At 56.4% G+C, this 55,838-nt stretch carries 56 protein-coding genes, 1 other RNA gene and 1 pseudogene (1 of these 58 cut by a window edge); 39 read left to right on the top strand and 19 right to left on the bottom strand.

The genetic code is table 11. The annotated features are described in order from the left end of the window. Window positions 1-76 precede the first annotated feature (76 nt). From ssrA to KHQ26_RS17660, 4 genes are all read left to right on the top strand, one after another. Window positions 77-439, top strand: a transfer-messenger RNA (tmRNA) gene (gene ssrA, locus KHQ26_RS17675). 184 nt (window positions 440-623) lie between these two features. Continuing rightward, entirely contained in the window at window positions 624-1,856 is a 1,233-nt protein-coding gene (locus KHQ26_RS17670) for an integrase domain-containing protein (RefSeq protein ID WP_032417507.1), read from the top strand. Next, on the top strand, window positions 1,843-2,865 hold the full coding sequence (locus KHQ26_RS17665) for a hypothetical protein (RefSeq protein WP_032417508.1): 1,023 nt from the start codon (window positions 1,843-1,845) through the stop codon (window positions 2,863-2,865). Before KHQ26_RS17670 ends, KHQ26_RS17665 begins: the two co-directional genes overlap by 14 nt. A gap of 7 nt (window positions 2,866-2,872) precedes the next feature. Beyond that, window positions 2,873-3,445, top strand: a complete 573-nt coding sequence (locus KHQ26_RS17660; protein ID WP_072032620.1) for a hypothetical protein — start codon at window positions 2,873-2,875, stop codon at window positions 3,443-3,445. A 633-nt stretch (window positions 3,446-4,078) separates the two neighbouring features. On the opposite strand, the gene KHQ26_RS17655 is transcribed toward KHQ26_RS17660, so the two are convergent. The 3 genes from KHQ26_RS17655 to KHQ26_RS17645 are packed head-to-tail and all read right to left on the bottom strand — an operon-like array spanning window position 4,079 to window position 5,642. Then, window positions 4,079-4,645: a phage polarity suppression protein gene (locus tag KHQ26_RS17655; RefSeq protein WP_032417510.1), complete on the bottom strand. Its 567-nt coding sequence runs from the start codon at window positions 4,643-4,645 to the stop codon at window positions 4,079-4,081. Window positions 4,646-4,662: 17 nt separating this feature from the next. Then, window positions 4,663-4,908, bottom strand: a complete 246-nt coding sequence (locus KHQ26_RS17650; protein WP_004136116.1) for an ogr/Delta-like zinc finger family protein — start codon at window positions 4,906-4,908, stop codon at window positions 4,663-4,665. Beyond that, complete coding sequence (locus KHQ26_RS17645; protein ID WP_065242373.1) at window positions 4,905-5,642, bottom strand: glycoprotein 3; 738 nt, start codon at window positions 5,640-5,642, stop codon at window positions 4,905-4,907. The genes KHQ26_RS17650 and KHQ26_RS17645 overlap by 4 nt, the downstream gene beginning before the upstream one ends. A gap of 541 nt (window positions 5,643-6,183) precedes the next feature. Between KHQ26_RS17645 and KHQ26_RS17640 the strand changes: the two genes are divergently transcribed. From KHQ26_RS17640 to KHQ26_RS26090, 7 genes and pseudogenes are all read left to right on the top strand, one after another. Beyond that, window positions 6,184-6,450: a helix-turn-helix transcriptional regulator gene (locus tag KHQ26_RS17640; protein ID WP_211777929.1), complete on the top strand. Its 267-nt coding sequence runs from the start codon at window positions 6,184-6,186 to the stop codon at window positions 6,448-6,450. Beyond that, a pseudogene (locus tag KHQ26_RS26185) lies at window positions 6,447-6,785 on the top strand (ash family protein); the annotation flags it as partial. The gene KHQ26_RS17640 and the pseudogene KHQ26_RS26185, both read left to right, overlap by 4 nt. Window positions 6,786-6,809: 24 nt before the next feature. Further along, window positions 6,810-7,004, top strand: a complete 195-nt coding sequence (locus KHQ26_RS26180; protein ID WP_032417704.1) for a host cell division inhibitor Icd-like protein — start codon at window positions 6,810-6,812, stop codon at window positions 7,002-7,004. Next, window positions 7,001-7,228: a hypothetical protein gene (locus tag KHQ26_RS17630; protein WP_032417514.1), complete on the top strand. Its 228-nt coding sequence runs from the start codon at window positions 7,001-7,003 to the stop codon at window positions 7,226-7,228. Before KHQ26_RS26180 ends, KHQ26_RS17630 begins: the two co-directional genes overlap by 4 nt. After that, entirely contained in the window at window positions 7,225-7,545 is a 321-nt protein-coding gene (locus tag KHQ26_RS17625; protein WP_004185276.1) for a DUF5375 domain-containing protein, read from the top strand. Before KHQ26_RS17630 ends, KHQ26_RS17625 begins: the two co-directional genes overlap by 4 nt. A gap of 11 nt (window positions 7,546-7,556) precedes the next feature. Beyond that, a complete protein-coding gene (locus tag KHQ26_RS17620) occupies window positions 7,557-9,890 on the top strand; it encodes a primase-helicase zinc-binding domain-containing protein (protein WP_032417515.1) in 2,334 nt (777 codons plus the stop codon). Between the two features lie 397 nt (window positions 9,891-10,287). Beyond that, window positions 10,288-10,875: a hypothetical protein gene (locus tag KHQ26_RS26090; protein ID WP_225520107.1), complete on the top strand. Its 588-nt coding sequence runs from the start codon at window positions 10,288-10,290 to the stop codon at window positions 10,873-10,875. Window positions 10,876-11,837: 962 nt separating this feature from the next. Here KHQ26_RS26090 and KHQ26_RS17610 read toward each other — a convergent pair. Together KHQ26_RS17610 and KHQ26_RS17605 are read right to left on the bottom strand one after the other, a co-directional pair. Next, window positions 11,838-12,638: a hypothetical protein gene (locus KHQ26_RS17610; protein WP_004180956.1), complete on the bottom strand. Its 801-nt coding sequence runs from the start codon at window positions 12,636-12,638 to the stop codon at window positions 11,838-11,840. A gap of 124 nt (window positions 12,639-12,762) precedes the next feature. Then, window positions 12,763-13,647 (bottom strand): LysR family transcriptional regulator, encoded by an 885-nt coding sequence (locus KHQ26_RS17605; protein ID WP_020803747.1) that lies wholly within the window; start codon window positions 13,645-13,647, stop codon window positions 12,763-12,765. Window positions 13,648-13,858: 211 nt separating this feature from the next. On the opposite strand from KHQ26_RS17605, the gene KHQ26_RS17600 reads away from it, so the two are divergent. After that, entirely contained in the window at window positions 13,859-14,431 is a 573-nt protein-coding gene (locus KHQ26_RS17600; RefSeq protein WP_004212922.1) for a flavin reductase family protein, read from the top strand. Window positions 14,432-14,441: 10 nt separating this feature from the next. Here the strand turns inward: KHQ26_RS17600 and KHQ26_RS17595 are convergent, their stop codons facing one another. Continuing rightward, entirely contained in the window at window positions 14,442-14,804 is a 363-nt protein-coding gene (locus KHQ26_RS17595) for a helix-turn-helix domain-containing protein (protein WP_085783913.1), read from the bottom strand. Between the two features lie 333 nt (window positions 14,805-15,137). On the opposite strand from KHQ26_RS17595, the gene oqxA reads away from it, so the two are divergent. Together oqxA and KHQ26_RS17585 are read left to right on the top strand one after the other, a co-directional pair. Continuing rightward, window positions 15,138-16,313, top strand: coding sequence for a multidrug efflux RND transporter periplasmic adaptor subunit OqxA (gene oqxA / locus KHQ26_RS17590; protein ID WP_020803752.1), 1,176 nt, complete (start codon window positions 15,138-15,140; stop codon window positions 16,311-16,313). 23 nt (window positions 16,314-16,336) lie between these two features. Next, window positions 16,337-19,489, top strand: a complete 3,153-nt coding sequence (locus KHQ26_RS17585; RefSeq protein WP_004174783.1) for a multidrug efflux RND transporter permease subunit OqxB5 — start codon at window positions 16,337-16,339, stop codon at window positions 19,487-19,489. Between the two features lie 69 nt (window positions 19,490-19,558). Here the strand turns inward: KHQ26_RS17585 and KHQ26_RS17580 are convergent, their stop codons facing one another. Together KHQ26_RS17580 and KHQ26_RS17575 are read right to left on the bottom strand one after the other, a co-directional pair. Further along, window positions 19,559-20,038: an RrF2 family transcriptional regulator gene (locus tag KHQ26_RS17580; RefSeq protein WP_000888203.1), complete on the bottom strand. Its 480-nt coding sequence runs from the start codon at window positions 20,036-20,038 to the stop codon at window positions 19,559-19,561. A gap of 398 nt (window positions 20,039-20,436) precedes the next feature. Continuing rightward, window positions 20,437-21,348 (bottom strand): LysR family transcriptional regulator, encoded by a 912-nt coding sequence (locus KHQ26_RS17575; protein ID WP_002914199.1) that lies wholly within the window; start codon window positions 21,346-21,348, stop codon window positions 20,437-20,439. A gap of 115 nt (window positions 21,349-21,463) precedes the next feature. On the opposite strand from KHQ26_RS17575, the gene speB reads away from it, so the two are divergent. From speB to KHQ26_RS17530, 9 genes are all read left to right on the top strand, one after another. Continuing rightward, entirely contained in the window at window positions 21,464-22,414 is a 951-nt protein-coding gene (gene speB, locus KHQ26_RS17570) for an agmatinase (protein ID WP_004145693.1), read from the top strand. Window positions 22,415-22,424: 10 nt separating this feature from the next. Then, window positions 22,425-23,288 (top strand): sugar phosphate isomerase/epimerase family protein, encoded by an 864-nt coding sequence (locus KHQ26_RS17565; RefSeq protein ID WP_020803767.1) that lies wholly within the window; start codon window positions 22,425-22,427, stop codon window positions 23,286-23,288. Next, window positions 23,285-24,352 carry an isopenicillin N synthase family dioxygenase gene (locus KHQ26_RS17560; protein WP_020803746.1) on the top strand — a complete coding sequence of 356 codons (1,068 nt, stop codon included), beginning with the start codon at window positions 23,285-23,287 and terminating at the stop codon, window positions 24,350-24,352. The genes KHQ26_RS17565 and KHQ26_RS17560 overlap by 4 nt, the downstream gene beginning before the upstream one ends. Before the next feature lie 19 nt (window positions 24,353-24,371). Continuing rightward, on the top strand, window positions 24,372-25,175 hold the full coding sequence (locus KHQ26_RS17555) for an ABC transporter substrate-binding protein (protein ID WP_020803761.1): 804 nt from the start codon (window positions 24,372-24,374) through the stop codon (window positions 25,173-25,175). Between the two features lie 30 nt (window positions 25,176-25,205). After that, the gene (locus KHQ26_RS17550; protein WP_012967389.1) at window positions 25,206-26,726 is read left to right on the top strand and encodes an amino acid ABC transporter permease/ATP-binding protein; all 1,521 of its coding nucleotides are present in this window, start codon (window positions 25,206-25,208) and stop codon (window positions 26,724-26,726) included. Continuing rightward, window positions 26,727-27,455 carry a class II aldolase/adducin family protein gene (locus KHQ26_RS17545; RefSeq protein ID WP_004899997.1) on the top strand — a complete coding sequence of 243 codons (729 nt, stop codon included), beginning with the start codon at window positions 26,727-26,729 and terminating at the stop codon, window positions 27,453-27,455. 5 nt (window positions 27,456-27,460) lie between these two features. Then, entirely contained in the window at window positions 27,461-28,393 is a 933-nt protein-coding gene (locus KHQ26_RS17540; protein WP_020803765.1) for a 2-hydroxyacid dehydrogenase, read from the top strand. Between the two features lie 60 nt (window positions 28,394-28,453). Continuing rightward, complete coding sequence (locus KHQ26_RS17535; RefSeq protein WP_004145699.1) at window positions 28,454-29,248, top strand: SDR family NAD(P)-dependent oxidoreductase; 795 nt, start codon at window positions 28,454-28,456, stop codon at window positions 29,246-29,248. Between the two features lie 155 nt (window positions 29,249-29,403). Beyond that, a complete protein-coding gene (locus tag KHQ26_RS17530; protein WP_020803766.1) occupies window positions 29,404-30,024 on the top strand; it encodes a hypothetical protein in 621 nt (206 codons plus the stop codon). 55 nt (window positions 30,025-30,079) lie between these two features. Here KHQ26_RS17530 and KHQ26_RS17525 read toward each other — a convergent pair whose 3' ends face one another. Beyond that, window positions 30,080-30,928 (bottom strand): transporter substrate-binding domain-containing protein, encoded by an 849-nt coding sequence (locus tag KHQ26_RS17525; RefSeq protein ID WP_020803748.1) that lies wholly within the window; start codon window positions 30,926-30,928, stop codon window positions 30,080-30,082. Between the two features lie 353 nt (window positions 30,929-31,281). On the opposite strand from KHQ26_RS17525, the gene KHQ26_RS17520 reads away from it, so the two are divergent. The 5 genes from KHQ26_RS17520 (at window position 31,282) to KHQ26_RS17500 (ending at window position 36,859) form a co-directional block, all read left to right on the top strand. Then, window positions 31,282-31,899 carry a LuxR C-terminal-related transcriptional regulator gene (locus tag KHQ26_RS17520; RefSeq protein WP_004218900.1) on the top strand — a complete coding sequence of 206 codons (618 nt, stop codon included), beginning with the start codon at window positions 31,282-31,284 and terminating at the stop codon, window positions 31,897-31,899. A 103-nt stretch (window positions 31,900-32,002) separates the two neighbouring features. Continuing rightward, complete coding sequence (locus KHQ26_RS17515; protein ID WP_002914260.1) at window positions 32,003-32,551, top strand: fimbrial protein; 549 nt, start codon at window positions 32,003-32,005, stop codon at window positions 32,549-32,551. A gap of 41 nt (window positions 32,552-32,592) precedes the next feature. Continuing rightward, window positions 32,593-33,261, top strand: coding sequence for a molecular chaperone (locus KHQ26_RS17510; protein WP_211777928.1), 669 nt, complete (start codon window positions 32,593-32,595; stop codon window positions 33,259-33,261). A 29-nt stretch (window positions 33,262-33,290) separates the two neighbouring features. Further along, a complete protein-coding gene (locus KHQ26_RS17505; protein ID WP_029497032.1) occupies window positions 33,291-35,828 on the top strand; it encodes a fimbria/pilus outer membrane usher protein in 2,538 nt (845 codons plus the stop codon). Between the two features lie 2 nt (window positions 35,829-35,830). Further along, on the top strand, window positions 35,831-36,859 hold the full coding sequence (locus KHQ26_RS17500; RefSeq protein WP_020803759.1) for a fimbrial protein: 1,029 nt from the start codon (window positions 35,831-35,833) through the stop codon (window positions 36,857-36,859). A 12-nt stretch (window positions 36,860-36,871) separates the two neighbouring features. On the opposite strand, the gene KHQ26_RS17495 is transcribed toward KHQ26_RS17500, so the two are convergent. The 5 genes from KHQ26_RS17495 to KHQ26_RS17475 form a co-directional block, all read right to left on the bottom strand. Then, window positions 36,872-37,966 carry a fimbrial protein gene (locus KHQ26_RS17495; RefSeq protein WP_004180974.1) on the bottom strand — a complete coding sequence of 365 codons (1,095 nt, stop codon included), beginning with the start codon at window positions 37,964-37,966 and terminating at the stop codon, window positions 36,872-36,874. Window positions 37,967-37,973: 7 nt separating this feature from the next. Next, window positions 37,974-40,529, bottom strand: a complete 2,556-nt coding sequence (locus tag KHQ26_RS17490) for a fimbria/pilus outer membrane usher protein (RefSeq protein ID WP_048993813.1) — start codon at window positions 40,527-40,529, stop codon at window positions 37,974-37,976. Between the two features lie 36 nt (window positions 40,530-40,565). Then, window positions 40,566-41,228 carry a molecular chaperone gene (locus KHQ26_RS17485; RefSeq protein ID WP_004185341.1) on the bottom strand — a complete coding sequence of 221 codons (663 nt, stop codon included), beginning with the start codon at window positions 41,226-41,228 and terminating at the stop codon, window positions 40,566-40,568. 194 nt (window positions 41,229-41,422) lie between these two features. Beyond that, window positions 41,423-42,004 (bottom strand): fimbrial protein, encoded by a 582-nt coding sequence (locus KHQ26_RS17480; protein WP_004145710.1) that lies wholly within the window; start codon window positions 42,002-42,004, stop codon window positions 41,423-41,425. Window positions 42,005-42,705: 701 nt separating this feature from the next. Then, on the bottom strand, window positions 42,706-44,226 hold the full coding sequence (locus tag KHQ26_RS17475) for an aldehyde dehydrogenase family protein (RefSeq protein ID WP_004174747.1): 1,521 nt from the start codon (window positions 44,224-44,226) through the stop codon (window positions 42,706-42,708). A gap of 263 nt (window positions 44,227-44,489) precedes the next feature. On the opposite strand from KHQ26_RS17475, the gene KHQ26_RS17470 reads away from it, so the two are divergent. Further along, window positions 44,490-46,277, top strand: coding sequence for a sigma-54-dependent Fis family transcriptional regulator (locus KHQ26_RS17470; RefSeq protein ID WP_020803758.1), 1,788 nt, complete (start codon window positions 44,490-44,492; stop codon window positions 46,275-46,277). A gap of 82 nt (window positions 46,278-46,359) precedes the next feature. On the opposite strand, the gene KHQ26_RS17465 is transcribed toward KHQ26_RS17470, so the two are convergent. Next, window positions 46,360-47,268, bottom strand: a complete 909-nt coding sequence (locus tag KHQ26_RS17465; protein WP_029497031.1) for a LysR family transcriptional regulator — start codon at window positions 47,266-47,268, stop codon at window positions 46,360-46,362. A 103-nt stretch (window positions 47,269-47,371) separates the two neighbouring features. Between KHQ26_RS17465 and KHQ26_RS17460 the strand changes: the two genes are divergently transcribed. From KHQ26_RS17460 to KHQ26_RS17450, 3 genes are all read left to right on the top strand, one after another. Continuing rightward, window positions 47,372-47,977 carry an FMN-dependent NADH-azoreductase gene (locus KHQ26_RS17460; RefSeq protein ID WP_004212889.1) on the top strand — a complete coding sequence of 202 codons (606 nt, stop codon included), beginning with the start codon at window positions 47,372-47,374 and terminating at the stop codon, window positions 47,975-47,977. A gap of 75 nt (window positions 47,978-48,052) precedes the next feature. Continuing rightward, complete coding sequence (locus KHQ26_RS17455; RefSeq protein ID WP_002914277.1) at window positions 48,053-48,352, top strand: ArsR/SmtB family transcription factor; 300 nt, start codon at window positions 48,053-48,055, stop codon at window positions 48,350-48,352. 7 nt (window positions 48,353-48,359) lie between these two features. After that, window positions 48,360-48,905 carry a rhodanese family protein gene (locus KHQ26_RS17450; RefSeq protein ID WP_020803755.1) on the top strand — a complete coding sequence of 182 codons (546 nt, stop codon included), beginning with the start codon at window positions 48,360-48,362 and terminating at the stop codon, window positions 48,903-48,905. Here the strand turns inward: KHQ26_RS17450 and lpxO are convergent. Continuing rightward, window positions 48,886-49,788, bottom strand: coding sequence for a lipid A hydroxylase LpxO (gene lpxO / locus KHQ26_RS17445; protein ID WP_002914281.1), 903 nt, complete (start codon window positions 49,786-49,788; stop codon window positions 48,886-48,888). The two genes, KHQ26_RS17450 and lpxO, sit on opposite strands and share 20 nt — an antisense overlap. Window positions 49,789-49,993: 205 nt before the next feature. On the opposite strand from lpxO, the gene KHQ26_RS17440 reads away from it, so the two are divergent. Further along, the gene (locus KHQ26_RS17440; protein ID WP_002914284.1) at window positions 49,994-50,173 is read left to right on the top strand and encodes a hypothetical protein; all 180 of its coding nucleotides are present in this window, start codon (window positions 49,994-49,996) and stop codon (window positions 50,171-50,173) included. A 72-nt stretch (window positions 50,174-50,245) separates the two neighbouring features. Here KHQ26_RS17440 and stpA read toward each other — a convergent pair whose 3' ends face one another. After that, entirely contained in the window at window positions 50,246-50,647 is a 402-nt protein-coding gene (gene stpA, locus KHQ26_RS17435; RefSeq protein WP_002914287.1) for a DNA-binding protein StpA, read from the bottom strand. Window positions 50,648-51,375: 728 nt separating this feature from the next. Between stpA and alaE the strand changes: the two genes are divergently transcribed. Then, window positions 51,376-51,825, top strand: a complete 450-nt coding sequence (alaE, locus tag KHQ26_RS17430; RefSeq protein WP_002914289.1) for an L-alanine exporter AlaE — start codon at window positions 51,376-51,378, stop codon at window positions 51,823-51,825. 85 nt (window positions 51,826-51,910) lie between these two features. On the opposite strand, the gene KHQ26_RS17425 is transcribed toward alaE, so the two are convergent. After that, window positions 51,911-52,273, bottom strand: a complete 363-nt coding sequence (locus KHQ26_RS17425) for a DUF2002 family protein (RefSeq protein ID WP_002914291.1) — start codon at window positions 52,271-52,273, stop codon at window positions 51,911-51,913. Between the two features lie 149 nt (window positions 52,274-52,422). Between KHQ26_RS17425 and KHQ26_RS17420 the strand changes: the two genes are divergently transcribed. Then, window positions 52,423-52,770 carry a DUF883 domain-containing protein gene (locus tag KHQ26_RS17420; protein WP_002914293.1) on the top strand — a complete coding sequence of 116 codons (348 nt, stop codon included), beginning with the start codon at window positions 52,423-52,425 and terminating at the stop codon, window positions 52,768-52,770. A gap of 143 nt (window positions 52,771-52,913) precedes the next feature. On the opposite strand, the gene KHQ26_RS17415 is transcribed toward KHQ26_RS17420, so the two are convergent. Beyond that, window positions 52,914-54,266 carry a PLP-dependent aminotransferase family protein gene (locus KHQ26_RS17415; protein ID WP_004149442.1) on the bottom strand — a complete coding sequence of 451 codons (1,353 nt, stop codon included), beginning with the start codon at window positions 54,264-54,266 and terminating at the stop codon, window positions 52,914-52,916. Window positions 54,267-54,354: 88 nt separating this feature from the next. Between KHQ26_RS17415 and KHQ26_RS17410 the strand changes: the two genes are divergently transcribed. From KHQ26_RS17410 to nrdE, 4 genes are all read left to right on the top strand, one after another. Beyond that, window positions 54,355-54,786, top strand: a complete 432-nt coding sequence (locus KHQ26_RS17410) for a carboxymuconolactone decarboxylase family protein (protein ID WP_004151037.1) — start codon at window positions 54,355-54,357, stop codon at window positions 54,784-54,786. 183 nt (window positions 54,787-54,969) lie between these two features. Further along, the gene (gene nrdH, locus KHQ26_RS17405) at window positions 54,970-55,215 is read left to right on the top strand and encodes a glutaredoxin-like protein NrdH (RefSeq protein WP_002914320.1); all 246 of its coding nucleotides are present in this window, start codon (window positions 54,970-54,972) and stop codon (window positions 55,213-55,215) included. Continuing rightward, entirely contained in the window at window positions 55,212-55,622 is a 411-nt protein-coding gene (gene nrdI, locus KHQ26_RS17400) for a class Ib ribonucleoside-diphosphate reductase assembly flavoprotein NrdI (protein WP_002914321.1), read from the top strand. The genes nrdH and nrdI overlap by 4 nt, the downstream gene beginning before the upstream one ends. Continuing rightward, window positions 55,595-55,838: the 5' portion of a class 1b ribonucleoside-diphosphate reductase subunit alpha gene (nrdE, locus tag KHQ26_RS17395; protein WP_020803760.1), read on the top strand. The gene runs 1,898 nt beyond the window's last position; 244 of the gene's 2,142 nt are visible here — the first part of the coding sequence; its start codon is at window positions 55,595-55,597; its stop codon lies off the right edge, out of view. The genes nrdI and nrdE overlap by 28 nt, the downstream gene beginning before the upstream one ends.

Raw genomic sequence — 55,838 nt, 5'->3', positions numbered from 1 at the left:
CCACCCTGCTGAAACAATCCTGCGTAATGGGGCTGGTAACGACATTCACAAATCTGTTATACTTGACCTACACATTGGGGCTGATTCTGGATTCGACGGGATTTGCGAAACCCAAGGTGCATGCCGAGGGGCGGTTGGCCTCGTAAAAAGCCGCAAAAAATAGTCGCAAACGACGAAAACTACGCTTTAGCAGCTTAATAACCTGCTCTGAGCCCTCTCTCCCTAGCTTCCGCTCTTAAGACGGGGATCAAAGAGAGGTCAAACCCAAAAGAGATCGCGTGGATGCCCTGCCTGGGGTTGAAGCGTTAAATCTAATCAGGCTAGTTTGTTAGTGGCGTGTCTGTCCGCAGCTGGCAAGCGAATGTAAAGACTGACTAAGCATGTAGTGCCGAGGATGTAGGAATTTCGGACGCGGGTTCAACTCCCGCCAGCTCCACCAAATAATGATCCGGATACGTCCGGTGAAGTACAGAAAGCCCGCATGGCACAAGCCCTGCGGGCTTTTTTGTATCTGTTGTTGTCCGAGAACATCCGGCTAAATCCAGTGATTATTGGTATACGTTTAGGTATACGGTAGGATGTATACCTAAAAGCGTATACCAATTCATGAAGGAGCGGCCACAGTGGCACGGACAACACGCCCCCTGACCAACACCGAAGTTCTGCGCGCTAAGGCGCTAGAGAAGGATCTAACGCTGCATGATGGCGACGGGCTTTTCCTGATAGTGAAAACCAGTGGCAAAAAACTCTGGCGTTTCCGTTATCAACGTCCGGCAACTAAACAGCGAACAATGATGGGGCTCGGTGCCTTCCCCGCCCTTTCGCTTGCTGATGCCCGAGGGTTGAGAGCGAATTACCTTGCCTTGTTAGCTAATGGTATCGACCCCCAAGTTCAGGCCGAAGTTGTTGAAGAACAGCAACAGATAGCTCTAGACAGTATTTTTTCGACTGTTGCGACAAACTGGTTCAAGCTCAAAAGCAAAAGCGTTACCCCTGATTACGCAAAAGACATTTGGCGTTCACTGGAGAAAGATGTATTCCCTGCCATTGGTGAGATCCCCGTTCAGCAAATCAAAGCCCGAACATTAGTTGAAGCGCTGGAACCAATCAAAGCTCGTGGGGCGCTTGAGACTGTACGTCGACTGGTGCAGCGCATTAACGAGATAATGATTTATGCCGTAAACACTGGTTTGATTGATGCCAATCCAGCATCAGGTGTTGGGATGGCCTTTGAGAAGCCCAAAAAACAAAACATGCCGACACTGCGGCCAGAAGAATTACCGAAGCTGATGCGTTCTTTAGTTATGTCAAATCTGTCTGTTTCGACTCGCTGCCTCATTGAATGGCAACTCCTGACACTTGTGCGCCCTTCTGAGGCCTCAGGTGCTCGATGGGCAGAGATCGATCTCGATGCAAAGCTCTGGACTATTCCAGCCCAGCGGATGAAGGCGAAGCGGGAGCATATAGTCCCTCTATCTCCTCAAGCATTAGAGGTTTTGGAGGTAATGAAGCCTATAAGCCTTCATCGGGAACATGTTTTTCCTAGCAGAAATGATCCAAAGCAGCCTATGAATAGTCAGACGGCTAACGCAGCTCTTAAAAGGATTGGGTTTGGCGGTAAACTTGTTGCTCATGGTTTGCGTTCAATAGCAAGTACTACTATGAATGAAGCAGGATTAAACTCTGACGTCATAGAAGCAGCGTTAGCTCACAGTGATAAAAATGAAGTTAGAAAGGCATATAATCGTTCGGTATACTTACCCCAACGTGTTGTATTGATGGATTGGTGGGGACTATACTGCCAGAACGAAAAGATAAACAATAAATTATTAAGGAAAATAGATGTCATCTCTTGATGCGTATTTTCGTGATGTTACTCATCACGAATTTGTTTTAGATACAGCACTTAGAACTCAAAAGCTAGATGATGTTGATAAAGACACTTGTAATTGTCCAATACCTGAACTTCTTGAGCTTGCACCTTTAATCATTGCTCAAAAAGATTTCTCATACGCATATTTATCCAATACCCTTGTTCTTACCCTACAAGATGCTGAGTATTATCCTCAGGGGAGTAGTAACCCAACACATCTGTGCCTCTTATTCAATGCAACAGATAGGAATGGCTCAACTACGGTGCTGAGGAATCCAAAACGACAAACAAGAAGAAAAATAGAACCAGATCATAAGGATGGAGAAGGCTATGAGTTCTCCTCTCACATATTGATTTCTCTTTCCGGCCAAAAAAGAACCTACAAGGCAGTAATAAGCCGCGCACCAAAAATATCAACAAATTTAATAGAATTGTTTTTTAACAAGATATTATTCCAGATTTCACGAGCTAACACAGAAAAATTCTCGATTAATGCCAAAACCAATGCCACTGACACATCTACAGGTAAAACTAAAAAAGTCTTATACAAACCTGTAGCCGAATTACGTGGGACATTAGACATAGAGTTATTCAATAAGATGAACAGTGGCGGCTTGTCGGAGGTAACACTGATAAGGTATGACACTGGAACAATCAATGTTCCTGATATGAATGGAGTTGTAATTCCAATTGAAAGTACCATGAAAATCAAGCCAGTAGAGCAATCTAAAAATGTAATAGCCTGGCTAAAAGATATTGGTGGACATTTCAATAAAAAGACAAATGGTAATTACAAAGATATCAGAGTTAAATATTATGATGACAATAGTAAAACGCGAACTGTAACAATGCACACCAATAATATAAAACTAGAGTCACTTGAAAAAACCTTTATCAAAAGAAGTGTAATTGATGGCTTCAGTTCGCGCCTAAGCAACTCATATGATAAGATAGACTCAGAAATTACAATTAAACTCCATAGTATTTTATGAGGTTACAATGTACATAATACACCAATTATTTAGACCTTTTGGATATCTAAGCATAAAAGGCGTCAATGGAAAGTTTATCTATGACTGGTTAATTCCATTGTTTTTATCTTTATTATCAATGGGTTACTTTTACGGCCTAACCACGCCATCCCTTTCTTTAAGTAATGATGGTTTTTTTAAAAATACCATATCATTCATTTCTATACTTCCGGGGTTTTACATCGCAGCATTAGCCGCCATCGCAACATTTAACAGGAAGCAAATAGATGACCCTTTAATTAGCGATAATGGCACTCCATACATTTATGTAAAAGGGGTAAAAGAGAATGGAAAACCATACCGAACAAAAGAAGACATGACACGCAGATTATTTCTTTGCATGTTATTTTCTTTTCTCACAGCAGAAAGCATAGTTCTTATTATGTTGCATACCTTTGCATCCCCTCTTATATCAGCAACAACAAACACTTATTGCTTAGCTATTTATTCATTTATTTTCCTATTAATTCTTTGGCAGTTGTTAGTGACCACTTTTTTTGGCCTTTACTACCTCGGAGATAGAATTCACCTCAACAACTGATTTTAAATTCTTTGAAGAATGGTGTGGGCGTTCCATCATTTGCGCCCACATAATTTCATGAATTATTACTTATCCCTACCTTCCCCAATTCGATATACAACCTCGTGGCACGAAGAATAAATTAACTTAATACTTGGCGCGCAATGATCTCCCCGTTCCGCCTGTCTGCTTCAAGCTATTACAGGACAGAATACATCAGTTGAATTCATGACAGGAACTGAGAGGCTTCTAAAATTACGCCCTTAACACCAAAAGTGCCTCATTTCCCTCATCCTTCTGGTGGTCTTTTCTTGCACTTCACCTGACCGCCTCAGAGGCTCACCACGCTCTCGAACAGCACCGCACCATCCACTGACACTACCGTGAACCCGCGCAGCGCAGGGACGCGCTCAGGCCGCGAAATTAAATATCATTAAATAAATACTTTACCGCTGGCGCGCAGTGCTTTCCCCGCCTCGCCTGCCCGCTTCGTGGGTCGGTTTTCATGCAGGTGCATGGGCAGGCTCAGGCCGTGCCGGGGCAGGGCTGCGAAGGGAGTGACGGGACGGGAAAGTGCATGCAAAACCATGCACCCTGTGGATGCATGGCTTAATTCGGGAAAAATAGCGGTATTTTCGGGGATTTTTTGCGGGGCTACCTGCCGGCCAGTTCCGCGCGCCGGCGTGCATAAATCAGGCTCTGTGCGGGGGTGTATTTTTCCTGATTATCCACCCGCGAAGCCGCGTCAGGCCTGAATCCGATGGCCGTTAAAATATCGCTGTCTTCTGCCGCATAATTAATTTCTTCACCGGTACTCAGCCACACGGACAGGGCTTCCCTCAGGTAATGCGCCGAACGGTCGAGCGCATGGCCGGTCAGGAGTGCGGGTTGCTGGCTGAGTCCCATCAGCTCCGGGGCAAGCGTGGCGGCCAGCTCTGTCCCGTGTGCCTGCATAAAGTCATTCAGCCGGTTGCGGATACTGATGCGCTGTACCGCTTCATGGGAGCGGATATAGCGCCCGGCGGCCTGATTTATCTCCCATTTTTTGACATCGATAATGTCGCGTAATTTCTGCATTCTGCCCGGTATACGGTCATCCCCGGCCAGCACCTGTTCCCGGTATTCCTGCTCTGCGGCCGCCAGTTCGGCTTTACAGTTCAGCCAGGCGGTTTCGTTCTTCTGACAGGCCTCAAAAGCCTGCTGTAGAGTAAGGGTGGTCATGGTCAGTTCTCCCCTGATTAATGACGGTATGGCGAGCTGTAGCAGCCCTGAACTTTACGGGGTGCCGGGGGTGTGACCGGCTCCGCGACAGGCGGCGTTTTCTCCGCCGGGGGCCGGATAACCTCGTCGATGGCTTCAGTGGTGCGGAACGTCGCCGAGCACTCAATATTGGTGCACTGGTGATAGCGCTGTTTGACGTTCTCCGACAGATAGCGGGAGGTGCGGGCATGCGCCGACTTTTTGCAGAACGGACAGTGCATCATGGCAGCAGCCCCCGCGCTTTCAGGTCAGCCTCGCGTTGACGGATTTTCTCCTGCCAGACTTTTAGCTGGCCAGGTGTGCTGGCGGCGTCGTGGTCCATGTGCGGAAGCGCGACGGCCGGGAAGCCGGTCAGGGAGAGCACCGGCTCATCCGCTGGCGTGACGGAGAAGTCGCTCACTTTCCTGGTCAGGAAGGTCACCACCTGATGCATGACCTCTTTCTCCGGCTCGGTGTAGCCCTGATGGCCGATGGTGTTGGCGAGCGGGTTTGCCATCACATCCGCTTTCAGCACCATCGCCCGGACCAGTGGCCCGAGGGTGTCGTTCAGCGCCCGGTCGAGCTCTTCCTTCGCATATTCAGACAGTACGGCATGATGCGCCTGGCGGAATGCCCGCGCGGTGCTGTTGCAGGCGACTTTCAACTGGTCGCGTTCAAAGGCCAGCACTTCGGTCAGGTTGTCACATTCCTGCGCCAGCTCCCGGCGGGCCACGCGTTCGATATGGCCGCTTTTCAGCTCATCGGTCAGCATGGCACCCCCGGCACGGAAAGCAGCGCGCCAGGTGCGGGTATCGCTGCCGTTGTCCTGCTCCAGCGCCGCTTTCTGCTCCTCTGCGCGGGTGATGGCCGTCAGGGTGTCCTCCATCCGGCGGGCCTGTTCAAGATGGGCCGCTCTGGCGGCGGCCAGTCGCTCCAGCGCCGGTTTCAGGTAATCAGGGATAAAGGGGGTGTCGGTCATGGCAGGTTTCCTCGTGGTTTCAACATGAGGTGATTCTGCCGGGGCACACACAACAACACGACCTGTTGCGGTTGTGGCAGTACTGGCACAAACAGGACGTTAAAACCCGGCTTGCCAGAGAAAGGTCTCAGGAAAAGCATACTCACCGTTTGTTTTTTTACATATAACTGTTCACTACTGTTCACTTTAAATAAAAAGATAAGTAATACAGTAAGTTAAGTGGTGAACAGTTGAGGGTATAAGTGTTCACCGACTGTTCACTACTGTTCACCTTTCTGTTTTGACGAAGCCCTGCTCATTTAGTCTTTTTTGCGATTAAAAACCAATAATATATAAGTAAAAGTAATCAGGAATGGGCCACCAGTTTGCCAACGTTTACCAAAAGATGGCCAACGTTTGCCACTGTCTAAAAATCGTTCTGTTGTGTGGTGGGCCACTACAAAATGACTTGTTGCCCTCAGAGAAAATATTCACAAAATAGAGAGCTACCCGAGGCCGGACGGACACGACCGGCACTGTATGGACTTTATGAGGTAGCCCGATGCACACCGCTTTTTCTTCCCCGTCTTCTGCCCCTGCCGCGCCGCTGATGCCGGTCTCTGACGCCGTTCAGGAGCGTTTTATCCGCCTGCCCGAAGTGATGCACCTGTGCGGGCTGTCCCGCTCCACGATTTACGACCTCATCAGCCGCGAGGCTTTCCCGAAACAAATCTCCCTCAGCGGGAAAAACGTGGCGTGGGCGCAGTCGGAAATCACCGGGTGGATGGCCGACCGTATCGCCGAACGCAACCGGGGCTATGACGCATGATGATGCCCGTTCCGCAAAAAGCCCCTTTTTCTGGCTTGCTTCCCTTCGTCGTTTCCAGGTATAGTTTTCTCGCTGTCGCAAAATCGGCAGCCGGGCGTAGGAACCCGTGTAATTCACAGGCGACAACAGACGCGCCATGCGTCTTTTTTTACGTCGTAGCTCAGGCACACCCATTTTTCGGGCTGTGGTGTTTATGCGCACACCGCAGCTCCGGCAAGATAATGGTGGTCCGGGCGGGGCAGCTTTCGGGCTGGCCGGTATTCTGTGGAGCCGGTATTCCTACCCCCGTCCGGGTCACCACCCATGAGCGTAGGAACTCCGGTGGTGGCAATAACCGCTATTCACAGGAGGTTGCCGCTATGGCTACGACCCTCACCCCGTCACACCCGCAGTTTGTCTTTGTATTTGCCGCCGTTCGTCGCGCAGACCGTCAGCTCCGCATCTGTATGCTCCGCGCCGTCGCCGGGGATGAACACGCCGCACGCCTTTCCCTCGTTCGCGATTACGTCCTCTCGTTTGCCGGGCGTCTGCCGGTGGCGGAGGTGCACGCATGAAACATACCACCCTCAGCATTAAAGAACTCGAATGCCTTGAGCACCTGCGCAACGTCGGCCACTTTGTCAGCGCGATGATGCAGGAGCAGGACTGCACTACCATTCGCCGCGACCCGGCGCAACAGTCGCAGCTTACCTCCGTGATTTACCTGATGACCGCCCAGCTCGACGGCGTGGTCGAGCGCTGCAACCAGCGCTGGCTGACCGGGGAGGGTAACGTATGAAAACGCCTCTGCCGCCCGTATTGCGTGCCGCCCTGTATCGCCGCGCTGTCGCCTGTGCCTGGCTGACCCTGTGCGAACGTCAGCACCGCTATCCCCACCTCACCCTCGACGCGCTGGAAAGTGCCATCGCCGCCGAGCTGGAGGGCTTCTACCTGCGCCAGCACGGCGAGGAAAAAGGCCGTCTGATTGCCTGTGCGCTGCTGGAAGATTTGATGCAGGCCGGGCCGCTGAAAGCCGCCCCGTCGCTGTCCTTCCTCGGGCTCGCCGTGATGGATGAGCTCTGCGCCCGCCATATCACATCGCCTGTACTGCACTGAGGGAGAAAACCATGAAAATGAACGTAACGGACACCGTAAAACAGGCGTGCGGCCACTGGCCGCGCATTCTCCCGGCGCTGGGAATGAAAGTGATAAAAAACCGCCATCAGGCCTGCCCGGTGTGCGGCGGGGCTGACCGGTTCCGCTTTGACGATAAAGAGGGGCGCGGCACATGGTTCTGTAACCAGTGCGGCGCCGGTGACGGCCTGAAACTGGTTGAGAAGGTGTTCGGCATATCGGCATCCGAGGCTGCCGGGAAGGTGAACGCCGTCACCGGCAATCTGCCGCCGGTGGCCCCGGAGGTGATGGCGGTCGCAGACGCCGGAACGGAGGCCGACCGCAAAGCGGCGGCCGCGCTGGCCGTAAAACTCATGGAGAAAACCCGCCCGGCCACCGGCAACGCCTACCTGACCCGCAAGGGCTTTGCCGGTCGTGAGTGTCTGACGCTGACCACGTCGCACAAAACCGGCGGCGTGGCCTACCGCGCCGGTGATGTGGTGGTGCCGCTGTATGACGAGTCCGGCACGCTGGTTAACCTCCAGCTTATTAATGCTGAGGGGCACAAGCGCACCCTGAAAGGCGGCGCGGTAAAAGGAGCGAGCCACACTATCGAAGGGAAAAAACAGGCCGGGAAACGCCTGTGGATAGCGGAGGGCTATGCGACGGCCCTTACCGTGCATCACCTGACCGGCGAAACCGTTATGGTGGCGCTGTCGTCCGTGAACCTTCTTTCTCTGGCGAGCCTGGCCCATCAGAAACACCCGGCCTGTCAGATTATCCTCGCCGCCGACCGTGACCTGAACGGCACCGGCCAGACTAAAGCCGCTGCAGCCGCAGCAGCCTGTGAGGGCGTTGTCGCCCTGCCGCCGGTGTTCGGTGACTGGAATGATGCGATGATGCTGAAGGGGGAGGACGCCACACGGAAAGCCATTTATGCCACCATCCGGCCAGCGGCACAAAGCCCCTTCGACACCATGAGCGAGGCGGAATTTACCGCCATGAGCGCCAGCGATAAGGCAATGCGGGTGCATGAGCATTACGGCGAAGCGCTGGCCGTCGATGCGAACGGCCAGCTCCTGTCCCGCTATGAAAACGGCATCTGGAAGGTGATAACGCCGTCTGATTTTGCCCGCGATGTGGCCGGACTGTTTCAGCGCCTGCGCGCCCCGTTCTCGTCGGGGAGAATTGCCTCGGTGGTGGATACCCTGAAACTGATTATTCCGCAGCAGGAGGCACCGGCACGCCGTCTGATTGGTTTTCGCAACGGGGTACTCGATACCCAAAGCGGCCTGTTCAGCCCGCACAGCAAATCGCACTGGCTGCGCACCCTGTGCGACGTGGATTTTACCCCGCCGGTGGAGGGCGAAACGCTGGAGACCCATGCGCCGAACTTCTGGCGCTGGCTCGACCGGGCGGCCAGTGGCAACCCGACAAAACGTAACGTGATTCTGGCCGCGCTGTTTATGGTGCTGGCGAACCGCTACGACTGGCAGCTCTTTCTCGAAGTCACCGGCCCCGGCGGCAGCGGGAAAAGTATTCTCGCCGAAATCGCCACGATGCTGGCCGGAGAGGATAACGCCACGTCAGCCGATATCGACACGCTGGAAGACCCGCGCAAGCGCGCCTCCCTGATAGGCTTCTCACTTATTCGTCTGCCAGACCAGGAGAAATGGAGCGGTGACGGTGCCGGACTTAAGGCCATTACCGGCGGCGATGCGGTCTCCGTTGACCCGAAATACCAGAATCCCTACTCGACGCACATTCCGGCGGTCATTCTGGCCGTGAATAATAACCCGATGCGCTTCACCGACCGCAGCGGCGGCGTGTCACGTCGCCGGGTAATCATCCACTTCCCGGAGCAGATAGCCCCGGAGGAGCGCGACCCGCAGCTCAGGGATAAAATCGCCCGCGAGCTGGCCGTGATTGTCCGCCAGTTAATGCAGCAGTTCAGCGACCCGATGAGCGCCCGCGCCCTGCTACAGTCGCAGCAGAACTCCGACGAGGCGCTGAGCATCAAACGAGACGCTGACCCGACGTTTGATTTTTGCGGCTATCTGGAGGCGCTGCCGGAGCCGGACGGGATGTATATGGGGAACGCGAACATTATCCCGCGCCAGCCGCGCCTGTATCTGTATCACGCCTATCTGGTCTACATGGAGGCCCACGGCTACAGGAACGCGCTCAGTCTGACCATGTTCGGCAAGGGACTCTCAACCATGCTGAAAGAGTACGGACTGAATTACGAGAAGCGCCGCACAAATCAGGGGATGCAGACCAATCTCGCCCTCAGGGAGGAAAGCAACGCCGACTGGCTGCCGAAGTGCGATGAACCCACCGCAACATAACCTACCCGGACCGGCATTGCCGGTCTTTTTTTGCCTGCTCACCGGCCAGAGTGAACAGTAAAGTGTTCACTGTTCACTGAGTGTTCACCAGATAACATAATGAAATTAAACAATAAAAACACCAAGTGAACAGTGTGAACAGTTTTCCCAGAAAAAACTTTTCACCCTCAAATGTTATCAGACTGCTCAGCTCCAAAGCGGTAATTCGATCATTTTTCTTCTGTACTCACCGAAGAATGAAATCAAAAATTTGAGACGTGTCTAAACATAGCAATAACTAATTTGCCTTCCTAGCTACAAGCTCATACACTATTAGTGCGAACTAGACATAACTATTGTATGTCTTCTATAGTTAAGTAAAAAACTCCGAAACTAAAATATAATTCGAGTCTTATTTATGGAACAAATTAAGCCAGACCAGCATTTGGATTATGCCTATTGGACATTCATGACTGGAACAAGACCTTTTCAAGGTATTGAGATGATTATCTCGAACATGATCAAGAACTTTAAAGAAGTCACAAACCATCCATGTGGATCTTTCAGTGCTACTAATGACATGATTGCAAGAATTGCAATTAGTGATACAGCAATCGTCATGTCATACTCATTGCTTGAGGGTTTTTTTCATGAAGAATTCGAGCACTACGTGAAAAATGAGAAGTCTAAAAAGCCAGGAGAATTAAGTGCTTTGATTAACACAGTATTTAATAAGCAAAATATAACTATCAAAGACTGGCGAAATAGAAGAAAGGTAGTTGATTTAGTGAAGGATCTGCGCAATGCGGTGGTGCACAGCAATGGACTAATAGATAATGATGTTTATAAAGAGAAGTGTATAGAACTTTTGGAAGAAGATTTTTTTGAATGTACTGCTCATTACCCAATACTGACTTTTGACGGGTCACTCTGGCTACTAAAAGAATTTAAAAGCATTGCTGATGAATATTCAAAAGCAGTTTTTATTGGGCCTGACAAATCATAGCAACAGACAAGCAACTGAATGCGGCATTAGTCATTAAGGAGAGCTCAATGGAAATTGAGTATGGTAGGAAGGCGGGTCGTCAGCGGCCATTTTAAATCTCCGTATTTGGTGAGCAAATACCTAAGAAAAAAGAACCTGCGGATATTACTTGCGAATATTGTCTGCATACCATCACAAGACGCAGTAATGGCGCATTACGAACATATGCACTTTAGTCAGAGCGAGAGACTGAGTACAACTTGGAGAACCCGCTTTATGCATACGGCAAAAAATCTAACCCAGCGTTCAAGCCGACTCGCATTCGAAGGTCGGCTTCACGTTTCGTTAGCGAATATCTGCTCAGGGTCAAAACAGTACATCAGCTTTTTGCTCACAGCAGACTATAACGCTTGTACCTATAGCCCGTAGAGGTGAACAGTAAAGTGTTCACTATTCACTGACTATTCACCACCTATCCTATTGAAATTTATATTAAATTACATATAGTGAACAGTGTGAACAGTTTTCTGTAAAAAGATTTTTTCTTAATGTGAGCCATGCTAAAACAGGTCTACTTAACTTCATGAAGCGCTCATAAAAACTTTCATTGGTATACGCTTAGGTATACCAATGAAAGTTGAATCAATAAAATTTAAATAAAAACAAACAATTAACATATTAAATCAGACTCCGCCAGCCCACCAAAATTCTCCATCGGTGATTACCAGAGTCATCCGATGAAGTCCTGAAAGCCCGCACGGCGCAAGCCCTGCGGGCTTTTTTGTGCCCTCAATTTGTCCCGCGCAGTCCAAAGAAAACTCATTAAATCCGCACCTTTTAGGCCTATTGATAGGCACAACGAAAAGCTCTGGTATTTTCACGTTACCGATACCCCGCTAGCCCCCCCTCTCAGAATTAGACCTCCCACGACACTCGCACAACCCTTTCACCCTCCGGCCGCGTCCGCGGCCGGAGGGATAGATTTACCCCTTGTGAGAATACGCGTCCAGCATGGCAAGGACCGCCCGACGCGCCGCATCGTCTGCGATATTGTCAGGCAGCGCATCAGCCCGCAGGTTGACATAAGCGTCAGCAGCCCTTCGAATGGCAATCCCGACGGAGTGACGATCGTGTGTTGCCAGAGTGGAAGTCAGCAGGCCATCGGGATCAATGCCGAGGGCTTCTATTCGACGAACGCCGCGTTGCGGTAGATTGGCGCGACGAAACAGCATCGGTCCCAGCACTTGTTCCCGGAAGAAAGACAGCATCCCCAGCGCTTCGAAGAGTTCCCCCCTGCCCAGTTTAACCACGGCATAATGCAGCCAGATCCAGGCCCGGGACTCAAACCACTCCGGCGTCATGTTCGGCCAGTGCGCGCTAAATTTTGCCAGCTGTCGCTTGAGAGCATCGTTATCACGGGTAAATAGCACGGCAGGCTCCTCAACGCGCTGAGTGAGCATGTCCAGGGTGATAAATTTCAGATCGACATGCAGAAGTTCCGGGCCAAACAGGCAGATCAGCAGGCGAGGCTCACCGACGTGTTCCCCGGTGAAAGCATGTAGCAGATGGCCGAGCGTTCCGGCGAACGCCATACGCTGAGCCATGATTTCGTCATAATAGAGAGGGTCGATCACCACCACGAAATCCAGATCGGAGTATTGATCAAACCCGCCATGGATAAACGAGCCGCCAGCGAGAAGGGAGTGGATCCGCGAATCAGACTGTAATTTAAGCTTCAGTTGCTCTGCAAAACTTCTGTGTAAATCGGGTAGCGTATTAAGCATACTTTTTCCTGTTCACAAAAAAGACAAAGCATTACAGAATATCGAGCGATTCATCAGCAGACCAGATATTTCTGCTGGAACCCTACCCTCCATCGCGAAGCGCTAAATGCAAGCAATACTCCCCTCAGACCACCTCGCTCATCCACTCAGCAAACGCCCGCACGGCGGGAGAGAGAAAGCGCTGGTGCGGATAGAGCAATGTGACGGGTACCGGGGGCGGCTGCCAGTCCGTCAGCACTTCCACCAGTCTCCCCTCCTGCAGGTGGTCAGCAACGATATTCTCCGCCAGCTGCGCCAGCCCAAATCCTGCCAGGCACATTTTTATATAGAGCCCCGTTTCATTCACCGCGGCGTTGCCGCTGACGGGTACAGAAAAGGTCTCGCCATGGCGAACGAAGCGGAACTCATCGGCCCGCCTCGCCTGACCGGAGAAATAATGCACAGCCCGGTGCTGAGAGAGCGCCTCCGGTGACGGCGGCACACCATATTCCCTGAGATAGTCCGATGACGCGCAGGTGACCCAGCGAAAGCGTCCCAGAGGGCGGGCCACCAGGCTGGAGTTGTTCAGCTCTCCCGTTCGTATCACGCAGTCGACGCCTTCCTGAATGAGATCGACCTGGCGATCGCTGACGCCGATCATCAGGTAGATATCGGGATAGCGCCGGTAAAAGTCCGGCAGATGCGGCATGACGATGAAATGCGCGATGCCCGCGGGCATATCAACCCGCAGGCGCCCCTGAGGCCGCGCGACAGACTCGCTCAGGGTGGATTCACTATGTTCGATGAGGGCGAGAATTTCCCGGCACTGCGCCAGATACTGCATCCCTTCCGGGGTAAGGCTCACCCGCCTTGTGGTCCGGTTCAGCAGCCGTACCTTCAGGTATTTTTCAAGGTTTTTAATGGTACTGGTGACAGTGGAGGCCGGCAGGGAAAGGGTTTCCGCGGCACGCACGAAGCTTCCTGCCTCCGCGACGCGCATAAACATCTGCATAGCCTGAATACGATCCACCTTCTTTCTCTCCTGTAGCGAGCAGCTTACCGACAGACGGCATGATTATTCGTGGATTATGAATAATGAAAACAATTTACGCACCTTTTTACGCTTAATCGCCTGGCGTATCGTTGCACGGTGGATTACGAAAGGGGGCCCGAAAATGAACATGCCCTCAATAAATATCCAGATAATCATTACGTTAAATAGCATGCACAAAGGAAAAACCATGTCCGTTCAGCCTGTCGAAATTAGTAAGGCCTATCGTTTATTGCAGGTCGGGTCCACCACCATGATTTCCGCAAAATATGATGGCGTCGAAAATGTCATGTCAGCCGCCTGGGTTGGGCTGGCAGGCGAGCGAAAAGTGGTGGCCTATATTGGCACCCAGGCTTTCACTCGTCAGCTGGTGGAAAAGAGCGGCTATTTCGTGGTGCAGATCCCCGTAGTCAGCCAGATGGCAACCGTCCTCTACGCTGGCGGGCGCAGCTATGCCGACGCGCCGGATAAAAATGACACCATCCCCTTCTTTTATCAGCCGGAATTTGATCTTCCTCTTGTGGCAGGCTGTGCGGGCTGGCTGGTGTGCAAAGTGATGCCCTACCCGGACATTCAGCAGCAACACAATCTGTTTATGGGCGATATCGTCGCCGCCTGGAGCGATGACCGGGTATTCCGCAACGGACACTGGATCTTTGATGATGCGCCGGACGAGCTACGGACCGTTCACTATGTCGCAGGCGGGCAGTTCTATGCCATCGGCAAAGGCAGCAAATTCGAACATGGGCCGGGTCAGGACTGACCCTCCCCGGTCATGCGGATCGCTGACGAGATGTCTGCGCAGCAGAGCGGCTGATACTCCGGCGCCAGACGCCGGGCGCCTGGCCGTACTGGCGCTTGAAGCTGCGGTTGAAGGACTGCTGGGAGTCAAAGCCGAGGGCAATCGCCACGTTCAGGATCGGCTCGTTGCTGTGGGCTAAGCGTTCGATCGACTTTTGCAGCTTTTGCGCCCGAATATATTCTCCGAGGGGCTGCCCGGTATGTTCTTTGAAGATCCGCTGCAGGTGCCACTTCGAATAGCCGGCTCGTCGGGCAACGGTGTCAATATCCAGACGGCTATCAAGATGGTTGTCGATCCAGTCGATCAGATCCTGAATGATGGCGCCAGTGTTCATCATGTTACCCCCTCGCGGCCGGTTAAAAGCATCTTTGTCAGTTGCATTTAAAGGTGGCCTGTTTTTACACAAAATGCAAGTTTTATTGTTACACTTAAATCCACGCCGGGATCGCGGTTTTTTATCTCCCCCTGGACCGCACATAAAGTGCAACAATTATTCTTGCACTTAGTTAAGCGCCTTCCTACAATCGCCGCGATAGTGTATTCGAAATTGTTACAGTTTTGTGGCGATGATCGACACAAATGGCCTTAAGCCAGCCCGGACAAAGGAAGTGGCGCGGCTTCTCACGCTGCGTCTTGCCCGGCGGCTACATTTACCGGAATAAAAATAATGAGCCTGCAAAAAACCTGGGGAAACATTCACCTGACCGCGCTCTGCGCGATGATGCTCTCCTTTCTGCTCGTCGGCTGCGACGACAGCGTCGCGCAGAATGCTGCGCCTCCCGCCCCGACGGTCAGCGCCGCTAAGGTGCTGGTGAAGTCGATCAGTCAGTGGGATAGTTTTAACGGTCGCATTGAAGCGGTGGAGAGCGTTCAGCTTCGCCCTCGCGTCTCGGGATACATTGATAAAGTGAATTACACCGACGGCCAGGAGGTGAAAAAGGGCCAGGTGCTGTTCACGATAGATGACAGAACCTATCGCGCCGCGCTGGAGCAGGCGCAGGCGGCGTTGGCAAGAGCCAAAACGCAGGCCAGCCTGGCGCAAAGCGAGGCGAACCGCACCGATAAATTAGTCCATACCAACCTCGTCTCCCGTGAAGAGTGGGAGCAGCGCCGGTCAGCCGCGGTTCAGGCGCAGGCCGACATTCGCGCCGCGCAGGCGGCGGTGGATGCCGCGCAGCTTAACCTCGACTTCACCAAAGTGACCGCCCCTATTGACGGCCGCGCCAGCCGGGCGCTGATCACCAGCGGTAACCTGGTCACCGCGGGCGACACCGCCAGCGTGCTCACCACCCTGGTCTCGCAAAAGACGGTGTACGTCTACTTTGACGTCGACGAGTCAACCTACCTCCACTATCAAAACCTCGCCCGCCGCGGGCAAGGCGCGTCCAGCGATAATCAGGCGCTCCCGGTGGAGATTGGCCTGGTGGGCGAGGAGGGTTACCCCCACCAGGGCAAAGTGGATTTTCTCGATAATCAGTTAACGCCGAGTACCGGCACCATCCGCATGCGTGCGCTGCTGGATAACTCGCAGCGTCTGTTCACGCCGGGGCTGTTTGCCCGCGTGCGTCTGCCGGGCAGCGCAGAGTTCAAAGCCACGCTGATCGACGACAAAGCGGTACTGACCGATCAGGATCGTAAATACGTCTATATCGTTGATAAAGATGGTAAAGCACAGCGCCGCGACATTACCCCAGGGCGGCTGGCAGACGGTTTACGCATCGTTCAGAAGGGGTTGAATCCTGGGGATAGCGTCATCGTCGACGGCTTACAAAAAGTGTTTATGCCGGGTATGCCGGTTAACGCCAAAACCGTTGCCATGACCTCCAGCGCCACCCTTAACTGATCCCTAATCAGAGAATCCAAGACATGGACTTTTCCCGCTTTTTTATCGACAGGCCGATTTTCGCCGCGGTGCTGTCGATTTTAATTTTTATCACCGGGTTAATCGCTATCCCGCTGCTGCCGGTGAGCGAATATCCGGATGTCGTCCCGCCGAGCGTCCAGGTGCGCGCGGAGTATCCCGGCGCCAACCCGAAAGTGATTGCCGAGACCGTGGCGACGCCGCTGGAGGAAGCGATCAACGGCGTTGAAAACATGATGTACATGAAATCGGTCGCCGGCTCCGACGGCGTGCTGGTCACCACCGTCACCTTCCGCCCGGGTACCGACCCGGATCAGGCGCAGGTTCAGGTGCAGAACCGCGTCGCGCAGGCCGAAGCGCGTCTGCCGGAGGATGTACGCCGTCTGGGGATCACCACCCAGAAGCAGTCTCCGACGCTGACCCTGGTGGTGCATCTGTTTTCGCCAAACGGGAAGTACGACTCGCTGTATATGCGCAACTACGCCACGCTGAAAGTGAAGGATGAGCTGGCGCGCCTGCCCGGCGTCGGCCAGATCCAGATTTTTGGCTCCGGTGAATATGCGATGCGCGTCTGGCTGGATCCCAATAAGGTCGCGGCCCGCGGTCTGACGGCTTCGGATGTGGTGACGGCGATGCAGGAGCAAAACGTCCAGGTGTCTGCCGGACAGCTTGGTGCCGAGCCGCTGCCGCAGGAGAGCGATTTCCTGATCTCCATTAACGCCCAGGGCCGTCTGCATACCGAAGAAGAGTTTGGCAATATCATTCTGAAAACGGCGCAGGATGGCTCGCTGGTCCGCCTGCGCGACGTGGCGCGCATCGAGATGGGTTCCGGTAGCTATGCGCTGCGCTCCCAGCTCAACAATAAGGATGCGGTCGGGATCGGTATCTTCCAGTCACCCGGCGCTAACGCCATCGATCTGTCGAATGCGGTACGCGCCAAAATGGCCGAGCTGGCCACCCGCTTCCCGGAAGATATGCAATGGGCGGCGCCGTACGACCCGACGGTTTTCGTCCGCGACTCCATCCGCGCGGTGGTGCAGACGCTGCTGGAGGCGGTAGTGCTGGTGGTGCTGGTAGTGATCCTGTTCCTGCAGACCTGGCGCGCGTCGATTATCCCGTTGATCGCGGTGCCGGTATCGGTGGTGGGTACCTTCAGCATTCTCTATCTGCTGGGCTTCTCGCTGAATACCCTGAGCCTGTTCGGGCTGGTACTGGCTATCGGTATCGTGGTGGACGACGCCATCGTGGTGGTGGAGAACGTCGAGCGTAATATCGAAGAGGGGCTTGCGCCGCTTGCCGCGGCGCATCAGGCGATGCGTGAGGTCTCCGGGCCGATTATCGCCATTGCGCTGGTGCTGTGTGCGGTGTTCGTGCCGATGGCGTTTCTCTCCGGGGTCACCGGCCAGTTCTACAAACAGTTCGCGGTGACCATCGCCATCTCGACGGTGATCTCGGCCATCAACTCGCTGACGCTCTCCCCGGCGCTGGCGGCCCTGCTGTTAAAGCCGCACGGCGCGAAGAAAGACCTCCCTACCCGGCTGATCGATCGCCTGTTTGGCTGGATTTTCCGTCCGTTTAACCGCTTTTTCCTGCGCAGCTCGAACGGCTATCAGGGACTGGTAGGCAAAACGCTTGGACGCCGTGGCGCAGTGTTTGCGGTGTACCTGCTGCTGCTCTGCGCCGCTGGGGTGATGTTTAAAGTCGTCCCCGGCGGGTTTATTCCCACCCAAGATAAGCTGTATCTCATTGGCGGCGTGAAGATGCCGGAAGGGTCGTCGCTGGCGCGCACCGACGCGGTGATCCGCAAAATGAGCGAGATCGGGATGAATACCGAAGGGGTCGACTATGCGGTCGCTTTCCCGGGGCTTAACGCGCTGCAGTTCACCAACACGCCGAATACCGGGACGGTCTTTTTTGGCCTGAAACCGTTCGACCAGCGCAAACACACGGCGGCGGAAATTAACGCGGAGATCAACGCCAAAATCGCGCAAATCCAGCAGGGCTTTGGCTTTTCCATCCTGCCGCCGCCGATTTTAGGTCTGGGTCAGGGTTCCGGCTACTCCCTGTACATCCAGGATCGCGGAGGGCTGGGCTATGGCGCGCTGCAAAGCGCGGTGAATGCGATGTCCGGGGCGATTATGCAGACGCCGGGGATGCACTTCCCGATCTCGACTTACCAGGCTAACGTGCCGCAGCTGGACGTGCAGGTCGATCGCGATAAGGCGAAAGCGCAGGGGGTATCGCTAACCGATCTGTTCGGTACGCTGCAGACCTATCTCGGCTCGTCTTATGTCAATGACTTTAACCAGTTCGGGCGTACCTGGCGCGTGATGGCCCAGGCTGACGGACCATACCGCGAGAGCGTGGAAGATATCGCCAATCTGCGCACCCGCAATAATCAGGGCGAAATGGTACCGATCGGCAGTATGGTGAATATCAGTACCACCTACGGGCCGGATCCGGTGATCCGCTACAACGGTTATCCGGCGGCGGACCTGATTGGCGATGCCGATCCGCGGGTCCTCTCTTCTTCGCAGGCGATGACGCATCTGGAAGAGCTGTCGAAGCAGATCCTGCCGAATGGGATGAATATTGAGTGGACGGATCTCAGCTTCCAGCAGGCCACCCAGGGCAACACGGCGCTGATCGTCTTCCCGGTGGCGGTGCTGCTGGCATTCCTCGTACTGGCCGCGCTGTATGAAAGCTGGACCCTGCCGCTGGCGGTGATCCTTATCGTACCGATGACGATGCTCTCCGCGCTGTTTGGCGTCTGGCTGACCGGGGGCGATAACAACGTCTTCGTGCAGGTGGGTCTGGTGGTCCTGATGGGCCTGGCCTGTAAAAACGCCATTCTGATCGTCGAGTTTGCCCGCGAGCTGGAGATCCAGGGGAAAGGCATCATGGAAGCGGCGCTGGAGGCATGCCGCCTGCGTCTGCGCCCGATCGTGATGACCTCCATCGCCTTTATCGCCGGGACCATTCCGCTGATCCTCGGCCACGGCGCGGGGGCGGAAGTCCGCGGCGTCACCGGGATCACGGTGTTCTCCGGGATGCTGGGCGTGACGCTCTTCGGTCTGTTCCTGACGCCGGTGTTTTACGTGACGCTACGGAAACTGGTGACCCGCAGGAAGCCGGTCCAGGAGGATCTGCCCGCCTAGCCTGCAGCAGATAACAAAAAAACCGCCTTCACAATTTGAAGGCGGTTTTTTTTCGTCACCAGAAAATGATTAATGCGCTTTTTTAAAGCGGGCGATCATTTCCGGCACCGGGTCGCAGCCGCTGGTATCGGCGTTTTTGACCGCCTCCAGCGCGCTGGCCACGGTATGGCGAGCGAGGACGTTTAACGAAGCCTGCTCTGCTTCATCGGCAACCGATTTGAAGTACCAGCAGGCGTTGGCGCTGACCACGCAGCGGGCCGGGACGTCAGGACGCGACGCCCACAGTTTTTTATCTTCGATAACCGAAAGATAGATATCACGCAGGGTGATCTTGTCCGCCGGACGGCCAAGATGAATTGAGCCGTTGCGACCAAGCGTGGAGACGATAATGCCGTCACGAGTTAGCGGAACCATTAGTTTACGGATAAAGCTCGGGTTCGCTTCCAGGCCGTAGGCCAGAATCGCACTCGTCGAACGTTCACCCATCTGCTCCGCCATTGCTACGCTGAGAACCATCTGCAAAGCTGTCGGGAAGCGGTAATCTAACATGGCAGTGTCCTGGGTTGCGGTGAATCTTGTTCTTTTTGGCACCGCAGAGGTGAATAATCAATGAACAACAATATAACAAATACGGGAATTTTTTTGAAGCAATCTGCGGTTAGCCTGCGAAGTAAATTTTCTGATTTCACGGGCAAAGGCGGGGCAAACACAGATTCCCCTTCGTACCGTTTTATTTAACGCAAACGCCATCCTTTGTTCCGCTAGCCGCGACCTGTCCACACCAGCGGCGCCTAACCCTGTGGATAACCTGGAGGCAGTTGCCTGGCAGCCGCAGCCCGGGCGGGCTACCGGCAGCCGTTCGTTTTTTGAACAGGGAAAACTCCCCCGCCGGGCAGCGCGCTAAGCGCGAAAATCACCACCCCGGCGCAGGGAAGCGCCCGCCCCGCTTAATAATTCCACTTCGGCCGCGCTACCGTATTTTTCTTCAGCAGGTCGCGGAACGCTTTCAGGTAGGGCTCATTGCTGCGCCCGCGCTTACAGATGGCCGAGAACGGCGACTGAAAGCCAAACTCGTTGGGCAGCAGCACCCGCAGGCGGTTCTCTTTGATCCACGGCCAGGCGTAATGCTCCGGCAGATAGCCAATATATTTCCCCGAGAGGATCAGCAGCAGCTGGGCGTCGACGGTCTCGACGGTGGCGCTCCCTTTGCTGAAGCCCCGACGGCGGAGATCGCTGGTGTTCCAGTAGCTGCGGGTCACCAGCGGGCACTGGCTGATCTGCTCTTTATCGAGCTGGCGGCTGAAGAACATCGGGTGCAGATCGCTGCAGTAGAGCCAGTGCTGTTCACGGTACAGCGGCTCGCTGATGATGTTATGCACCTGCGAGTTGTAGCTGCCGATAGCCAGGTCGATATGGTTGTTCAGCACGCCGTTCAGTTGCTCCGCCGGGGTGCGGATAATCAGTTTGATATGCACATGGGGAAATTTGTCGCTGAAGCTGCGCAGAACCACCGGCAGCGAGAGCGCCGTTTCGGTCTCGATGGAGTCGAGCGTCGAGATGCACAGGGTGCCGCTGTGCTCCCCTTTGAGCAGCGCCGACTGCCGCTCCAGCTCATTGAGTTCGCTCAGTACGCGGATCGCCTGCTGTAAAAACTGCTGACCTTTCTCGGTCAGAGAAAAGCCGCCGCGCCCGCGCTGGCAGAGGGTGAAGCCGAGCTGTCCCTCCAGCTGCGACATGGCATTGCTGATGGCGGAGACCGAAATACCCAGCTCCTGCTGGGCCCGGCTGTAGCTCTCCAGGCGGGCCACCGCCTCGAAAACCTGCAGCTGGCGAATATTGAGGCTGGCGTCGTGATGCATCGTATTTAGTTCACCAATAAATGAACTGAGTATTTACGCCAGACGATGTAAAGTCCAGCGCGGGTTGCGCACTATCTCTCCTGTTACGTTTCATCCGTCAGATTCAGGAGCAGACATGGATAACCTCTTTCACCAACCGCAGGGTGGCAATGAGATGCCACGCTTCGCCGGACGCGCCACAATGATGCGCCTGCCGTTTATCGAAGATTTACAGGGACTTGACGCGGCATTTGTCGGCATTCCGCTGGATATCGGCACCTCGCAGCGCTCGGGCACGCGCTACGGACCACGCTATATTCGCGCCGAATCGGTGATGATCCGTCCGTACAATATGGCGACCGGCGCCGCGCCGTTCGACTCGCTGTCGGTGGCTGATATCGGCGATGTGCCGATCAATACCTACAGCCTGCTCAAATCGGTGCAAATTATCGAAGATTACTACACCGGTTTGAATAGTTATCCGCTGATCCCGCTGACCCTCGGCGGGGACCACACCATTACCCTGCCGATCCTGCGGGCGCTGACCAAAAAACATGGTCCGGTGGGCCTCATCCACGTCGACGCCCATACCGACACCAATGATGAGATGTTCGGAGAGAAAATCGCCCACGGCACCACCTTCCGCCGCGCCGTTGAGGAGGGACTGCTCGACCTCAAACGGGTGGTGCAGATTGGCCAGCGCGCCCAGGGCTATGCCGCCGGCGACTTCCAGTGGGGCGTTGACCAGGGCTTTCGCCTGGTGCAGGCGGAGCAGTGCTGGCATACCTCGCTGGCGCCGCTGATGGCCGAAGTCCGCCAGCAGATGGGCGACGGGCCGGTGTATCTCAGCTTTGATATCGATAGCCTCGATCCCATCTGGGCTCCAGGAACCGGGACGCCGGAAGTTGGCGGTCTGACCTCCATTCAGGCGCTGGAGATCGTCCGCGGCTGCCGCGGCCTGAATCTGATTGGCGCGGATCTGGTCGAGGTCTCGCCCCCCTACGACGTGAGCGGTAATACCTCCCAGCTGGCGGCCAACCTGCTGTACGAGATGCTCTGCGTCCTGCCCGGCGTGAAGTACGCCTGAGGAAGCCGCCATGGAGCTGAAATGCTTTCGCACCCTCTGGGGAGTGACGACCCCCTGGCCGCAAACGCTGGATGAACTGCAGCGTGTCGGCTGCTGCGGTATCGAAGCCCGCGTGCCGTTAACGGTGGCCGAGCGGCGGCAGCTCGCCGACCGCCTGCAGGCGTCGGGGCTGGAGTATATCGCCATTCTTTTCAGCGGCGGCGGAGTGCTCCCCGCCCAGCATGAAACGCCGGAGCAGCATCTGGCGCGCCTGCAGACCCGCTTCGCCGAGGCCAGCAGCCTCAACCCGCGCTTTGTCAATCTGCTGGCGGGCAACGATCGCTGGCCGCTGGCGCAGCAGGTCGATTTTCTCGGCAAGGCGCACGAGCTGGCCGCCGGGTTTGGTTTGACCTGCAGCTTTGAAACCCATCGCGCCACCTCGCTGTACAGCCCGTGGCTCACGCTGGAGATTATTCAGCAGCTCCCCCAGTTGCGCTTTACCGCCGACATCAGCCACTGGGTGGTGGTCAGCGAGCGCCTGCTGGATGACCCCAGCGATGACTTCAGCGCCTTTATCGACCGCGTGCATCACGTGCAGGCTCGGGTGGGCTACGACCAGGGGCCGCAGGTGCCGCACCCGGCGGCGCCAGAGTATCAGTCGGCACTGGCTTTTGCCGAGCGCTTCTGGCAGCAGGTCTGGCATTCACAGCGCCAGCGCGGCTACCCGCAGACCACGCTGACCCCGGAGTTTGGCGCCGACGGCTATCTGCACCATCTGCCGTTCACCAACGTTCCGGTGGCCGACCTCTGGTCGCTCAACGCCTGGATGGCCGCGCGCCAGCAGGCCCACTTTCAGCAGTTTTTAACGCTCACTGAACAGGAACCGCAGCCATGACCGCCGTGAAGCACGCTTTTACTGAACTCCCGACCATCGATATCCGCGATCTGGCCGGCGACGATCTCGCCAGGCGCCAGGTGGTGGCCGACGCCATCGGCCGCGCGGCGCGCGAGGTGGGCTTTTTCTACATCACTGGCCACGGCATCGACCCGGCGCTGATCGCCGGCGTCCGCGAGGCGGCGAAGCAGATCTTCGCCCTGCCGATGGAGGAGAAGATGAACTATTACATCGGCCACTCCAAAAGCCATAAGGGCTACGTTCCGGAAGGAGAAGAGATCTACGGCTCCGGCAAGCCGGACCATAAAGAGGCTTTCGATATCGGCTTCCAGGCAGCGGATGACCATCCGCTGGTGCTCGCCGGCACGCCGCTGATCGGCGCCAATGAGTGGCCCGATCTGCCGGATTTCCGCGCGCGGGTGCTGGCCTACTACGACGCAGTCTTCGCCCTCGGCCACCGTCTGTTCGACGCTTTCGCCCTCGCGCTCGGCCTGCCGGAAGGGTATTTCAAACCGATGGTGACCTGCCCGCCGGCCAAGCTGCGGCTGATCCATTACCCGTTCGACGCCAGCGTCGAAGATGTTCCCGGAATTGGTGCACACACCGACTATGAGTGCTTCACCCTGCTGCTCGCCGACCAGCCCGGCCTTGAAGTCCTCAATGAAGAAAGCGTGTGGATCGATGCACCTCCCGTCAAGAACGCCGCCGGAGAAGAGGCGTTCGTGATCAATATCGGCGACATGCTGGAAGTGCTCAGCGCTGGCACATTTGTTGCTACAGCCCACCGGGTGCGCAAAGTGCCGCAGGAGCGGTACTCCTTCCCGCTGTTTTTCGCCTGCGATTACCACACGCTGATCCGCCCGCTGCCGACCTTCCTCGCCGCCGGCGAAGCCGGTGAATATCAGGAGCTCAGCATCGGGGAGCATATGTGGAGCCAGGCGCTGCAAACCTATCGCTACCTGCGCGAGAAGGTCAATCGCGGTGAACTTCAGCTACCGGAGCGCGCGCGCGGCACCAATACCTTTGGCCATTTGAAAAAACAGGCACAGCAAAAAAACCCCTAACCACCCGTGAGGAACCATGATGACTAGCACCCTGAAAAAAATCTCGCGCCGTGTCGCGCTTACCCTCGCCGTCAGCGCCTGTTTTTCCCCTGTCACCCAGGCGGCGGAACTGCTGACCGAGGGCGTCTTTAAGGTGGGGATGGAGGTCACCTACCCGCCGTTTGAGTCCTATGACAGCAATAACAACATCGTCGGTCTCGACCCGGATTTCGCCGCGCTGATCGCCCAACATCTGCAGGCCAAACCGCAGCTGATCGACACCAAGTTCACCAGCCTGATCCTCGGCATCGGCAAGAAATATGATGCGGTGATCTCCGGGATGTACGTGACGCCGGAACGCCAGAAACAGGCCGACGCCATCCCTTACGCCCTCTCCGGCGCGTCGATCATCGCCCTGAAGGGCGGCGCGGTGCAGCCGAAAACCGAAGATGAGCTGTGCGGCGTGAAGGTCGGCCTGCAGGCAGGCACCACCTGGGTGACCAGCCTGAAAAAACACTCCGATGAGTGGTGCCTGAAAAACGGCAAACCGGCCATCACCATTCAGGAGTTCCCGACGGCGCCGGAAGCCTCGCAGGCGCTGCTGTCGAAGAACATCGGCGCCCAGCTTGAGATTGCCCCGGCAGCGCAGATCATCGTCGACAAGAGCCGCCGCCGCCTGGCGATAAGCTCTACGCGCCTGGTCTACCCGCTGCCGCTGGGGATCTACGTCGCCAAAGGCAACACCGAGCTGGCGGAGGCGATCAAGGCCACCCTGGCCACGCTGAAGGCCAACGGCCAATATGCCGCGTTGATCAAAAAATACAACTTAGAAAGCATCGATTAAGACAATAAGCACTGCGCAACAGGAGTCAGTATGGCGTTCGATTGGGGATACTTTTTTTCATTGTTTAGCATTGGGGCATTCTGGCAGGCGTGCGTGACCGTGATCGTGGTCAGCACCTTGTCCTGGGGGATCGGCCTGGTGGTCGGTTTTCTGTTAGCCTGCGCGAAGCTCTCCGCGCCGCGCTGGGTCAAGATCCCCGTCGAACTCTATATCTGGTTTTTTCGCAGCGTGCCGCTGATGGTGCTGCTGGTGTTTGTCTACAACCTGCCGCAGCTGTTTCCGGTGACCCAGCCGCTACTCGGGGTGCCGTTTATCGCCGGGCTGGTGTCGATGACCGTCACCGAAGCGGCCTATATGGCGGAGATCCACCGCGGCGGCCTGCTGTCGGTGGCCAAGGGGCAGAGCGAGGCGGGCCATGCGCTGAGCTTCAGCTTTATCGGCATCCAGCGGCTGATTGTTATTCCTCAGGCGTTTCGCATCTCGCTGCCGACGCTGATCAATGAATACATCACCATCATTAAGCTGAGCTCGATTCTGTCGGTGGTCTCCTTACCCGAGCTGCTGCTCACCGGCCAGCGCTTGTATGCGCAAAATTTCCTCGTGATGGAGACCCTGCTGGCGGTGGCGGTGTACTACGTGATGGTGGTTACCGTCTTCACCTGGCTGTTCCGGGCGCTGGAAAATCGTCTCGATATTCAGCGCAAGCGTCCGCAAACCCTCAGCGAGGCGGAATGCCAGGCGCTGCGCCAGAGCCTGCCGGCGCTGACGGAGGAGATCAAAACGCCGGCCGTCAACGGCGCGCCGCCAGCGCTCGATCTGCGGGGCATCCGCAAATCCTGGGGTCAGCATGAGGTGCTGAAAGGCATCGATCTGCAGGTGGAGAACGGGGAGGTGATCAGCATCATCGGCCCGTCCGGCTCCGGCAAAACCACCCTGATCCGCACCATCAACGCCCTCGAAAGCCTTGATGGCGGGGAGATCATTCTCTACGGCGAGGACTATCTGAAGGGCGGAGCCATCGTCGACAAACGCCAGATGCGCGCCGGGGTGCGGCGCATCGGCATGGTCTTCCAGAGCTTCAACCTGTTCCCCCACCGCACGGTGCTCGACAACGTGATGCTGGCCCCGCGCTATCACCAGCTGCTTGACCAGCCGGTCGCCCGCGAGCAGGCCCTGGCGCTGCTCGACCGCGTCGGCCTGCTGGCCCATGCCCACAAATACCCCTGGCAGCTCTCAGGCGGCCAGCAGCAGCGCGTGGCGATCGCCCGGGCGCTGGCTCTGAAGCCGGACATTATGCTGTTTGACGAGCCAACCTCGGCGCTGGATCCGGAGCTGGTAGGCGAAGTGTTGAAGGTCATTCAGTCGCTGGCCCGCGAAGGCATGACCATGCTGATTGTCACTCACGAGATGGAGTTCGCCCTGTCGATTTCCGACCGCGTGGTGCTAATGGAGAACGGCGTGGTGCAGGCCGATATCGCCCCGCAGGTGATCCGCAGCCCGCTGGAGGCCCCTTCTCTGCAACGAATCCGTGAATTTATGGGAGTACGCTAAATGGCAACTGAGCAACACCTGCGCCAGCAGTTGGCCGCCGCCTACCGGCTGGCGGCGCTGTTCGGCTGGGAGGATACCCTCTACACCCACTTCTCCGTGCGCCTGCCCGGCGACGGCGAGCCACGTTTTTTAATTAATCCCTTCGGCATGATGTTTGACGAAGTTACCGCCAGCAACCTGATCGTGGTGGATATGCAGGGTAAGGTCGTAGAGGGCGACGCACCGGCTAACTCGGCGGGCTTTACCATCCACAGCGCGGTGCATATGGCCCGGGAAGATGCCCACTGCGTGATCCACACCCATACGCTGCCGGGAATGGCGGTGGCCGCCTGCGAGGACGGCCTGCTGCAGCTTAACCAGATCAGCACCGAATTTTACCAGCGCGTCGGCTACCATCCCTATGAAGGGGTGGCCTTTGACCTCGACGAACGGGCGCGCATCCAGCGCTCGCTGGGGAATAATATCGCCATGATCCTGCAGAGCCACGGCCTGCTGTCGGTGGGCCGCACCGTGGCCGATGCGTTTTACATCATGTACTACCTGAACCGCGCCTGCGAGATCCAGATGGCCACCGCCCAGCTGGCGGCCCTCAGCCCGATCCACACCATCGCTCCGCACCTCAGCCAGCACGCCTGCGAGCAGCTGATGGGCGTGGAGCATGAACGTCAACAGGTCTGGCAGGCGTGGCTGCGCCGTCTTGACCGTCTCGATACCTCTTACAAAGACTAACGCCTATGTCTGATATCACTATCGTTGTGGATTGTAACGACGCGGATTTCGCCCGCGATATTTGCGCCGCCCTGCAGCAGTTTCCCGACGTCACGGCGCTTCTGCCCCATCACCAGGCGGCGCGCGACGCCCAGTACGCCAGCTGCTGGTTCCCGGACCCGCAGCTGCTGAGCCGCTCGCCGGGGCTGAAGCTGATCCAGGCCGCGTCCGCCGGGGTCGATCATCTGCCGCCCGCGCTGTTCGCCAGCGAGATCCCGCTGTGCCGGGTGATCGATGAAGATTTTCGCCACGGCATGTTCGAATATGCTCTGTGGAGCGTCCTGTGGTTTCAGCGCCATTTCGACCGGGCGCTGGCCCACCAGCGAACCCAAACCTGGAAGCTCTATCCCCAGCGCGCCGCCGCCGACTTCCATATCGGCATTATGGGTCTGGGCGAAATTGGCGGCTATATCGCAGACCAGCTGGCCTGCCTCGGCTATCGGGTCTCCGGCTGGTCGCGCAGTGAAAAGCAGCTGGCTGGTGTCACCTGCTATCGCGGCGAGGAGGCGCTCGACCACTTTCTTGGGTCGCTTGACGGGCTGATTAACCTCCTGCCGCTCACCGCGCAGACCCGGGGTATCCTCGCCGCGCCGCTGTTCAGCCGGCTACCCGCCGGGGCGGTGTTGATCAATTGCGGCCGCGGGGAGCATATGGTCAATGAGGATGTGCTGGCGGCGCTGGAGAGCGGCCAGCTCGCCGGGGCGGTGCTCGACGTCTTCCCGCAGGAGCCATTGCCGGCGGACGATCCGCTGTGGCGCCATCCGCAGGTGGTCATCACCCCACATATGGCCTCTGCGGCCTCTGCCGAGGTGATCGCCCGCCAGCTGCTGGAGAACATTCAGCGCCAGCGCCGCGGGCTGCCGCTGAAGAACCTGGTCAATAAGCACGCCGGTTACTGATCCCCGGCTATATCGCCGCTGCTACGCTTAATAGGAGATCCACAACCAGAAGGCAGGAACATGAAGATTGATTTAGCGGGGAAAGTCGCGCTGGTCACCGCCTCCACGGCGGGTATTGGCTTCGCCATCGCCAAAGGCCTGGCGGAGAGCGGCGCAGAGGTCATCCTTAACGGGCGCAGCGAGCAGAGCGTGAACGCCGCGATCGCCCGGCTGCAAAATGAGGTGCCGGGCGCGAAGGCGCGCCCCGCCATCGCCGACCTCAGCGACGCCGACGGCGCAGCGCAGCTGCTGCGGGCCGTGACCGGCGTCGATATTCTGGTCAATAACGCCGGGATCTATGGCCCGCAGGATTTCTACGCCACCGACGACGCGACCTGGGACAACTACTGGCAGACCAACGTCATGTCCGGCGTGCGCCTGTCGCGAGGGCTGCTCCCGGCGATGGTCAGCAAAGGCTGGGGGCGGGTGGTGTTTATCTCCTCGGAATCGGCGCGCAATATCCCGGCGGACATGATCCACTATGGCGTCACCAAGACCGCGCAGCTCTCGCTGGCCCGCGGCCTGGCGAAATATGTCGCCGGCAGCGGAGTGACCGTTAACAGCGTTCTGCCAGGGCCAACGATTTCCGACGGCTTTGCCGAAATGCTGAAAGACGAAGTGGCGAAAACCGGTCAGTCGCTGGAGGAACTGGCGAAAGCGTTTGTCATGACCCATCGTCCGAGCTCGGTGATCCAGCGGGCGGCCTCGGTGGCAGAGGTCGCCAATATGGTGGTCTACGTCTGCTCGCCGCAGGCGTCAGCCACCTCCGGCGCCGCGCTGCGCGTCGACGGCGGCGTGGTGGATGATATTCTCTGAATCCCCTTTATGCAGGGGAGCCCCCTCCCCTGCCGCCTTCCCGGGCGCTAAAAAGCGCAAAATGTTAAAAAACAGCCGCAAAGTCGCACAAAGTGAACAGGAACATGTATTCCCAGAACTTATGATATTTGTTTTAAGCATAAATTGTGGTGTTAATGTCTCTGTTACGAAGCTTGCTTTTCTTTTTCGGCGCGGCGGTCGCAGCCGCCCTCGCGGTACTCTGCCTGTGGGTGGATATTCGGGTGTTTGGCAACGACATCCCGGAGGTGTCGCTCACCGAAGTGGTCCAGGAGAGCGTGCTGGCCGTTATCGTGCTGGTTCATCTGCTGCTGGCGCGGAAATATGCCCACTTGCGCTATAGCAATATCCTCATCGGCGGCTTCTTTCTCGCCATGCTGATCCGTGAGCTGGATGGCCTGTTTGATTTACTCTCCCACGGCAGCTGGGTGTGGTTTGCCCTGCTGGCCACCGCGGGGTCGCTGCTGTTGCCGTTGCGCCATCTGCGTAAGACTCTGTCGCAGCTGGCGGCGTATACCCGCACGCCCTATTACGGGATGATGATCAGCGGCCTGCTGGCGATTCTGGTCTTCTCTCGGCTGTTTGGTATGCACGGCCTGTGGTACGCCGTGCTGGATGAGAACTTCGCCCGGGTGGTGAAAAATACGGTCGAGGAAGGCAGCGAGTCGTTTGGCTATATGCTGTGCCTGACCGCCACCCTCGGCTACGCCTGCTACTTTCGCGGTCTGGCGCGACAGGCGCTGTCGCCGCAGCGCTAATCGTGGACGATAGCCACCGCCGGGCGTGTCTGCCGGCGGTGGCGCGCCGCCGCGGTTAACCGCGAATTTTCCACTTCCGTTTGAGAACCTCTTTGTCCTGGCTATCCAGCCACTGATTCACTTTCTTCAGCAGCGCCGGGTTATCTTTACTCATCATATACACCTTGTTGCTGGCGGTGCCGGCGAATGGCGTTTCGTTGGCAACGCAGAACACGCCGGGCTCTTTGCTCTGGTAATAGTCGCCTTCAATCAGATCGGTCACCATCATATCGGCCGTTTTCTGCCGCAGCGCCTGCAGGTTATCGACATTGTTCTGCACGCGAATAATTTGCGCCTGCTTGATGTGTTCATCGACAAAACTCTGGTTTGTGCCGCCAGGGTTGACGATCACTTTCACGTCCGGACGGTCAATTTTTTCCAGCGAACCGAGCCGCGGGGCGGCCTGGCAGTTGGCTAAGGCGATTTTTCCGTTCGCCACTACCGGATGGCTGAGGGCGAAGGCTTGCGCCCGCGCCGGGGTCTCGGTAACCCCACCCATCGCAATATCAAACTTGTCCGCCTGCAGATCGGCGGCGAGCGCGGGCCAGCTGGTGTAGACGAAGCTCACCTTGAGTCCGAGCGTGCGCCCGAGATCGCGGGCCATGTCCACGTCATAGCCCTGCAGTTCGCCGGCGGCATTGCGAAACGCCAGCGGCGCGTAATCGCCCGGCACGCCCACCTTCAGTTCACCGCTGTGCTCGATGGATTGCATATCGCGCGCCTGGGCGCCGCAGGTCATTATCGCCAGCGTCAGCGCCAGCCCCACCGTCAGTCTCATTTCGCCATCCTTAAAGTTATCGTTTTTCATGCCAGAGTGACCGGCCGCATCAGTCACAGTATCCGCAGTGCGAGCCAGGGCATTCATCCTATTTTTAAACACCGGGACATACAACCCGACGTGGGGCAAAACGTTAATTAATCCTCTTTCTCGCTGTGAGCTTGCTGGTTGTTTTGACTTTCAGTAAAATGCCCCGCAGCGCATTCATATTTTATTCCTGGCTATACGTTTAATATATTATTTATTATCGTTTATTTTACTTTTCTCTTATGCGTTAATAGTTGAATCTTAAATTATAACCTTCTGATTAATAAGTAAAAACACTTCATGCAACATCTTTCATTAGGATTTTTCTAATGATCCTGCTTATCATCTTATTTACTCCCTTCCTCTCCAGCAGTAATACTTGGTTACAGAAGCAGTGTATAAGGAAATACATTATGATTATTATCATTTCCGCCAATAAATTTTTTATTAACGGCATCCGGTCTCTGGTTAACATGACCATGAGTGCTCAACGTCGGTATAGTCAAACATTGTTTCTGGATAATATTTCTGACGTGAATGATAAAAGTCTAACCATAGCCAGAACCATTATCGTGGACTATAGCCACCCGGACATTCAACAATTAGCCGCACTGCTCTATCGTAAAAAAAAGATCATTCATGGCGATATCGTTTTTGTCGTTAAAAGTGAGATTCTTGCCGATCCAGTCGAAAACATTATCATAAACTCTATTTCGACGATCGTGCTTGATTATATAGATGTTACCCAACGGCTGCAGAAATACTTACAGAATGCGTCTGATCATCGCTGTATTAAAGTGTTCAGAAAATCAATTAGCTCGCTGGACAGTTGTGTCAATATTAAACTTACGAAACAGGAGGACTCTCTTCTCCCCTATATCATCTCAGGTTTAAATAATAAGAAAATTGCTCAGGCCACCGACCTTAGCAATATGATGATCAGTCACTATCGGAGAAACATCTACCAGAAACTCAATGTACGCAATATTGCAGGCCTGTATCATTTCCTGCACTCCCTGGAGGGGGGATAAGTTCGCTTTATGGCTATCACAACAACAGAGCTAACGGCTTATGCAGCGTCAATGAGTATGCCTGGCTATTAGCTTCCCTGGGTCACAACAGAAGGAATTGGCTATGAAAATGAAATCACTTTGCCTGGCAATGGCACTCGTCGGCTTGACCTCACACTATGCCGCCGCGGCGGACGGTACGCTGTATTTTTCAGGTACAATTGTCAACTCAAGTTGCAAACTGGCAAGCGGCAATGAGAAGGGTCTCATTGAAGTTAAGATGGGCGCTGTTCCGCTGTCTAAATTAAAAAATGATACCAATGGCACCGGGCCAGAAGTTGGGGTCAATATTAGCGTCAAAGATTGTGAAGCGGGCACGTACTATATTGTGCTCGACGGTGCTTCAGCCAACGAGGCGCCTATCACTAACGTACTGGCTCTCGATGCGGGTAATCCTACAGCTAAAAAAGTCGGCATTAAGCTAACCGACCGCAACAATACCCCGGTCACGCTCGATAAACCTTTCGATCCCAACGTCGACCCGAGTATTACGGTCAATGCCGATGGCACCGGTACCTTCAACCTGAAAGCCTACTACTATACCTGGGATAAAGACAACGCCGAAGCTGGCGACGGCAATGCGACCGCCAGGTTTACCATTATGCAGGAATAACACCTGGCCAGGGACGGCACGACGCGGATAAGGGGTAACATATGAAAACGCTGCTGGCAGTGATCATAGGCGCTTTGGCTTTTCAGACCCAGGCGGCCATTACCATCGATGCCTCACGGGTTATTTATTTGGGCAAAGATAAATCGGCCAGTCTGAAAATTAACAACCGAAGCAGCAAAAACTATATCGTCCAGACCTGGCTTGATACGGGTCCGGAGACCCCCAGCAGCGGCTTACCCATTGTGGCAACGCCGCCCCTGGTCAAATTACGCCCCGAGCAATCGGCACAACTGCGCTTTATTTACTCAGGAACCGGTCTTCCTGCCGACAGGGAAAGTCTGTTTTGGGTGAATATTCAGGAGGTCCCTCCTGCGCCTGAGGAAAATAACATCCTGCAGTTCGCAATTCGCACTCGATTAAAACTATTTTATCGCCCGCAAGGAATTGCCACATCGCTGCCCAATGCCGTTGAAAATCTGCAGTGGCAGCAAAGCGCTAACACGTTATCTTTTACTAACAACAGCCCACTGCATATTACGGTTATTAATGCCGAGGCGATCGACAACAAAGGAAAAATCTATCCTCTGAAAAACTTTATGTTGCTGCCGTACAGTCACCACGCTGTCAATATCGCCAGCATGCAGCGCTTGCATAAAATGAAATATATTAATGATTACGGCGCCGTTGTTGATATTCCAATAAAAAAATAAACGTCGCACCTCTTTAGGGAGATAGAGTGATGGACGATAGTAAATTACGCTATTTTGCCAGCGCATGGTTAATCTCCATCACGTTACCGGCAGACAGTGCGGAACGCTATAATGCCCAGTTTGTGAACGGTATCGACCCGCTGGCTTTTAATCAGTTTGTCGCCAGCGATGGCGACGTCATGCCGGGCACCTATGACGTTAATATTTACATTAACGATCTGCTGGTGGACAGTCGCCCCGTTCGCTTCTCAGAGGATAGCGCACACGGCGGGTTGGCCCCCTGCCTGAGCGCGGCGGAATATATCCGCTATGGCGTCAAGATTGACGATGACCACCAGCCCTGTTTCGCGCTGTCGCAGACGATCCGCCAGGCAGAGCAACAGCTGGATATCGCTAATCATCGGCTGAACATTCATATCCCTCAGCAATATATCGAGCACTATCCCCGTGACTATGTTTCCCCCATGCGCTTTGATGAAGGTATTAACGCTGCCTTCGTCAACTACAGCTATTCTACCGATGCCAATAATGGCGACGGGGGCAGCCACCAGTATCAATATCTTTCGCTAAACAGCGGGATCAATATTGCATCGTGGCGATTGCGCAATAATGCCTACTGGAATAAGTTCAGCGGCCAGGCGGATAAGTGGCAAAGCATCGCCAGTTGGGCGGAAACGAACATCATTCCCTGGCGCAGCCGGCTTGTCGTCGGCCAGACCAGTACCGACAACAGCGTCTTCGATAGCGTCCAGTTTCGCGGCGTACAGCTTGGCACCGATGCCGAAATGCGCCCCAGCAGCCAGACCGGCTTCGCGCCGGTCATTCGCGGTGTGGCCAACAGCAATGCCCGGGTGGAAGTTCGGCAGAACAACTATCTGATTTACAGCGAGAACGTCCCAGCCGGTCCCTTTGAGCTAAATGATATCAACGCCGTTAACCGCAGCGGTGATTTCTACGTGACCGTCATTGAAGCCGACGGTAGCCAGACGACCTTTACTGTCGCCTACACCACCCTGCCACAGCTGGTGCGGGCAGGCCAATGGAATTATCAGTTGTCGGCGGGTAAGTATCATGACGGCGCTGACGGCTATGCCCCCGCCCTGATGCAAAGCTCGCTCTCTTATGGCCTGAATAATACCTTCACACTGTACGGTGGCGCCCTTGCAGCGGAGAACTATCGCGCCGGCGCCTTTGGCGTCGGTAGTAATCTGGGGGAGATTGGCGCCCTCTCAGCCGACTATACGCTGGCGGGAACGACGCTGGCGAATGGCCAGCGCAAGCAGGGAGGGAGCGTGCGTTTTCTGTATGCTAAATCCTTTTTGTCGAGCAAGACCGACTTTCAAATCGCGGGCTACCGTTACTCAACCGCAGGTTATTATAGCCTCAGCGATGCGGTTAACGAGCGTCGACGCTGGCACAATGGCCTGTACGAAAATGATTACTGGCCCTCTGACGAATACGAAAGCTGGCAGGCAAGCGCTCCCCAACACTATTACACGTCCTGGTTTTATAATAAAAAGCATCGCTTTGATATTTCTGCCCGGCAAACTCTCGGTAAGAACAGCGCTTTCTTCCTTAACTTCAGCCAGCAAAATTACTGGAATAGCTCAGGAAGCGATATCTCGCTGCAGGCGGGCTTTAACAGCACTATCCATAACGTGAACTATGGTCTGTACTATCAGAATACGCGCAGCCACTTCACCCATGACGACAATAGCATCACACTGCGCGTTTCCATCCCTTTTACTCTGCAAGAAAACCGCCGGATCAATACCGCATTTACCCTCGCCCACAGTAAGTCGTCTGGCACGTCCGGGCAGGCTGGGGTAAACGGCACGCTGCTCGATGATGGTCGCCTGAGCTGGGCCGTCACCAGCGCCTATGATGACACCAGCCATAGCACCAACAGCGCCAGCCTGGGTTATCTCGGCCAGTACGGTAATCTGTATACCGGCTACGCCTACAGCAAAAGCCATCGTCAGGCGAGTCTGAATCTGAGCGGCGGCGTGGTGGCGCACCGCGGCGGCGTTACCCTCTCGCAACCGCTGGGCTCAACCTTTGCGCTGGTGGAGGCCAAAGACGCTCAGGGGGTAGGGATAGAGAATCAGACCGGCGTGCGCATCGATCCCTTCGGCTACGCTGTCGTACCACAAAGCGTTCCCTATCGGGTCAATTCTGTCGCGCTCAACCCTCAGGACTTCGATACCTTTCTTGATGTCCCTAACGCGGTAGCGGATACCGTGCCTACCCGCGGGGCAATCACCCGGGTGCGCTTTGATACGTTCCGGGGATATAGCGTGCTGATCCATACCACCCTCGCCGACGGCAGCTATCCACCATTGGGCGCACAGCTCTATCGCGCCAGTGGGATCAGCAATGGTCTGGTCGGCCCGGGAGGAGAAGTTTACGTCAGCGGAGTCGATTCAGGCGAAAAGCTGCAGATGAAATGGGGCGAAACGCACCAGCAAAGCTGCGAAATCACCCTGCCCGAACTGCGCCAGGAGCCTCAGCAGGCGACGGCCTGGCGTGAATTATCCTTAATCTGCACAGTAACCCCCTCGAGGTAATTATGCGCCGACTTAGCGATACGTTATTTCTGACATGGCTTTCCGTTCTGTTCATGCTGAGCGCCTTCCCGGCGCAGGCGCTGACCTGCAAGACCACCTCGTCCACGATCAGCGAAGTCGTGAATATCGAGAGCATCATTAAAGTCTCCAGCAGCGAGCTTATTGCCAATAAAAAGATATGGGTCTCCAGCCCTATTACCGCCACCTTCAGTTGCGAAGATACCGATAATTTTCCGAACGGTGAAAGCGCCTATTTCTGGCTGGATCCGGAAAATAAAGCCAGCAGCTTGCCCGACTTTATCCAGGTAGGCATTACTTACAACGGCATCGACTATCTGCTACAAAATAAAAAATCGGTGGAGATTGGCCCGGCGACGCTGTGTGATAAAAGCGGGAATACCTGTAAGTCCCCGGCCATTGGGCAGACATTCAGCCTGGTTTACCAGGTCTATATCATCTCGACGGGCCGCAGAGTGACCGGGGAAGGTAAAATAGACGATAACCTAAAATTGTCGCTTTTTCAGGTAGATGGCCAAGGCGGTCTACGCAACGGCACCGCTGGCGCCAACTATAATCTTTTCATTACCGGCCTGAACCGTATCAGAACAATGGCCTGCGTCCCCACGGTATCTATTTCGCCAAGCGAAATTAACTTTGGCGATATTCCTGCCGGTAACGCCCGACCGGGCTACTATGAAAAAACACGCCCCTTTACCGTCACCTATGGTCTGGTCAAGCAGGGTAACGGCAGTGATTGCGGGACCGAAGCTATGCTTGCTACGTTTAGCACCACTAATACGATACAGGAGAGCGCCATTATTTTGCCGCAGCCGGACAGCGGCTTCGGCATTGTCATCTCGCCAAACGCCAGTATGCTTCCACGTATTGAGATGAATGCTCCGATTCACTTTACGCTGGCAACGGGAGCGACCCTCGCGAGCACCTATACGGCGGGGCTGCTCTGGTTGTCGAGAACGCCGAAGCTGGGGCCTTTTTCCGCGACCGCCAAAATCACCGTGACCTTTGAATAACGCCGCCCCAGGCTAGTTATACTCCAGGGCGAAAGTCACCATGCTGTTGGCCGTACCGGCTCCCACCGTGGCGTCAGTCTGCACATACTGGGCGTTGAAATTGATCGCCTCGGCGGTACCGGCGCTGGCGCCGGTCACCCTTTTCAGGATCGGCAAGTTGCTGGCCTCATTGATCTTAACGCTGGTGCCGTCGGGCACTGCCGCACCGGGGTTATTGCCGTAGGTCAGCTTCACGCCGACGCCGCTGGCGCTGTTGCTGGCCTGGCTCAGGGCCAGGGTATCGCTCTCCACGCTGACGCCGAAAAAGCCGATGCGCACGTCGGTCGGCGTCGGACAGAAGACCGGAATCGAAAAGCGCTTCGCCTGGCCGCCGGTAGTCCCTTTGCCATGAAACTCCCCCCGGTTAACCGTACCCAGACTGACCTGGATCGTCGATGTCGCTACCTGGCAGCTGCCGCTGCTGCCAATGTCCACATTCAGGGCGGCGATATCGATGCTGACCGGCGCGCTGGCGACAAAGCTGGCGCTTGCGCTGGTCTGCTGTTCAATGGTCATCTCCCCCACCTGCGGCAGCGGCGGCGAGTTGGTATGCGTCCCGTCCGCCAGTTGCACCGTTCCGGTTTTATAGAAGGTTACCGCAATCCTCACCGTGGTTTGCTGCTGCGTCATCAGCGCCGGGAGCGTCGCACTGTCGCATACCACCACCGACTCGCCGCCGGCGGAGTGGCTGCCATCGATGGCACGCATCGGGCCGCCGGCGCACTGGAAGCTGAGGGCGTAACCAATGCCGTCGATAGCGCTGGGGTAGACATGCTGTCCGTTAATCACCATCGGCGAGCCGCCGGTTTTCAGCTGCTTATAGACGATGCGTTTGGCGCTCGCCGTCGGCAGCTGCAGGTCGCAGGAAAAAGGGATCCCGCTGCCGTTATCCGCCATCGCGCTGGTCATCTGGGTATTGACCGGCAGCGTGGGTAAATACTTGATATTAGGAATATTGACCGTGGTCTGGCCGATATTTGCGCGGCAGGTTTCAGCCCGCACGCCGGGAAGATAGGCGCTCAGCCCCAGCAGAAAGAGGAAAGGAAGTAGACGAAAAACAGATTTCATAGCCGCCTCAGCGTGTCTGGCACAGTCCGGAGACGGTTTTCACCGTATTCAGACTCTGCTGTGGGTTATCCGGAAGATGAAAATGCAGCATGCAGCTCTGCGACTGATTGTTGACGTTCCAACTCACCGCCAGGGTTCCCTCCTGCGGCACACCGCTGAGATACACCTGGCCGCCGTCGGCCACCATGCCGCCCGGCGGATTGCCGCTCTCCTCCTCCTCGACCAGCCGCGCACTGGCGCCAAACGGTAGCGGCCCCTGGGCATTGCGCAGGGTAAACAGCACCCGGTTGCCAATGTGGGTCTGGTAGTTGGCCATCACCACCGCGCCGCCGCCGGGGATCACGGTCTGCCCCTGCTGGTCGACGTCGGTGTCGTCGGCCATCGACTCCGTATCGAGGGTAATGACATTTTTCCGGTAGGCGGTCAGGGAGGGCACCACGGCATAGCCGCGCCAGTCGGTGTGCACATTGTTGCCGTTTTGCACCGCCACGCCGGCGGCCCCCGGCGCCCGGACGATGGCGAAGCTCTCACCCACCGTCTGGCCGAAGGTGACGCCGTGCGGATGCGCGACCACCGAGCCGGCGCCTCCCCAGGTCAACTGGTTGCTGGCGGCGTCATGGCGATAGCCGATCTGGGCGTTGCCGAAGCCGCCGTGGTAGTCCAGGGAGGCGCTGCTGTTGCTGCCTCGTCCCTGGTTGCCATAACCTTGCTGAACCGAGTAGAACAGATTTGGCCGCGTCGGCACCGCGCCATACAGCGACATCTGCTGCGAGGTATAGCCATTGCTGTCCGAGGTGGTGTTGTAGCTCACCGCGCTGTCGGACAGCGGACCACCCAGCGGAATATTGATATTGAATGACCAGGAGCGGTCATTTTTTTGCTGGCCGCTGGCGCGGGTGTAGTAATAGCCCACGCCCCAGGAGATCCCTTTCCAGGCGCTGTAGAACCCAAGGTGCACCGTCTCATCCCGACTCTGCCGATGCCAGTACTCCTGCGACCAGGCGGAAACCGCCAGACTGCCCAGGCCACCAAGGCTTTGCGACACCGACAGCTCTTCCCGGCGACGCCGGTTGTCTACTTGCCCCTGGGCGCTTTCGAGGGCGCTGGCTTCGGCAAAATCGTAATAGCCGCTTGACGAGTAGCGATAGCTGGCGAGGCTGAACGCAGTGCCCGAGCTGACAAAATTTTTCTGATACTGAGCGCGCAGCGAATGGCCCGTATAGCGCTTGCCCGACGGCGTACGGGTGACGGCCTGGGTGACATCCCCTCCCAGCGATCCGAACTCGCCAAAACCGCGGCCCAGGCCCAGCGCCCACGCCTGATAGTCCCGGGCCAGCTGCGTACCACCGTAGAGGGTGAATCCCGCCGTCAAACCGTAGAACAAAGTGCCCTGCAGAAATTCCGGCGAGCGCACCGATTCCCCCCCGGAGTGGTAGCGGCCGGCGCTGAGACTGAATTTGCCGCGCCCTTCGCGCAGCATATATGGCACCGCGGAATAGGGCTGGGTAAAGGTACGCACCACGCCATTGCTCTCGGTCACCTTCACCTCCAGATCGCCGCTCTGCGAGGTGGGGTAGAGATCGCTGATGGCGAATGCCCCCGGCGACACAAAGGTCTCGTAGATCACATACCCGTGCTGAGAGACGGTCACTTTGGCATTGCTGTGCGCCACGCCACGAATTGTGGGGGCAAAGCCGCGCTGGCTGTCCGGGAGCATTTCATCGTCAGACATCAGCTGGACGCCGCGAAACTGTATGCTGTCAAACACATCGCCGGTGGTATAGGTATCGCCGATCCGCAGCAAGCTCTTCAACGAGCGGACATCGCGCTGCAGCCAGGTGCTCTGGGTATCCCAGTGCCGGCGCTGCTGGTCATACTGCATTGAGGAGATGTTGCGCAGTCGCCAGGCGCCCAGGTTGAGGCCGCTGCGTAAATTGAGATAGTTTGAGCGGCTGCTCTCCCCTTCGTCGGCGTTCTTTATTTGCGCGCCGGAAAAATAGTAATCGACAAACGCGGCCGGCACGCCATCGTCCCAGCGCGACGGATCGACATAGCCGCGGCTTTGCACGTTCATCGCCGCCTGGGGAATACTCAGCGTCAGGCGCTGGTTAGCGAAGCTGAACCGACTGCTGGCGTCGGGAATAAACTTCTCGATCCGGGTGAAGGTTTCGCCTTCATGCAGCGCTTGAAAGGCGGGAAACGCGCTGACGTTGACGCCATACTCCGCCAGCTGACCGGGCGTCAGCACCGGGCGCAGCTGCCCGCCATCGTCAACAAACGTGATATCAGCCTGACCCAGCTCCTGGTCATTAACCACCACGGTGACAGGATAAGTCCCCGGCTGCTGGCCGCCGGGTTTGGCGAAGTAGTGCAGATCGGAGGTTTGCTGCTGCGGGTCAGCAAACTCCAGCGCCGCCGGGTCAAAATAGTCGTCGGCCAGCGCCCGGCTCAACGGACTGAGACAAAACATCATCGTCGGCACCGTCGCCAGCGCCACCGCCCGCCCGGCGGTAACGGGCAACAAGGCATACTCCCGCACCCTGGCTGTTGTTATTCTTTTCATGCTGGCGCCGTCCGGTAAGCTCATCAAAAAGGGGAATTACTGCTGGGCGAAATCGCTGACGCCGCCGTAGTCGTTAATCGCCCGCCATTTGACGGTGCCGTGCCCGCTCACCGGCCACGTTTTCTCGCCGAAGGGAGCCACCATGCCGGGATCGTCGATGCTTTGCCCGCCCACTTCGACGGCGTAAAAAGAGACGAAGTAGGGAGTGGGATTTATCACCGTCAGCCGACCGCCGGACTGGCTAAACTTCAGCTGCTGCCAGGCCTTTGCCGGGTCGCCCGCCAGGTCGTTGGGGCGATAGAAGATTTTGAATTTCGATTTAATATTCACCTGCAGCTTATTCACCTCGCCCTGAGGCGTCGGGGCGATACTTTTGACGTTCAGCCAGAAGACCGATTCACGGTCGCGGGGCAGCGAGGCGCCAATAAAGTTAATCCGCAGAACGTTATTTTGCTCCGGATCGAGACGGAACAAGGGCGGCGTTACAATGAAGGGCACCCTGGCCTTATCGTTTTCCGCGTAATTTTCCACCCACGACTGCACCAGATAGGGCGTATGGGTATCGGCATTGGTGACTGAAATAGCGGCTTCACGCTTCCCTTCCTGATAAATCACACGGGTTCCACCCATGACAATACCGGCCTGCGCTGCCGTGGTGCACAGCAGAAAAGCCGCAACGGCAATTATTTTCTTCATCATGACTTACCATCAGGTAAAAGTTGAACAGACAACAAAATAAAGCAGTGAATAACAGAGCCAGTACTCGACGGGATAATTAGCAAAAACAACTATACCGTCACGAATATATTTCGTGACTTCATGACAATTAACACTTTAGCTATCTGTAATTAATCAAGACGCAGTGGGCTGACTCTGAATAACGCGCAATTAGATCAGTTATAAATCATATTGAAATTAGCTGTACCGTCGGCTTTACCTGCCGTCACGGTCGCCGCGGTGGAGATATAGTCGGCGTAAAACTCGAGGTCGGCAGAGCCGGTGCCGCCGCTGGTACCCGGAGTGACCGTCTGTTTGGCTGACGTTTTACCGAGGCTGACAGCCGTCGACCGATCGTGCTCATACAGCTTAATCGCTACGCCGCTGGCGCCGCCGTTGATGGCCAGCAGGGAGTTATCAGACTGATCGCGCGCGCCGTCAAACAGCACGGCGACCGTAGTCACGCTGGCCGGGCAATCTTTCACTTTGATATGGAAGGGGGTTTTGGTGGTTTCAAAACCAGTGCCGGTAAAATAGTTGCTGGCCCATTTGCCCAGATCAACCTTCTGGCCATTAGAACTACTATCGACGTTGCAAGAGCTGTCGGTGATTGACCCATTGAAGATGACCTGCCCGCCGGCGCCTTCCGAACTGGTGCCCGAGTCAGGATTGATAGTGTTGGCCGCGGTAGCCTGCAAGGCTACGCCAGAAAGCAGCGCTCCTATGAGGATGGTTATAAAGCGAGGTTGTTTTTTCATTATTTATCTCATCGTTAACGAACATATTTTCCATCATCGACAATAGCCCTAAAGCTATCACGAAACGGCTCGTCAGCTCCTCCCTGTAAATGTACGTTGCGTTCCTTCCGCAGGATATTAGGCACATCCCCCTCTACTCTGCCTTATTTCGCCAATAGATGGCCATGAATAACAAAAAGAAGAAAAAAGAGTTATTTTGATGTGCGAAATAAATATATTACCCGAAGTATCAAAAGGCAACCCGGGAAGATATTAACTATAAGTTAATAGCTATGCTCGCCATATATTTAATTTTTGAAATGGCTTTTCAATGTTAATTTACATATCTATACAAAAGAAATTCAAATACCTTTAAACAACAACAGATCAATTCAATTAACAAATTTAAAGACAATTGTTCAAAAATTCGTCTTGTTTTATTGTGCGCTCGTCAGAGCGTACACAAAAATTAGGAATTTTCCTGGTATTAATATTCATAATTTCTACACAAACGGCGCCAGGGTGCGCCACCTCCACCCGCTAATCCCTTATTATGGAAGTGTTTTTATTTTCAAGTGAAAGCCAATACATAAGTGACATAAATACATGGGCGCTGCCGCTGGCAAAATAACCACCCTCTTCGAATGGTTATTTTGAAGTTAAAAAAAATCCGCAACCCGAATGGATTGCGGACTGAGGATCGGTCAGAAATGAGATGGACTTCAGAACAGGCCCAGCGGCGCGGTGCCGTAGCTCACCAGCAGGTTTTTGGTTTGCTGATAGGCATCCAGCGCCATCTTGTGCGTTTCCCGCCCGACGCCGGACTGTTTATAGCCGCCGAACGCCGCATGCGCCGGGTAGACATGATAGCAGTTGGTCCACACGCGACCGGCTTTAATGCCGCGACCCATGCGATAGGCGAGGTTGGTATCCCGCGTCCACACCCCGGCGCCGAGACCAAACTGGGTCTCATTGGCGATAGCCAGCGCTTCCGCTTCGTCCTTAAAGGTGGTCACCCCGATCACCGGCCCAAAGATCTCCTCCTGGAAGGAGCGCATATCGTTGCGACCTTTAATCAGCGTAGGCTGAATATAAAAGCCATTATCCAGCGCCGGCGCGATAGCCGCCCGCTCGCCGCCGGTCAGAATTTGCCCACCCTCTTCCCGGGCAATCTGAATATAGGAGAGGATCTTGTCGAACTGCTGGCGGGAAGCCTGAGCGCCGATCATGGTGTCGGTATCTAACGGATCGCCGCGGCGGATCTGCGCCACCTTCTCCATTACCCGTGCCATAAAGGGCTCATAGATGGATTCATGGATCAGCGCCCGCGACGGGCAGGTACAGACCTCACCCTGGTTGAAGAAGCCGAGCACCAGCCCCTCCACCGCCTTCTCAATAAATTCCTCTTCTCCGTCCATCACGTCGGCGAAGTAGATGTTGGGCGATTTCCCCCCCAGCTCGACGGTGCAGGGGATAATATTTTCCGCCGCGCAGGCGAGAATATGCCGCCCGACCGGCGTGGAGCCGGTAAATGCCAGCTTGGCGATACGCTTGCTGGTGGCCAGCGCCTCGCCCGCCTCTTTGCCGAAACCCTGCACCACGTTAAGCACCCCGGCCGGGAACAGATCGCCGATCAGCTCCAGCAGCAGGGTAATGCTTAGCGGCGTCTGTTCCGCCGGTTTGAGCACCACGCAGTTCCCCGCCGCCAGGGCCGGGGCCAGCTTCCACGCGGCCATCAGCAGCGGGAAGTTCCACGGGATAATCTGCCCGACCACCCCCAGCGGTTCATGGAAATGATAGGCCACCGTGGTTTCGTCAATCTCGGCGGTGCTTCCCTCCTGAGCGCGCAGGCAGCCGGCGAAGTAGCGAAAATGATCCACCGCCAGCGGCAGGTCAGCATTCAGGGTTTCGCGGATCGGTTTCCCATTGTCCCAGCTCTCCGCCACCGCCAGATATTCCAGATGCTGTTCAATACGATCGGCGACCTGCAGCAGCAGCCTGGAGCGCTGTTGCACTGAGGTTTTACCCCACGCCGGCGCCGCACGATGGGCGGCGTCGAGGGCGAAGTCAATGTCTCTGGCATCCGAGCGGGGAAACTGCGCAATGTTGCTGCCGTCGACCGGCGAAGTATTCATAAAGAATTCACCGCTCAGCGGCTCGACAAATCTACCGTCAATAAAGTTGCCGTAAGCCGATTTAAATGAAACCACGGCGCCGGGCTGGCCAGGATGTGCATAACGCATCGCAAATCTCCTTCTGTAGGGTTGAGACGCAGCGGCATATTGATTTTTTAAATTTGCCGCCGAACGCTTCTCACTTTGCAGGGGTTATGCCAGTTTTTTATTTTCTTTAAATATTTTTATTTATTAATACGTTGCCTTCACTAACCGAGCAGATGGTCAGCCACTGTCGCACGGGTTTCCACTTATGTGTTGCAAATCGCAACACCAAATAAACCAAATGGCTACAATATTGCAACACAGCAACATCGACCCAGAGGTGCCCTGTGGCAGGCAATCCCTTTATTCTCGCACCAGAGGTTAATGCGAATCCCCTGCTGAGCGATTCGTGGTCTCGCTGCCAGCGCTACGGGCTGGATCCCGCCACCGAGGATTTTCCCCGCCTCGGCGCCGGCGAGCTGGCGGACCGGCTCGCCAGCCACCGCTGCCTGCAGCAGCTGGCGCAGCCGGTGGTGGAAGCCCTGTCGCGCCAGGTCGCAGACCTGCAGTCGGTGGTGATCCTTTCCGACCCCGACGGCCTGGTGCTGCATACTCTCGGCGATACCCAGGCGCTGCAAAAGGCCCAGCGCGTGGCGCTGGCTCCCGGCAATCTGTGGAGTGAAAGCGGGCGCGGGACCAACGCCATCGGCACCGCGCTGGCGATTGACGATGGCTGCGAGATCGATGGCCGTCAGCACTTTCTTACCCGCAACCAGAATCTGTACTGCGCGGCGATGCCGCTCCAGCGACCGGACGGAAGCATCGCCGGGGTGCTGGATATCTCCGGCCCGGCGAATTTTCCCCACCAGCACACCTTTGGCTGGGTAAAAGCGGCGGCAAAGCAAATTGAATATCTGTGGGTGAAACAGAGTCTGCATCCTGAGCAGTGGCTGATGAGCCTGCACCGGCAGGTGGACAAACTCGACAGCGTCGAGGAGCTGCTGCTGGTCTTTTCCGACAACGTCCTCACCGCCGGCAACCGGCTGGCGATGCGCGAGTTCGGCCTGAGCGCGGCGCAGTTTGGCCAGCTCACCTTTGCCTCGCTTTTTCCGACGCTGACGCAAACGGCGGTCAGCGTCCCGCTGCCGCTGACCACGCCGCAGGGCCGCTACCACTATCGCCTGCGGGAGCCCACCCGCCGCCGGGTGGCGGTAAGCGCCCCGCCGGCCATGCATCTCCCCTTTACCAGCCCGCGCGAAGGCGAAAAGCTGCTGCGGCTGCTCAACGCCGGCATCGCCCTGTGCATTGAAGGAGAAACCGGCAGCGGCAAAGAGTATGTCAGCCGCACGTTGCACCGGCACAGCCGCTGGCGCAGCGGTAAATTTGTCGCCATTAACTGTGCCGCCATTCCGGAATCGCTGATCGAATCCGAGCTCTTCGGCTACCAGCCGGGGGCGTTTACCGGCGCCAGCAAAAATGGCTATATCGGTAAAATCCGCGAGGCTGACGGCGGGGTGCTGTTTCTTGATGAGATCGGCGATATGCCGCTGGCGCTGCAGACCCGCCTCCTGCGCGTCCTGCAGGAGAAAGAGGTCGCTCCGCTGGGCGCCAGTCGCAGCGTGCCGGTGAATTTCGCCTTGATCTGCGCCACCCACCGCAACCTGACCCAGCGGGTCAGCGCCGGAGAATTCCGTGAAGATCTGCTGTGGCGCCTGCGGGAATACGCCCTGCCGCTGCCTCCGCTGCGCGAGTGGCCGGCGCTGGAAACCTTTATCGCCACCCTGTGGCACGACCTGGGCGGTGCTTCACGCCGGGTGACGCTTTCAAACGCGCTGCTGGTTCACCTCAGCCAGCTGCCGTGGCCGGGAAACGTACGCCAGTTGCAGAGCGTCCTGAAGGTAATGCTGGCTCTCGCCGATGAGGGCGACACGCTGACGCCCGACGCGCTGCCGGAGGCGTATCGCGCCGCGCCTGCGCCGTTGCCGCGCGGGGGATTGCAGGCCCATGATGAGCAGTTGATTGTCGATACCCTGGCCAGGGTCAACGGCAACGTCAGCCGGGCGGCGCAGATACTGGGTATCGCCCGCAGCACGTTGTACCGCCGTGCCGCCCGTGCCGGACGGCCTCGTCGCTGAGGCTACGGCGTAAAGCGCGCCGGTAGCTTGCACGCTGTCGGAAAACCTCCGCCGCCATAGATGGCGGTTATTTCTCTCTGCGCTAACCAGATGTTGCGGTAAGAGGTAGCCCTTCCCGCAGGGCATCGATCGCCGCCCGCGTTTTTTGCGGCAGCCACGGCCCCTCCGGCCATACCGCGTGGATGGCGAAACGCACCTGAGCGCTGGGCGCCAACACCTGCTGCAATGTCCCATCGGCAAGCGCCTGCGCCACCAGCCAGTCCGGCAGCCAGGCGATGCCCATCCCCTGCTGCACTGCCGCCGCGATGGCGGCAAAATCATCCTGTATCAGCCACGTCTGCGGACTGAAGCGCACGTCGCCCTGCTGCGGGTCATACAGTTGCCATTTTTGCAGCTGGCCGTTGTGCAGATAGCCGAGGGTACGGTGCTCGTTCAACCCGGCAATAGTCTGCGGCGCTGGCTGCTGGCGCAGGTACTCCGCCGCCGCGCACAGCACCATGCCGTGCTCTCCCAGCGCACGGGCCCGCAGCGACCCGGTATCGGCCAGGCTCCCGATACGCACCGCAAGATCAAACCCCTCCTCCAGCAGATTGACCTGCCGGTCGCTGTAGTGGAGCTCGAGCTTCAGTAACGGATAGCGCTGGCTGAGGCGGAACAGCAGCGGTGCCACGCAGCGCTGGCCAAACAGCACCGGCAGCGACACCCGCAGCCGCCCCTGCACCTCATCTTTGCCGCGCTGCAGCGTCTCTTCGGCCTCGCGGATGCGCTCCAGCGCTTCCCGGCACTGGAGATAGAATTGCTCCCCCTCTTCCGTCAGCAGTTGCCGTCGGGTGGTACGCTGGAATAACGCCACGCCGAGACGCGCTTCCAGCCGGGCAATGGTTTTTCCCACCGCCGAACGCGTCACATGGAGGATCGCCGCCGCGCTGGCAAAGTTGCCGCTCTCGACCACGGTGACAAATACCGGGATCGCATTCAGATCGTCGCGCACAGATTGGTTCCTTACGGGATACAATAGGGAAAAATAATGTCACTCCTGAGACAAAAAAGACAGTGTTAGTCTTTGCTTCTATCTTTCATTTGAGGCACTCATCATGGCTAACGTTCTGGTTTTAAAATCCAGCATTAATGGCGAAACATCCCTGACCAATCAGTTGATTAACGAATTTCTCGCGGCGCGCCAGGCGGCGGGACACGGCGATCGGCTCACCGAACACGATCTCAGCGCCATGGCGCTGCCAACGCTGGATCGCCCCCTGTTCGCCGCCCTGCGCGGGGCAGTGGATCCGCAGCCTGCTATCCGCGAGGCGGTCGCCCTCTCCGACCAGCTTATCGCCGAGTTAAAGGCCAGCGACCTGCTGGTGATCGGCGCGCCGATGTATAACCTCAACGTCCCGACCGATCTAAAAAAATGGTTCGACCTCGTGGCGCGGGCGCGGGAAACCTTTCGCTACACCGAGAGCTGGCCGCAGGGGCTGGTGGAGGGCGTCCGGGCGGTGGTCGTCAGCAGCCGCGGCGGTATTCACCAGGGAGAAACTACCGACGCCGTCACGCCCTATCTGCGCGCGGTACTGGGGCTGATGGGGATCCAGGAGGTGGAATTTATCTATGCCGAAGGGCTGGACAATCGCCCGCATGGTCGCGACGCCGGGATCGCCAGCGCCCGGGCGCAGATTGCCCGGCTCGCCGTTCCGGCCTGAGTCGTGGAGAAATTGTGCTGGCGCTGGCGGCCTTTTTATTTTAGAGTTATCTAAATTTAGACAAAGCTAAAATAAATGACCACACCTGAAGACCTGCAGGCCCGCGCCGGAGAAGCCGCCGCGCTGATGAAAGCGATGAGCAATCCTCACCGATTGCTGATCCTGTGCATGCTGTGCGATGCGCCCAGGGCCAGCGCCGGCGAACTCGCCCGGGCTACAGGGCTGAGCCCCTCCGCCACCTCGCAACACCTCGCGCGGATGCGTGACGAGGGGCTGATCGACAGCGAGCGCGACGCCCAGCGTATCCACTATTTCATCACCCACCCTGCGGTACAGCAGGTGATCAATACGCTGAAAACGCTCTATTGCCCGTGAGGATCCTATGACCATCGCCAACTTAACTCCCGCCGAGGCCCAGGCACAGATTGCCCAGGGCGCCAGACTGATTGATATCCGCGATGCGGATGAATATGCGCGCGAACATATCCCCGATGCCGAGCTGGTGCCGCTCGCCACTCTGACCAGCGGTGCGCCCCTCAATGCCCGGGCCGGAGAGACGGTCATCTTTCACTGCCAGGCGGGTTCCCGGACGCAGAATAATGCGATTCGTCTGGCCGCGGCCGCCGCGCCGGCGCAGGCCTGCCTGCTGGCAGGAGGAATTCAGGCGTGGAAAGCCGCGGGGTTGCTGGTAGTGGAAGATTCATCGCAGCCGCTGCCGCTGATGCGCCAGGTGCAAATTGCCGCTGGCGTCCTGATTTTACTGGGGGTGCTGCTGGGCTATACCGTTAACGGCGGCTTTTTCCTGCTCAGCGGCGCGGTCGGCGCCGGGCTCACCTTCGCCGGCGTAACCGGCTTTTGCGGCATGGCGCGTCTGCTGGCGACCATGCCGTGGAACCGGCGCCAGGGGGTTAAAACGCGCTCCAGATAAGCCAGGCAATGCCGCCGAAGAGCAGCCATTTGACGATGTAATAGACCGTCTTATTCCATTTTTTCAACCGCTTACCAACAATACGGATCTGGTAAATATAGCGAAACGCCCGGTTAATCCCGCCGGTGCGATCGCCGATATCGTTGGGCGCCGAAGCGGCGCTCATCAGATGGCGTCCCAGCCAGTGGTTAACTTTCTGCGCCCAGCGGTAGCGCATCGGCCGTTCAATATCGCAGAACAGAATCAGGCGATTCTCACCACTGGTATTTTCCGCATAGTGGATATAGGTCTCATCAAACAGCACGCCTTCTCCATCGCGCCAACTGTAACGCTGGCCATCCACCTCGATAAAGCAGCGGTCATCGTTCGGCGTTGCCAGGCCCAGATGAAAGCGTAGCGAGCCGGCGTAGGGGTCACGATGGCGCGGCAGACGGCTACCGTCCGGCAGAGTGGCAAACATGGCCGCTTTCACCGACGGGATATCGCGCAGCAGCGCGGTAGTTTGCGGACAGAGCTGGCTGGCGGAAGGATGGGCATCCTCATACCATTTCAGATAAAAGCGTTTCCAGCCGGTTTTGAAAAATGAGTTAAACCCGGCATCGTTATATTTATCGGCCGCTTTAATCTGCTCCAGTTGCTGAAGGTGGAGACCTTCGTCGCGAATAACCTGCCAGTTTTGCTGCAATATCGCCAGCTCGGGAAACATCTCCGGCCGCAGATAAGGCGTATTCGGCACGCGGGAAAATAAATACATAAATCCATTCAGCGGCGCGGTAAATGTGGAATGGTCGGAGAGCTGCCGCCAGAAACGATAGCGCACCCGTCCGCGGTAATGGACATACAGTACAGCAATAACAATGATCAACAGAATGATATACTTCATGGTGTCTTTCCTGACCTGATTGGTGGTAACCCTACCCTCGCCGTCCCCCTTTCTCAGCAGCGGTATGGCGCCAGCAAAACATTAACAATGTTAATACATATAACTCCAAATTGTTTTAACAAAAAACAGCACGCCCGGTGTTCAGTGAGCGGGCGTTGAGCTATGGTTTAGGTTTATCCATGGTGTTAACAGTGAGGAGTGAATTATGTTTGCTGTCGGCGATCTGGTACAACCCCGAGCGGGCGGACCAAAACTGAAAGTGGTGGAAGTGCAAGGGGAGCAACTGGTGGTGGTTCAGGCCGCACAGGAGCAGGGAGAGCGCTATTCGCTGAAGTCGGACGAGGTCACGCCGTATCAGGAAGAGGGAGACTTCGGCGTCTGCTAAAGCCCCTCGCTTAAAGTCGTAAGGCCAGGCCGGTGGGTCTCTCACCACCGGCCTGGCGCTGGCCCGAAGGCGTTAAATTAAAAAGCTATCCAGCGATTTACCCTGGGCGACAGCCTCGGCAATCGGCTTCGGCATTCTTCCCTGTCCGGTCCAGGTTTTCTCTGCGCCAGTATGATCGGTATAACGATATTTCGCCGGGCGCGGTTGACGCTTTTTGCCTCCCGCTTTTGGCGGCTGAATATCGGCCACCAGCTCGTCAGGAGAAATACCGTCGGCGCGCATCAGTTCAAGCCAGGTATTCACTTTCTCCTGATATTCAGCCTGCTGCTGAGCTGCCTGCTGCTGTTGCGTACGTTTTTCTTCAGTGACGATCCTGAGCTTTTCCAGCATCTCTTCAAGCACGTCAATGGAGAATTCACGGGACAGGGCACGCAGTGAACGGATATTATTCAGTTTGTGTAACATTGAAGACATAAAATTAAAAAATTCCAAATAGCAAATTAAAAGATACAACGCGGCAAGTGTAATAGAAACGTTTATTTATTTCCAGCCTTCGGTTGTCCAGATAAATATATAAGGTGGATATTAGCGGTTATCCCCTGAAGCTATATTGGCAAATACCTGAGCCTTTTTCATAAGCACAGGCAAAAAAGAGAGTGAATAAATAAAAAAGGCAGAATGACGGGAAAAACCACCGTTCTCGCCAGGAATATTAGCTTTATGGTCAGCGGGTTACCTGCTGTTCATACGTGGCCGCACTGATACATACCTTTGGCCGCAGTGAATAGTTAATCAGAAAATGGGAATAAAACAACAATTCGCAATTCAGAATTTTTCACCATAAAAACGCGACTTACGGCATAAAAAATCCTAAAAGAGAGCGGAATCACACACTCGCGTGATGTTGCGCCATGGTTGGCTATCAGGCGCCGTTCCCTCGGCCAGTCTCGATTTCGCAATCAAGAGTAACACATTGATAAATATTGATATTTGCAAAAACAGGAATAAAAGTAGCGTAACGAACAAAAAACAAACCAGCGCAGAGTATTTTATCGACAAAAAGGCGATAAATAAAAATTTATAGCTAGTTGCCACTTTTAATGCAGAGATATACTCTACGCACATCAAAACAGGCAGCCCAAAAACGCTATACCAACGCGCATTTTTCGGCGTTAATGACTTCATTTTCGAGGAGCACTCCGATGTTCTCTGCGCACTCCCGCTTGCGGCATGCGGTTGCAGACACCTTTGCGATGGTGGTTTACTGCACCGTCGTCAACATGATGATCGAAATTTTTCTCTCTGGTATGACGTTTGAGCAGTCGTTATCGTCGCGTCTGGTGGCGATCCCGGTCAACATTATTATTGCCGTACCCTATGGGATTTATCGCGATTTCGCCATGCGTCAGGCCCGGCGCATCAGCCCGGCCAGGTGGATGAAAAATATGGCCGACGTGCTGGCCTACGTCACCTTTCAGTCGCCGGTGTATGTCGCTATTCTGTGGAGCGTGGGTGCTGACTGGCACCAGATTGTCGCCGCGGTGAGCTCGAACCTGGCGGTATCGATGATGATGGGCGCCGCCTACGGCTACTTCCTCGACTATTGCCGCCGCCTGTTCCGCGTGGCGCCCTATCAGCAGGCGAAGGCCTGACCAACGCGTTAGCAGCGACTGGCTCTGCCAGTCGCCTCTTCCCGCCAGCCCGCCTCGCCTGGATCCTTACATGCCTATCGGCGTATTAATTCGTCGACATTGCCGGCTGGGCTTCGCCAAATAGCCCATTCAGAAAACGCTCAAGCGCCATGCGTGAGCTAAATCCATGCGGAATACCATAATGTTGTTGCGCATCCCCGGCTAAATACAGCGGAAACTGTTCATAATGATCACAGGTTTTGATATCTGAAGCCGGTTCGGCCAGCATATTGCTGCGCTCTTTTAACGCCGGATGAATAACTAACGCTGTTCGCCCCATGCGCGCTTCGCGGTTCACATAAACATAATTATCGCCGCGGCGATAGCCGTACGCTTTTTGCGTCACAACATCCATGGTGAAGCCGGCTTTTTCAAGAACACGCGCCACCTCATCGGGTCTTAAATACATACTGATTCCTCGTTATCTTTTACCGCACATTGACCTTACCTTATTCATTAAGGACAGTGCTTTCGGAAAATTCCAGAAACCACAACAGTAAGCATAATTCAAAATCTTGTCCTACACTTACTCACTCGATGGAATTAAGGGAGATAACGATGGCTAACCATGTGAACCGCAACAATTTTGACGAGAACGCCGAAGATATTCATAACGATGTCAGCCAATTAGCGGATACGCTGGAAGAGGTGCTGAAATCATGGGGCAGTGACGCCAAAGAGGAAGCGGAAGCGGCGCGTGTCAAAGCGCAGTCGCTGTTAAAAGAGACTCGTGCCCGCCTTAATGGCCACAACCGGGTGCAGCAGGCGGCGCTGGATGCGCGCCAGGCAGCGTGCGATGCGCTGGGCTGTGCCGATACCTACGTGCGCAATAAACCGTGGCACAGTGTGGGCGCCGCCGCCGCCGTCGGGGTATTTATTGGCGTATTGCTCAATTTACGTCGATAATAGCTTAAGCGTCGGCTGCCGCCGCGCGATTGGCGCGCGGTAGCCCGCGAGCTTTACGGAAGGCAATGAAGATAACAAATACGCGTCAGCCCCTGCGCGCCTCTGGCCGCAGGGGTTTTTCTGCTTCCCCGACTTAAGCGCCATCAAATCGCAATCGCCTCTCTCAGCCGTCGGGCAAGTCCGTCAGCCATCGCCGGCGAACGTATATTGGTAAAACTCATCAATAATCCCCCCTCGCCCGCGTGGCGAATCCGCCAGTCGCTCAGCGCCTGCACCGCCAGCCCGGCCACAACCGCCCGCCGCGCGAGCAGCCGATCGTCGCCGCTGACCGACATAACCAGTTGAATTCCCCCCAGCTGCGGCGTGACCTGAAAGCCCTGCGCCTGCAGAGCCGACTCCAGCCACTGTCTACGCTGGCTATAGCTGGCACGCATTTTCTTCAAATGACGCCAAAAATGTCCCTGCTGGATAAAATCCGCCAGCGTCTGCTGCCACAGGGTGGGAACGGTGCAGGATTGGCGCTCCGCGGTCTGGTGAAAACGCGCCACCAGCGGGGTCGGCACCACCAGCCAGGCGGTGCGCAGCGCCGGGAACATCGACTTACTGAAGGTGCCCGCGTAGATGACCCTCTGCGGCGCATCAAGGCTTTTCAGCGGCGGCAGCGGTTTGCCGTGATAGCGAAACTCGCTATCGTAATCGTCCTCAATGATCCACGCGTCGCGCTCCGCGGCCCACGCCAGCAGCTGGCGGCGTCGGGGAAGCGACAGCGCGACCCCCAGCGGACTCTGATGGGCTGGTGTGAGCAGGGCAAATCGCGCCTGCGGGTGATGACGCTGGCCCCAGCCGACGTCCATCCCTTCGTCGTCCACGGGAATCGCATCCACCGCCAGCTGCCCAGCCTCTACGACCGGCCGGATAAAGGGATACCCCGGATCTTCCATCCACATATGCTGTCCCGGCTGCGCCAGGGTACGCAGGATAAGATTCATGGAGGCGGCATAGCTGCCGGTGATCAACACCTGATCCGGCTGACAGTCGATACTGCGCGACAGGCGAAGATAATCGACGATAGCCTGGCGCAGAAGCGGATCGCCGCCGGGATCGCCGGGTGCAAGATCGAACCGCGACTGCGTCCGCAGCCGACGCCCCATCACCCGCGCCCACTGCCCGCGCGGAAAGAGATCCAGCGCCGGCAGCCCCATCTGAAACGGCAGCGGCTCCGTCGGCGCGGCCGGTTGCACTGGCGGTACCGGCGCCAGCTGGCGCGGGCTGAGCCGCTCGCTGACAAAGGTCCCCGCCTGCCCACGCCGTTCGAGCCATCCCTGGGCGACCAGCTCTCCCCAGGCGTTTTCGATGGTCGCCCGGGAAACGCCCTGCTCCTGAGCGTACACCCGGCTGGCGGGCAAACGGCTGCCCGGGGTCAGTTCGCCACGTTCAATCGCCGATTTCAACTGGCGGGCGATACGCTGATAAAGCGGGAGGTTAATCGCTTCCATTATGGTCTGCTTTTTTCATCACAATATGGCTATCTTTTGCAGTCCATTATAATGCTATTTTGGCTGCCGTCTTAGAGAGGAGAACACCATGAACCAATTACGTCAGCCATTCAGTGAACTGAGCCCGGAAGTCTATAAAGGGCTGGTACAGGCCAGCATCGCGCTGGAGAAAAGCGAGCTGGGCAACGCCCTGGTAGAGCTGGTTTATTTACGCGTCTCGCAGATCAACGGCTGCGCCTTCTGTCTTGAGAAACATAGCCAGGCGCTGCGCAAAGGCGGCATGGCGCAAAGCAAACTGGATGCCCTTGCGGGCTGGCGGGTAAGCGCCCACTTTACTCCGGCCGAACGCGCGGCGCTGGCTTGGGCCGAGTCGGTCACCGACATTGCCGCCAGCCATGCGGAAGATGAGGTTTACCAGCCGCTGCGCGAACATTTTACCCCGCGTCAGATAAGCGATCTGACCTTCGCCGTCAGTCTGATGAACGCCTTTAACCGCCTCGCCGTGGCCATGCGCCTGTAGTTCCGCACAGCCTCCCCCCTCCTCCGCCGATCTATCCCGGCGGGGGACTCGCTTGCCAAAAACGCTATATATTGAGTGGTTGAAGTTTTAAATAACTACATCTAGTATTTCCTTATCGAATGGCCCACTACGTTCGACGCTATGTTTAGCGCCGTGCTGTTATCTTAAATGGAAATACGAATCATGCGCATTATTATTTACACTCGAAATGACTGCGTGCAGTGCCATGCCACCCGGCGAGCCATGGAGAGCCGGGGACTGGCCTTTGAAATGGTCAACGTCGACCAGCAGCCGGATGCCGCCGACACCCTGCGCGAGCAGGGATTTCGCCAGCTGCCGGTGGTGATCGCCGGTGAGCTGCGCTGGAGCGGCTTCCGCCCGGATATGATCAATCGCCTGCGCCCCTCCTTTACGGCGGCCAGCGCATGAGCCTCATCGTCTACTTCTCCAGCCGTTCGGAGAATACCCATCGCTTTGTGCAGCGCCTGGGGCTGCCGGCGGTGCGCATCCCGCTGAACGAGCGTGAACATCTGCGGGTAGACGAGCCCTATATTCTCATCGTTCCCAGCTATGGCGGCGGCGGCACCGCCGGCGCGGTACCGCGTCAGGCGATCCGCTTTTTAAACGACGTGCATAACCGCCAGCTGATCCGCGGAGTGATTGCCGCGGGCAATCGCAACTTTGGCGACGGCTGGGGGCGTGCCGGAGATGTCATCGCGCAAAAATGCGCCGTGCCCTATCTCTACCGCTTCGAGCTGATGGGAACCCCCGACGATATCAACACCGTGCGTAAAGGAGTCAGCGAATTTTGGCAACGACAACCGCAGAACGTATAACCGCCGCCGTGGATTTTCACGCCCTCAACGCGATGCTGAATTTGTACGACAGCGAGGGCCGCATCCCGTTTGAGAAAGATCGCCAGGCGGTTGAGGCCTTTATGGCGACCCAGGTTCAGCCCAACGCCCTCACCTTCCCCAGCCCGGAGGATAAGCTCAGCTGGCTCGTCAGCGAGGGCTATTACGATCCGCAGGTGCTGGCCGGCTATGACCGCG

Source organism: Klebsiella sp. 10, from assembly GCF_018223925.1.
GTDB classification, from domain to species: domain Bacteria; phylum Pseudomonadota; class Gammaproteobacteria; order Enterobacterales; family Enterobacteriaceae; genus Klebsiella; species Klebsiella pneumoniae.
Note: the sequence above shows the minus strand (reverse complement) of the source record. Positions and strands in the feature narration are given on the sequence as shown.

Coding starts and splice junctions, on each gene's coding strand:
- KHQ26_RS17545 (WP_004899997.1), top strand. CDS start 26,727: ATGGCAACTGAGCAACACCTGCGCCAGCAGTTGGCCGCCGCCTACCGG.
- KHQ26_RS17550 (WP_012967389.1), top strand. CDS start 25,206: ATGGCGTTCGATTGGGGATACTTTTTTTCATTGTTTAGCATTGGGGCA.
- KHQ26_RS17450 (WP_020803755.1), top strand. CDS start 48,360: ATGACCATCGCCAACTTAACTCCCGCCGAGGCCCAGGCACAGATTGCC.
- KHQ26_RS17620 (WP_032417515.1), top strand. CDS start 7,557: ATGAAAATGAACGTAACGGACACCGTAAAACAGGCGTGCGGCCACTGG.
- KHQ26_RS17485 (WP_004185341.1), bottom strand. CDS start 41,228: ATGATGAAGAAAATAATTGCCGTTGCGGCTTTTCTGCTGTGCACCACG.
- KHQ26_RS17520 (WP_004218900.1), top strand. CDS start 31,282: ATGATTATTATCATTTCCGCCAATAAATTTTTTATTAACGGCATCCGG.
- KHQ26_RS17660 (WP_072032620.1), top strand. CDS start 2,873: ATGTACATAATACACCAATTATTTAGACCTTTTGGATATCTAAGCATA.
- KHQ26_RS17625 (WP_004185276.1), top strand. CDS start 7,225: ATGAAAACGCCTCTGCCGCCCGTATTGCGTGCCGCCCTGTATCGCCGC.
- KHQ26_RS17535 (WP_004145699.1), top strand. CDS start 28,454: ATGAAGATTGATTTAGCGGGGAAAGTCGCGCTGGTCACCGCCTCCACG.
- KHQ26_RS17420 (WP_002914293.1), top strand. CDS start 52,423: ATGGCTAACCATGTGAACCGCAACAATTTTGACGAGAACGCCGAAGAT.
- KHQ26_RS17610 (WP_004180956.1), bottom strand. CDS start 12,638: ATGCTTAATACGCTACCCGATTTACACAGAAGTTTTGCAGAGCAACTG.
- nrdI (WP_002914321.1), top strand. CDS start 55,212: ATGAGCCTCATCGTCTACTTCTCCAGCCGTTCGGAGAATACCCATCGC.
- nrdH (WP_002914320.1), top strand. CDS start 54,970: ATGCGCATTATTATTTACACTCGAAATGACTGCGTGCAGTGCCATGCC.
- KHQ26_RS17665 (WP_032417508.1), top strand. CDS start 1,843: ATGTCATCTCTTGATGCGTATTTTCGTGATGTTACTCATCACGAATTT.
- KHQ26_RS17510 (WP_211777928.1), top strand. CDS start 32,593: ATGAAAACGCTGCTGGCAGTGATCATAGGCGCTTTGGCTTTTCAGACC.
- KHQ26_RS17565 (WP_020803767.1), top strand. CDS start 22,425: ATGGAGCTGAAATGCTTTCGCACCCTCTGGGGAGTGACGACCCCCTGG.
- KHQ26_RS17650 (WP_004136116.1), bottom strand. CDS start 4,908: ATGATGCACTGTCCGTTCTGCAAAAAGTCGGCGCATGCCCGCACCTCC.
- KHQ26_RS17585 (WP_004174783.1), top strand. CDS start 16,337: ATGGACTTTTCCCGCTTTTTTATCGACAGGCCGATTTTCGCCGCGGTG.
- KHQ26_RS17560 (WP_020803746.1), top strand. CDS start 23,285: ATGACCGCCGTGAAGCACGCTTTTACTGAACTCCCGACCATCGATATC.
- alaE (WP_002914289.1), top strand. CDS start 51,376: ATGTTCTCTGCGCACTCCCGCTTGCGGCATGCGGTTGCAGACACCTTT.
- stpA (WP_002914287.1), bottom strand. CDS start 50,647: ATGTCTTCAATGTTACACAAACTGAATAATATCCGTTCACTGCGTGCC.
- KHQ26_RS26180 (WP_032417704.1), top strand. CDS start 6,810: ATGGCTACGACCCTCACCCCGTCACACCCGCAGTTTGTCTTTGTATTT.
- KHQ26_RS17525 (WP_020803748.1), bottom strand. CDS start 30,928: ATGAATGCCCTGGCTCGCACTGCGGATACTGTGACTGATGCGGCCGGT.
- KHQ26_RS17555 (WP_020803761.1), top strand. CDS start 24,372: ATGACTAGCACCCTGAAAAAAATCTCGCGCCGTGTCGCGCTTACCCTC.
- KHQ26_RS26090 (WP_225520107.1), top strand. CDS start 10,288: ATGGAACAAATTAAGCCAGACCAGCATTTGGATTATGCCTATTGGACA.
- speB (WP_004145693.1), top strand. CDS start 21,464: ATGGATAACCTCTTTCACCAACCGCAGGGTGGCAATGAGATGCCACGC.
- KHQ26_RS17575 (WP_002914199.1), bottom strand. CDS start 21,348: ATGCATCACGACGCCAGCCTCAATATTCGCCAGCTGCAGGTTTTCGAG.
- KHQ26_RS17440 (WP_002914284.1), top strand. CDS start 49,994: ATGTTTGCTGTCGGCGATCTGGTACAACCCCGAGCGGGCGGACCAAAA.
- KHQ26_RS17415 (WP_004149442.1), bottom strand. CDS start 54,266: ATGGAAGCGATTAACCTCCCGCTTTATCAGCGTATCGCCCGCCAGTTG.
- KHQ26_RS17630 (WP_032417514.1), top strand. CDS start 7,001: ATGAAACATACCACCCTCAGCATTAAAGAACTCGAATGCCTTGAGCAC.
- KHQ26_RS17500 (WP_020803759.1), top strand. CDS start 35,831: ATGCGCCGACTTAGCGATACGTTATTTCTGACATGGCTTTCCGTTCTG.
- KHQ26_RS17595 (WP_085783913.1), bottom strand. CDS start 14,804: ATGAACACTGGCGCCATCATTCAGGATCTGATCGACTGGATCGACAAC.
- KHQ26_RS17410 (WP_004151037.1), top strand. CDS start 54,355: ATGAACCAATTACGTCAGCCATTCAGTGAACTGAGCCCGGAAGTCTAT.
- lpxO (WP_002914281.1), bottom strand. CDS start 49,788: ATGAAGTATATCATTCTGTTGATCATTGTTATTGCTGTACTGTATGTC.
- KHQ26_RS17490 (WP_048993813.1), bottom strand. CDS start 40,529: ATGAAAAGAATAACAACAGCCAGGGTGCGGGAGTATGCCTTGTTGCCC.
- KHQ26_RS17475 (WP_004174747.1), bottom strand. CDS start 44,226: ATGCGTTATGCACATCCTGGCCAGCCCGGCGCCGTGGTTTCATTTAAA.
- KHQ26_RS17460 (WP_004212889.1), top strand. CDS start 47,372: ATGGCTAACGTTCTGGTTTTAAAATCCAGCATTAATGGCGAAACATCC.
- KHQ26_RS17480 (WP_004145710.1), bottom strand. CDS start 42,004: ATGAAAAAACAACCTCGCTTTATAACCATCCTCATAGGAGCGCTGCTT.
- KHQ26_RS17530 (WP_020803766.1), top strand. CDS start 29,404: ATGTCTCTGTTACGAAGCTTGCTTTTCTTTTTCGGCGCGGCGGTCGCA.
- KHQ26_RS17455 (WP_002914277.1), top strand. CDS start 48,053: ATGACCACACCTGAAGACCTGCAGGCCCGCGCCGGAGAAGCCGCCGCG.
- KHQ26_RS17645 (WP_065242373.1), bottom strand. CDS start 5,642: ATGACCGACACCCCCTTTATCCCTGATTACCTGAAACCGGCGCTGGAG.
- KHQ26_RS17655 (WP_032417510.1), bottom strand. CDS start 4,645: ATGACCACCCTTACTCTACAGCAGGCTTTTGAGGCCTGTCAGAAGAAC.
- KHQ26_RS17515 (WP_002914260.1), top strand. CDS start 32,003: ATGAAAATGAAATCACTTTGCCTGGCAATGGCACTCGTCGGCTTGACC.
- KHQ26_RS17505 (WP_029497032.1), top strand. CDS start 33,291: ATGGACGATAGTAAATTACGCTATTTTGCCAGCGCATGGTTAATCTCC.
- KHQ26_RS17425 (WP_002914291.1), bottom strand. CDS start 52,273: ATGTATTTAAGACCCGATGAGGTGGCGCGTGTTCTTGAAAAAGCCGGC.
- KHQ26_RS17495 (WP_004180974.1), bottom strand. CDS start 37,966: ATGAAATCTGTTTTTCGTCTACTTCCTTTCCTCTTTCTGCTGGGGCTG.
- KHQ26_RS17640 (WP_211777929.1), top strand. CDS start 6,184: ATGCACACCGCTTTTTCTTCCCCGTCTTCTGCCCCTGCCGCGCCGCTG.
- KHQ26_RS17600 (WP_004212922.1), top strand. CDS start 13,859: ATGTCCGTTCAGCCTGTCGAAATTAGTAAGGCCTATCGTTTATTGCAG.
- KHQ26_RS17540 (WP_020803765.1), top strand. CDS start 27,461: ATGTCTGATATCACTATCGTTGTGGATTGTAACGACGCGGATTTCGCC.
- oqxA (WP_020803752.1), top strand. CDS start 15,138: ATGAGCCTGCAAAAAACCTGGGGAAACATTCACCTGACCGCGCTCTGC.
- KHQ26_RS17580 (WP_000888203.1), bottom strand. CDS start 20,038: ATGTTAGATTACCGCTTCCCGACAGCTTTGCAGATGGTTCTCAGCGTA.